At 42.3% G+C, this 57671-nt stretch carries 58 protein-coding genes and 1 pseudogene (2 of these 59 cut by a window edge); 28 read left to right on the plus strand and 31 right to left on the minus strand.

What is annotated here, in order from left to right; genetic code table 11:
• The 3 genes from AAEY99_RS08775 to AAEY99_RS08785 form a co-directional block, all read right to left on the minus strand.
• On the minus strand, positions 1-246 hold the start of the coding sequence (locus AAEY99_RS08775; RefSeq protein ID WP_351010111.1) for a metal ABC transporter solute-binding protein, Zn/Mn family. It extends 660 nt beyond the left edge of the window; the window shows 246 of its 906 coding nt (coding positions 1-246); it begins with the start codon at positions 244-246; its stop codon lies beyond the left edge, outside the window.
• Positions 230-1426, minus strand: coding sequence for a hypothetical protein (locus AAEY99_RS08780; protein ID WP_182745172.1), 1197 nt, complete (start codon positions 1424-1426; stop codon positions 230-232). Before AAEY99_RS08780 ends, AAEY99_RS08775 begins: the two co-directional genes overlap by 17 nt.
• A gap of 87 nt (positions 1427-1513) precedes the next feature.
• Complete coding sequence (locus AAEY99_RS08785; protein WP_101085138.1) at positions 1514-1804, minus strand: ABC-type zinc uptake system zinc chaperone; 291 nt, start codon at positions 1802-1804, stop codon at positions 1514-1516.
• Between the two features lie 240 nt (positions 1805-2044).
• Here AAEY99_RS08785 and AAEY99_RS08790 point away from each other — a divergent pair, with 240 nt between their 5' ends.
• Complete coding sequence (locus AAEY99_RS08790) at positions 2045-2170, plus strand: hypothetical protein (protein ID WP_259395501.1); 126 nt, start codon at positions 2045-2047, stop codon at positions 2168-2170.
• Positions 2171-2175: 5 nt separating this feature from the next.
• Here AAEY99_RS08790 and AAEY99_RS08795 read toward each other — a convergent pair whose 3' ends face one another.
• Complete coding sequence (locus AAEY99_RS08795; protein ID WP_101085137.1) at positions 2176-2505, minus strand: hypothetical protein; 330 nt, start codon at positions 2503-2505, stop codon at positions 2176-2178.
• A 123-nt stretch (positions 2506-2628) separates the two neighbouring features.
• Here AAEY99_RS08795 and AAEY99_RS08800 point away from each other — a divergent pair, with 123 nt between their 5' ends.
• Entirely contained in the window at positions 2629-4272 is a 1644-nt protein-coding gene (locus tag AAEY99_RS08800; protein ID WP_101085136.1) for a mechanosensitive ion channel family protein, read from the plus strand.
• Between the two features lie 81 nt (positions 4273-4353).
• Here AAEY99_RS08800 and AAEY99_RS08805 read toward each other — a convergent pair whose 3' ends face one another.
• Positions 4354-5220, minus strand: coding sequence for a MaoC family dehydratase (locus AAEY99_RS08805; RefSeq protein ID WP_162023922.1), 867 nt, complete (start codon positions 5218-5220; stop codon positions 4354-4356).
• Positions 5221-5488: 268 nt separating this feature from the next.
• Here AAEY99_RS08805 and AAEY99_RS08810 point away from each other — a divergent pair, with 268 nt between their 5' ends.
• Positions 5489-6262: a methyltransferase domain-containing protein gene (locus tag AAEY99_RS08810; RefSeq protein WP_351010117.1), complete on the plus strand. Its 774-nt coding sequence runs from the start codon at positions 5489-5491 to the stop codon at positions 6260-6262.
• Positions 6263-6367: 105 nt separating this feature from the next.
• Here AAEY99_RS08810 and AAEY99_RS08815 read toward each other — a convergent pair whose 3' ends face one another.
• Complete coding sequence (locus AAEY99_RS08815; protein ID WP_351010119.1) at positions 6368-7276, minus strand: TraB/GumN family protein; 909 nt, start codon at positions 7274-7276, stop codon at positions 6368-6370.
• A 52-nt stretch (positions 7277-7328) separates the two neighbouring features.
• On the opposite strand from AAEY99_RS08815, the gene AAEY99_RS08820 reads away from it, so the two are divergent.
• Together AAEY99_RS08820 and AAEY99_RS08825 are read left to right on the plus strand one after the other, a co-directional pair.
• A complete protein-coding gene (locus AAEY99_RS08820) occupies positions 7329-7637 on the plus strand; it encodes a prephenate dehydrogenase (RefSeq protein ID WP_101085133.1) in 309 nt (102 codons plus the stop codon).
• 280 nt (positions 7638-7917) lie between these two features.
• Entirely contained in the window at positions 7918-9663 is a 1746-nt protein-coding gene (locus AAEY99_RS08825) for a GGDEF domain-containing protein (protein WP_351010122.1), read from the plus strand.
• Here the strand turns inward: AAEY99_RS08825 and AAEY99_RS08830 are convergent.
• On the minus strand, positions 9658-10182 hold the full coding sequence (locus tag AAEY99_RS08830; protein WP_101085131.1) for a DUF3016 domain-containing protein: 525 nt from the start codon (positions 10180-10182) through the stop codon (positions 9658-9660). The genes AAEY99_RS08825 and AAEY99_RS08830 overlap by 6 nt on opposite strands.
• A 221-nt stretch (positions 10183-10403) precedes the next feature.
• Positions 10404-10913: a DUF4240 domain-containing protein gene (locus AAEY99_RS08835; protein WP_101085130.1), complete on the minus strand. Its 510-nt coding sequence runs from the start codon at positions 10911-10913 to the stop codon at positions 10404-10406.
• 66 nt (positions 10914-10979) lie between these two features.
• On the opposite strand from AAEY99_RS08835, the gene AAEY99_RS08840 reads away from it, so the two are divergent.
• The 5 genes from AAEY99_RS08840 (at position 10980) to AAEY99_RS08860 (ending at position 14345) form a co-directional block, all read left to right on the plus strand.
• Positions 10980-11378 (plus strand): hypothetical protein, encoded by a 399-nt coding sequence (locus AAEY99_RS08840; RefSeq protein ID WP_350997619.1) that lies wholly within the window; start codon positions 10980-10982, stop codon positions 11376-11378.
• Positions 11379-11500: 122 nt separating this feature from the next.
• The gene (locus tag AAEY99_RS08845; RefSeq protein WP_011638949.1) at positions 11501-12298 is read left to right on the plus strand and encodes a response regulator; all 798 of its coding nucleotides are present in this window, start codon (positions 11501-11503) and stop codon (positions 12296-12298) included.
• Positions 12299-12453: 155 nt separating this feature from the next.
• Positions 12454-12726 (plus strand): non-specific DNA-binding protein Hbs, encoded by a 273-nt coding sequence (gene hbs, locus AAEY99_RS08850; protein ID WP_011638950.1) that lies wholly within the window; start codon positions 12454-12456, stop codon positions 12724-12726.
• 395 nt (positions 12727-13121) lie between these two features.
• Complete coding sequence (locus AAEY99_RS08855) at positions 13122-13808, plus strand: TorF family putative porin (protein ID WP_059745699.1); 687 nt, start codon at positions 13122-13124, stop codon at positions 13806-13808.
• A gap of 360 nt (positions 13809-14168) precedes the next feature.
• The gene (locus AAEY99_RS08860; protein WP_011638952.1) at positions 14169-14345 is read left to right on the plus strand and encodes a PA3496 family putative envelope integrity protein; all 177 of its coding nucleotides are present in this window, start codon (positions 14169-14171) and stop codon (positions 14343-14345) included.
• A 76-nt stretch (positions 14346-14421) separates the two neighbouring features.
• Here AAEY99_RS08860 and AAEY99_RS08865 read toward each other — a convergent pair whose 3' ends face one another.
• Positions 14422-15408: a PDC sensor domain-containing protein gene (locus AAEY99_RS08865; protein WP_351010124.1), complete on the minus strand. Its 987-nt coding sequence runs from the start codon at positions 15406-15408 to the stop codon at positions 14422-14424.
• Positions 15409-15642: 234 nt separating this feature from the next.
• Between AAEY99_RS08865 and AAEY99_RS08870 the strand changes: the two genes are divergently transcribed.
• From AAEY99_RS08870 to AAEY99_RS08885, 4 genes are all read left to right on the plus strand, one after another.
• On the plus strand, positions 15643-16995 hold the full coding sequence (locus AAEY99_RS08870; RefSeq protein ID WP_162023926.1) for a flavohemoglobin expression-modulating QEGLA motif protein: 1353 nt from the start codon (positions 15643-15645) through the stop codon (positions 16993-16995).
• A gap of 139 nt (positions 16996-17134) precedes the next feature.
• The gene (locus AAEY99_RS08875; RefSeq protein ID WP_351010127.1) at positions 17135-18106 is read left to right on the plus strand and encodes an HlyD family secretion protein; all 972 of its coding nucleotides are present in this window, start codon (positions 17135-17137) and stop codon (positions 18104-18106) included.
• A complete protein-coding gene (locus tag AAEY99_RS08880; protein WP_162023927.1) occupies positions 18103-19074 on the plus strand; it encodes an ABC transporter ATP-binding protein in 972 nt (323 codons plus the stop codon). Before AAEY99_RS08875 ends, AAEY99_RS08880 begins: the two co-directional genes overlap by 4 nt.
• A gap of 11 nt (positions 19075-19085) precedes the next feature.
• A complete protein-coding gene (locus AAEY99_RS08885) occupies positions 19086-20195 on the plus strand; it encodes an ABC transporter permease (protein WP_101085123.1) in 1110 nt (369 codons plus the stop codon).
• A 44-nt stretch (positions 20196-20239) separates the two neighbouring features.
• Here AAEY99_RS08885 and AAEY99_RS08890 read toward each other — a convergent pair whose 3' ends face one another.
• The 8 genes from AAEY99_RS08890 to metF form a co-directional block, all read right to left on the minus strand.
• A complete protein-coding gene (locus AAEY99_RS08890; protein WP_351010130.1) occupies positions 20240-20638 on the minus strand; it encodes a hypothetical protein in 399 nt (132 codons plus the stop codon).
• Between the two features lie 212 nt (positions 20639-20850).
• Positions 20851-22215, minus strand: coding sequence for an alanine/glycine:cation symporter family protein (locus AAEY99_RS08895; protein WP_182744787.1), 1365 nt, complete (start codon positions 22213-22215; stop codon positions 20851-20853).
• A gap of 204 nt (positions 22216-22419) precedes the next feature.
• Positions 22420-22953, minus strand: a complete 534-nt coding sequence (locus AAEY99_RS08900; RefSeq protein WP_182744788.1) for an SRPBCC family protein — start codon at positions 22951-22953, stop codon at positions 22420-22422.
• Positions 22954-23181: 228 nt separating this feature from the next.
• Positions 23182-23547: a cupin domain-containing protein gene (locus tag AAEY99_RS08905; RefSeq protein WP_101085119.1), complete on the minus strand. Its 366-nt coding sequence runs from the start codon at positions 23545-23547 to the stop codon at positions 23182-23184.
• Positions 23548-23601: 54 nt separating this feature from the next.
• Positions 23602-23934, minus strand: a complete 333-nt coding sequence (locus AAEY99_RS08910) for a cysteine-rich CWC family protein (RefSeq protein ID WP_351010133.1) — start codon at positions 23932-23934, stop codon at positions 23602-23604.
• A gap of 179 nt (positions 23935-24113) precedes the next feature.
• The gene (locus AAEY99_RS08915; protein WP_351010136.1) at positions 24114-25232 is read right to left on the minus strand and encodes a c-type cytochrome; all 1119 of its coding nucleotides are present in this window, start codon (positions 25230-25232) and stop codon (positions 24114-24116) included.
• Between the two features lie 10 nt (positions 25233-25242).
• Entirely contained in the window at positions 25243-25830 is a 588-nt protein-coding gene (locus AAEY99_RS08920) for a c-type cytochrome (protein WP_243756329.1), read from the minus strand.
• Positions 25831-26044: 214 nt separating this feature from the next.
• On the minus strand, positions 26045-26929 hold the full coding sequence (gene metF, locus AAEY99_RS08925; protein ID WP_011638965.1) for a methylenetetrahydrofolate reductase: 885 nt from the start codon (positions 26927-26929) through the stop codon (positions 26045-26047).
• A 539-nt stretch (positions 26930-27468) separates the two neighbouring features.
• On the opposite strand from metF, the gene AAEY99_RS08930 reads away from it, so the two are divergent.
• Positions 27469-27960: a DUF1097 domain-containing protein gene (locus AAEY99_RS08930; RefSeq protein ID WP_351010139.1), complete on the plus strand. Its 492-nt coding sequence runs from the start codon at positions 27469-27471 to the stop codon at positions 27958-27960.
• 300 nt (positions 27961-28260) lie between these two features.
• Here the strand turns inward: AAEY99_RS08930 and AAEY99_RS08935 are convergent, their stop codons facing one another.
• The 3 genes from AAEY99_RS08935 to metB all read right to left on the minus strand — a co-directional run bounded on the left by AAEY99_RS08935 (position 28261) and on the right by metB (position 32329).
• Entirely contained in the window at positions 28261-28470 is a 210-nt protein-coding gene (locus tag AAEY99_RS08935; protein WP_350997593.1) for a hypothetical protein, read from the minus strand.
• Between the two features lie 164 nt (positions 28471-28634).
• Positions 28635-31028: a bifunctional aspartate kinase/homoserine dehydrogenase II gene (locus AAEY99_RS08940; RefSeq protein ID WP_162023934.1), complete on the minus strand. Its 2394-nt coding sequence runs from the start codon at positions 31026-31028 to the stop codon at positions 28635-28637.
• Positions 31029-31159: 131 nt separating this feature from the next.
• The gene (gene metB / locus AAEY99_RS08945; protein ID WP_351010142.1) at positions 31160-32329 is read right to left on the minus strand and encodes a cystathionine gamma-synthase; all 1170 of its coding nucleotides are present in this window, start codon (positions 32327-32329) and stop codon (positions 31160-31162) included.
• Positions 32330-32537: 208 nt separating this feature from the next.
• On the opposite strand from metB, the gene metJ reads away from it, so the two are divergent.
• The 5 genes from metJ to AAEY99_RS08970 all read left to right on the plus strand — a co-directional run bounded on the left by metJ (position 32538) and on the right by AAEY99_RS08970 (position 37671).
• On the plus strand, positions 32538-32852 hold the full coding sequence (metJ, locus tag AAEY99_RS08950; RefSeq protein WP_011638970.1) for a met regulon transcriptional regulator MetJ: 315 nt from the start codon (positions 32538-32540) through the stop codon (positions 32850-32852).
• Positions 32853-32927: 75 nt separating this feature from the next.
• Entirely contained in the window at positions 32928-33668 is a 741-nt protein-coding gene (locus AAEY99_RS08955; RefSeq protein ID WP_335691226.1) for a sulfite exporter TauE/SafE family protein, read from the plus strand.
• A 356-nt stretch (positions 33669-34024) separates the two neighbouring features.
• Positions 34025-34354 (plus strand): c-type cytochrome, encoded by a 330-nt coding sequence (locus AAEY99_RS08960; protein ID WP_101085111.1) that lies wholly within the window; start codon positions 34025-34027, stop codon positions 34352-34354.
• Positions 34355-34501: 147 nt separating this feature from the next.
• Entirely contained in the window at positions 34502-36214 is a 1713-nt protein-coding gene (locus tag AAEY99_RS08965) for a DUF3373 domain-containing protein (RefSeq protein ID WP_351010146.1), read from the plus strand.
• 62 nt (positions 36215-36276) lie between these two features.
• Positions 36277-37671 (plus strand): tetrathionate reductase family octaheme c-type cytochrome, encoded by a 1395-nt coding sequence (locus tag AAEY99_RS08970; RefSeq protein ID WP_182744791.1) that lies wholly within the window; start codon positions 36277-36279, stop codon positions 37669-37671.
• 94 nt (positions 37672-37765) lie between these two features.
• Here the strand turns inward: AAEY99_RS08970 and AAEY99_RS08975 are convergent, their stop codons facing one another.
• The 3 genes from AAEY99_RS08975 to AAEY99_RS08985 form a co-directional block, all read right to left on the minus strand.
• A complete protein-coding gene (locus tag AAEY99_RS08975; protein WP_182744792.1) occupies positions 37766-38746 on the minus strand; it encodes a pseudouridine synthase in 981 nt (326 codons plus the stop codon).
• A 112-nt stretch (positions 38747-38858) separates the two neighbouring features.
• Positions 38859-39437 carry an LON peptidase substrate-binding domain-containing protein gene (locus tag AAEY99_RS08980; protein WP_351010151.1) on the minus strand — a complete coding sequence of 193 codons (579 nt, stop codon included), beginning with the start codon at positions 39435-39437 and terminating at the stop codon, positions 38859-38861.
• 213 nt (positions 39438-39650) lie between these two features.
• Positions 39651-40706: an alpha/beta hydrolase gene (locus AAEY99_RS08985; protein ID WP_101085106.1), complete on the minus strand. Its 1056-nt coding sequence runs from the start codon at positions 40704-40706 to the stop codon at positions 39651-39653.
• Positions 40707-40811: 105 nt separating this feature from the next.
• Between AAEY99_RS08985 and AAEY99_RS08990 the strand changes: the two genes are divergently transcribed.
• Positions 40812-41273 (plus strand): NanQ anomerase/TabA/YiaL family protein, encoded by a 462-nt coding sequence (locus tag AAEY99_RS08990; RefSeq protein WP_101085105.1) that lies wholly within the window; start codon positions 40812-40814, stop codon positions 41271-41273.
• 372 nt (positions 41274-41645) lie between these two features.
• On the plus strand, positions 41646-42569 hold the full coding sequence (locus tag AAEY99_RS08995) for a manganese-dependent inorganic pyrophosphatase (RefSeq protein ID WP_351010156.1): 924 nt from the start codon (positions 41646-41648) through the stop codon (positions 42567-42569).
• 98 nt (positions 42570-42667) lie between these two features.
• Here the strand turns inward: AAEY99_RS08995 and AAEY99_RS09000 are convergent, their stop codons facing one another.
• The 4 genes from AAEY99_RS09000 to AAEY99_RS09015 form a co-directional block, all read right to left on the minus strand.
• Positions 42668-43072: a DUF1850 domain-containing protein gene (locus AAEY99_RS09000; protein WP_350978906.1), complete on the minus strand. Its 405-nt coding sequence runs from the start codon at positions 43070-43072 to the stop codon at positions 42668-42670.
• On the minus strand, positions 43072-45105 hold the full coding sequence (locus AAEY99_RS09005; protein ID WP_059745940.1) for a TRAP transporter permease: 2034 nt from the start codon (positions 45103-45105) through the stop codon (positions 43072-43074). Before AAEY99_RS09005 ends, AAEY99_RS09000 begins: the two co-directional genes overlap by 1 nt.
• A 204-nt stretch (positions 45106-45309) precedes the next feature.
• Positions 45310-46263 (minus strand): TAXI family TRAP transporter solute-binding subunit, encoded by a 954-nt coding sequence (locus tag AAEY99_RS09010; RefSeq protein WP_011638983.1) that lies wholly within the window; start codon positions 46261-46263, stop codon positions 45310-45312.
• Between the two features lie 331 nt (positions 46264-46594).
• Entirely contained in the window at positions 46595-47869 is a 1275-nt protein-coding gene (locus tag AAEY99_RS09015) for a glycerophosphodiester phosphodiesterase family protein (RefSeq protein ID WP_351010159.1), read from the minus strand.
• A gap of 236 nt (positions 47870-48105) precedes the next feature.
• Between AAEY99_RS09015 and AAEY99_RS09020 the strand changes: the two genes are divergently transcribed.
• The 4 genes from AAEY99_RS09020 to AAEY99_RS09035 all read left to right on the plus strand — a co-directional run bounded on the left by AAEY99_RS09020 (position 48106) and on the right by AAEY99_RS09035 (position 52487).
• Positions 48106-48747: a DsbA family protein gene (locus AAEY99_RS09020; RefSeq protein WP_351010162.1), complete on the plus strand. Its 642-nt coding sequence runs from the start codon at positions 48106-48108 to the stop codon at positions 48745-48747.
• Positions 48748-48938: 191 nt separating this feature from the next.
• Complete coding sequence (mtgA, locus tag AAEY99_RS09025) at positions 48939-49619, plus strand: monofunctional biosynthetic peptidoglycan transglycosylase (RefSeq protein ID WP_182744795.1); 681 nt, start codon at positions 48939-48941, stop codon at positions 49617-49619.
• Between the two features lie 273 nt (positions 49620-49892).
• Positions 49893-51827 carry a B12-binding domain-containing radical SAM protein gene (locus tag AAEY99_RS09030; RefSeq protein ID WP_182744796.1) on the plus strand — a complete coding sequence of 645 codons (1935 nt, stop codon included), beginning with the start codon at positions 49893-49895 and terminating at the stop codon, positions 51825-51827.
• A gap of 225 nt (positions 51828-52052) precedes the next feature.
• On the plus strand, positions 52053-52487 hold the full coding sequence (locus tag AAEY99_RS09035; protein ID WP_101085100.1) for a dCMP deaminase family protein: 435 nt from the start codon (positions 52053-52055) through the stop codon (positions 52485-52487).
• Positions 52488-52794: 307 nt separating this feature from the next.
• Here the strand turns inward: AAEY99_RS09035 and AAEY99_RS09040 are convergent, their stop codons facing one another.
• Positions 52795-53337 (minus strand): hypothetical protein, encoded by a 543-nt coding sequence (locus AAEY99_RS09040; RefSeq protein WP_351010166.1) that lies wholly within the window; start codon positions 53335-53337, stop codon positions 52795-52797.
• A gap of 303 nt (positions 53338-53640) precedes the next feature.
• On the opposite strand from AAEY99_RS09040, the pseudogene AAEY99_RS09045 reads away from it, so the two are divergent.
• Positions 53641-54181, plus strand: a pseudogene (locus tag AAEY99_RS09045) (transposase); the annotation flags it as partial.
• Positions 54182-54451: 270 nt separating this feature from the next.
• On the opposite strand, the gene AAEY99_RS09050 reads toward AAEY99_RS09045, so the two are convergent.
• Positions 54452-54649, minus strand: coding sequence for a CPXCG motif-containing cysteine-rich protein (locus tag AAEY99_RS09050; RefSeq protein WP_192114136.1), 198 nt, complete (start codon positions 54647-54649; stop codon positions 54452-54454).
• Between the two features lie 486 nt (positions 54650-55135).
• On the opposite strand from AAEY99_RS09050, the gene AAEY99_RS09055 reads away from it, so the two are divergent.
• The gene (locus tag AAEY99_RS09055; RefSeq protein ID WP_351010169.1) at positions 55136-55717 is read left to right on the plus strand and encodes a protein tyrosine phosphatase family protein; all 582 of its coding nucleotides are present in this window, start codon (positions 55136-55138) and stop codon (positions 55715-55717) included.
• A gap of 440 nt (positions 55718-56157) precedes the next feature.
• Here AAEY99_RS09055 and AAEY99_RS09060 read toward each other — a convergent pair whose 3' ends face one another.
• A complete protein-coding gene (locus tag AAEY99_RS09060; RefSeq protein ID WP_351010172.1) occupies positions 56158-57138 on the minus strand; it encodes a hypothetical protein in 981 nt (326 codons plus the stop codon).
• A 288-nt stretch (positions 57139-57426) separates the two neighbouring features.
• Positions 57427-57671 carry the 3' end of a TonB-dependent receptor domain-containing protein gene (locus tag AAEY99_RS09065; protein ID WP_351010175.1) on the minus strand. It continues 2440 nt past the right edge of the window, so 245 of the gene's 2685 nt are visible here — the last part of the coding sequence; the start codon falls outside the window, past its right edge; it ends in the stop codon at positions 57427-57429.

Here is a 57671-nt window from a genome sequence, read left to right on the forward strand (position 1 = left end):
GGCCCCAGCACACACAACTAAATCAGCTTGGCGCATTTTAGCAATCAAGCTTGGTCTTGCTTGTACTTGATGTGGATCTTGCATCGCTGTGGTGGCCGAATACACCCTCGCATCGGGCGCTAAAGTTTGCGCTAATGCGGCATATTCAGGTTCACATGCAAACACGTTCAGTTCCGCTTTAGCTGTCGCGGTCAACAGCAGCGACATTGAAGCCACTGCTAAAAGCAATTTAGAATTGATGCGCACCGTGAGCTCCTAATGACATGACATATTGTAAAGTAAAGATATTATCATCTTCGAAACCATCGAAATTAGTTCCAGTCTGATGAGTGTATTGCAAACGCACGGTCGAAAAATGACTGCTATGCCAAGCAAGACTGACTTCAGACTCTTTTAATTTCTGTGGGTCGAGGTGGTCTTCATGGATTTCATTAGTATCAATTTGACCGTAACGAATCCCAGCAGACCAACTTGGTGAAAATTGATACACACTACTCACGTACCAACCTTGATGATAGTCATCAGTACTAACGTCCTCATGATCTGCCTCAAGAATATGTCCAGGCTCCATACCAAAAATGTCAGTGACTCTAAAATATTCGCCACTCACGGTTAAGTTTTGATATTTATAATTCCCATTAGGTGCCCACTTATAAACAAAGTCTGCAATGTAGGTATTTTCACCCGTATAAGATGCACTGTGGCTGTGTTCAGTATGTCCTTCCTCATCAACCACTTCATCTTCATGCTCCTCTTCGGCATAAGCTTGACCATTCTGATTGCGCAAATAGCTCAATCCTAGTTGCCAAGAACTCTCGATACCAATGTCACCACCAATCTTGGTTAATGCGGTATACACGCCAACATCATCAAAATCACGCTCTCCGTGCTCATCTGTCGCACGTAAACTTTCACCTTTAAACGCTTCAACGCCCATGGTCCAGTAGAGATCTGTTGGGGCCACATAATTTAAACGAATACCATCATCAAAATAATGACCACCTAAAAATGCACGATAGGCCGCTGGACGTTCTGAAAATGCATCGGTATGTAAATGTTGATTATTTAAATAACCAATATCCGATAAAAATCGACCCGCACGAACCGATAAACCGTAAGGCATCGCTAACGTTTGGATAAAGGCTTCTTCTAAATTAAGCTCTGTTTCACCGTCATGAGACTCAACAACTGCGGTCACTTTACCGTAAAACATTTCATCAATATTGGCACTTAATGCCAACTCAGTTTCGCCTAAACCAAAACCTTCAGCACGCTCAGCTAATGGCCGGTCGCCCGTTTGGTAATAACCATCGAGCACCGCACTAATACTAGGATTAGTTAAACTAGAATCTTCTGCCATTGCAGAATACGAACTCACAGCACAAGCCAGTGCCAATAACGAAACACGTGTGTTTAACGCAGACATAATATCTCCAAAATACAACAAGTAGCCGCCTATCTGGGTTTAGAGTAAACCGACAGATAACGGAAAATAAATCATTACAATGTTGGACTAACGAGATACAGGTGGGGCACGACTTTGATAGTAGGCTTGGAATACGCTAAGTAAAAAAGGCAGCGTATAGTGTTGGCGTTCGAACGTTTGCTTAGAAACAGCAAAAACTAAATTGGAAGAGTGAAGCGTTTTATTAAGCTGATGCTGATGGAAACACAAGGTACAATGATTTTGTACGCCGTCATCAAGATGTTTAACTGAGTGTGCAGACGCAGCAACAGACAACACAATCAAAATGGCACTGAGCCAGATTGCGATAGTTTGTCTTATTTTGATGCGGGAACTCACCAGCACAACTCCATCAGGTTAATAAAAGTGAGCGTTAGTGTAAAAGACCGTAGCTGAAAAGCAACCCTTAGATTGTGACAATTCATGACAACCCATTCACAACGACGCTCATTAGCAACTAATATTAACCACTACCAATAACAACTAATAGGTGACTAAGTCGTTATTTTTAAGATAGCCTTAAGCTATGACCCATACCATAACGAATGTGTAAAACATCATCATTACAGGACAAACACCATGGCACAATTTATTAAAGAAAACATTGGCATCATTTTAGTCATGATCATTGTTGGGGTTGTCGTGTTAGGCGGGATTTACTATGTTGAAGCATCACTAGAAAGCCAAGTTATTGAAGTTAATTAACAAGCTTATTTCGCACTAGTCTCTGCACTAGGATCATTTTCAGGTGCTTCAATCAGCTGTAAATGGTCCATAATATGCGACAAACCAACCATAATAACGGCCAAAATAATCAATGGAGTAGTGATAACGGTTACACCCTCAACAAAATAACCTACTGCAGCAGCAACAACCCCACCATAGAAACCTACTATTTTAACAACTGACAAATATTTATTATGCCCAAGCCATGCAGCACAATGAGGGCATTGAACTTCTACGGACAAACCTTTCCCGCGACTGTCTTTCACCTTCGCAATTGAAAAAGATTTATAGCAATGAGCACATTGCAGCGACATGATAATTTCCTCAGTTCAATAATGGCGGCAGTGTAACAAATTAACCAACCAATTACTGTACTTGGCTCCTATAGGATTTTTCCACTATCATAGCCGCAACTCAGAGCCAAAGGACCACTTTCCATGCTACGGATTTTACTTACGTTATTATTATTCACCTCGGCAGTGTTTATGACGCCATCTCTTCGTGCAGAACAAGATGCAGTGGTACCGATTGTTGCCACTAGCCAGCTAACCGATACCCAGACTCAAATAAGTCGCTTACAACAAACGATCGAGCAAGATACCAAGTTACTATTTAAAGCAAAAGGTGAACTACGTGCATTTACTGAATATCGCATTAAAAACAAATCGTCTGAATTACGCGACATAATTGGTCAACTCATTGCAACACCCGACGCTGACCAGCAATATCTAGTCACTTTAGTGCAAAGCCAAATGGCCTTTTTAGAGAATGTCAGTGCATACTTAAACGACCACATTATGACCATGCGTCTTGGATTAAGCCAAGATGATGACAATAAGAGCATCTTAGCCATTTCACAACGCGAATTTGAACGCGACCATTATCTCAAGGCACAATTAACCACTCTGCAGTGGGCAGAAACACTGAATATAGATGTGAGTGTCCAAAAGCAAAAATTGACCGAGTTTATGCTCAATAGAGCCGATCAGTTCGATAGTTTAGTGCATTACACTCAAGATGAATTACAAAAAGCCGTTGCAGAAGCCGCTGATGCAGGTGCAGATATCACCAGCGAACAAAAAGCTGATGTGGTGGCACTAAAAGAACGCTTGGAGCAAAGCAGCTCTAGCTTAGCGGTTTCAGCGGGAATACTCGAAACATTAGGCCAGAACGTGGCACCATTTAAACAAACATTGTTTAGTGTTTCTGGTGATATCACCCAAGATGTATTGAATTTTAGCGTCGCGTCTAACCTGCTACAGGGTTGGGGTAAAGTCATTAAAGATCAGACGATTAATAATGGGCCCAGTTTAACCTTTAAGATTTTAGTGTTTCTATTCATATTATTTGCCGCAAGTTTAGTCGCCAAAATTGTCACTCAAATTATCTCTAAAACGGTACGAGCATCAAAATTACAATTTAGCCAATTACTGCAAGACTTCTTTATATCTTTGTCCAGTAAACTAGTGTTTGCCCTAGGATTATTGATAGCCTTATCACAGCTCGGATTTGAGCTTGGGCCGTTACTCGCAGGTTTTGGTATTGCGGGAGTCATTATTGGTTTTGCACTGCAAGATACCCTGTCTAACTTCGCCTCTGGCATGATGATCTTAATCTACCGCCCATTTGATGTCGGCGACTTAATCAATGCCGCTAATGTTACCGGTCGCGTCAGCCACATGAGCCTAGTATCAACAACAATCAAAACGCTAGATAACCAACGTCTTATTGTTCCAAACAATAAAATCTGGGGCGATACCATTAACAACATCACCGCAGAGCATCAGCGTCGGGTAGACATGACCTTTGGCATTAGCTACAGCGACAATGTTGAACATGCAGAAACCATATTAAAAAGTATTGTAGAACAACATCCTAAGGTGCAAGCGCATCCAGAACCGATAGTCAAACTCCACACATTGGGCGAATCGTCAGTCGACTTTATTGTAAGGCCTTGGGTTAAACCCGATGATTACTGGGAAGTATACTGGGACATTACTCGCGCAGTGAAAATACGCTTTGATGCGGAAGGCATTAGTATTCCGTTCCCGCAACGCGATGTACACATATATCAAAAGTAAGCTTTGCAGTTAGCAATAAAAAGGCTCAAGTCATCGACTTGAGCCTTTTTATTAATAGATAAAGTTAGCTAACCAAAGGGCTTATAAATAAGTGATGCTGCCCTGTAAATGCGGTCGGCGGCCTTTAACATCACGCATTTCAAAACGTTTACCATTTTCAATACTTTCAAACGCAAACGTCACTTCAGACGGCATAAATACTGGCAGTTTAAATTCAACATCAACTTGAAATGGTCGATCGCCAACAAACGTCATTAACTGAGACATCACCCGCGCTTTAGACCACATTCCATGCGCTAACACTCGCTCAAAACCAAAGCGTTTTGACAACAATGGATGTAAATGGATCAAGTTATAATCGCCAGAAGCTTTAGCATAGCGACGGCCTAAATCATCGGTTAAGCGCCATTGTTGAACGTTTTCCCATACCATACCTGATGCTTTAGGTGGACGAGCACGACGACCTGCAGACTCTATACGATATAAGTAAGTTGATAGCGCTTGCCAAACTAACTCTTCACCGACAAACACTTTAGACACCAAATCAAACTCAAGCCCAGCATCGGTCGTGCGACTTGTGGCTAACTCACACTGTACGATTAAGGTTTCATCTGCTCGCACTGGGCGTAATACACTAATACTATTTTTTAAATGGAGCATGCCAAGTAACGGAAATGTCACCGCTTTATGCGTAAAAATCATCGCATGTAAACGAAACGCCCAAACATACAAATACGTTGGCGGTAAAGTCATACCGTCATATTCAAAACTGCACACAGCAGCATATTGGCTAATTTTATCTTGCGACAACACCACATTCGACGCTTGTACATAAATATTCGGAAGCGGTTGTTGGTTCCATCCCGGTTTACGTCCAAACAGGATTTTGCGATACAAAGACAAAAGCGAAGGCATCGCTTTTAATTCGATAGCGTAGTCGTGACTCAAAATGTTGTACCCTAGGTAGGCAGCAAAAAGCATGTGCTGCAAAACGGTTAATAGATGATTATACCTTAGACTCCTGCCGTTGCTAAACCGCTAATTACTTTTTGCGTTTAAAACAGTATGTCGCGACAACATATATTGATGCCATCAACTCACAAACTCTCGACACAATGGTTGTGACTACTCGCTTACTACAACTAATTTACCTTTACCTTTTTCAATCCAAAATGAGATAATTATCCTACTTAACTGACCTAACGCAGCCGATACAGTGCAAGACAAAAACTTTGATAAACTCAGCAAAAAATTTGCCCAAAATATTTACGGTACCACTAAAGGTGAAATCCGTGCTGCAGTATTATGGCGCGACTTAGTTCCGGCTTTAGCCAGCCTTGGCAAACCAAGATTACGTATTTTAGATGCCGGTGGCGGTTTTGGTTATTTGAGTCAAAAACTGGCAGCTTTAGGCCATGATGTCGTGCTATGTGATATTTCTGAGCAAATGCTTGCCCTAGCACAGCAACAGATTGAAGCGGCAAATACTGCATTATCGATACAGTTAATCCACAGCCCAATACAAGCATTAACCGTTGAAGAGTATGGTCAATTTGATGTCATTCTCTGCCATGCGGTAGCAGAATGGTTAATTGATGCCCGCAGCACCTTGCAAGGTTTACTGGCATTATTAAAGCCTAATGGTTTATTTTCTCTGATGTTTTTTAATAAAGAAGCTTTACGGTTTCATAGCTTAATATCAGGTAATTTTGACTATGTTAACCGTGATTTCAACGTCAAAAAGAAGGTCGGATTAACCCCGACCCACCCGCTGTATATTGAAGATGTCCGCACTTGGTTTAGCCAATGGCAACTGTCGATGGTGAGTCAATCGGGCGTAAGAGTTATCAATGATTACTTGAAACACAATCTGCCACCTGGCTTTGATAAACATCAACTGATTGAGATGGAGTTGGCTTATTCTCAACAAGAACCTTATTTATCGCTTGGGCGCTACATTCACTTTGTAGGCCAATCGACTTCACAATAAACTCAGGCTTTAGTATCTTATTTTCAACAACTTATTTTCAATAACTTACTTTCAATAACTTACTTTCAATAACTTACCTTTCGAATAGCTGGCACCACATCGACATTAACACTGTAAAAAGCTACAGCGAGTAATCGTTGCTCCTTGCTGTTTCAGTAGGTCAGGAATAGCTTGCTGTCCGACAATATGGCCAGCGCCCACCACAATAAATAATTGTTTGTGGGTTTTACTTTGCAACAACTGGATGATTTTTTGCGTCATCGTGTGATTACGTTGCCACAACAGTTTTTCGAGTAATTCATCAGCATCGCCCGCTTGCGATTCCATAATTTTTGCTAGAGCATTACTATCGCCTTGGCGCCAAGCGTAGATTAAATCAAGCATTTCAGCATCGCTAGCGTTAATCGAATCATCCAGCATTTGCAGCTGAGTCGCAGTTGAAAATGATGAAATTAATTCGAATTGAAACTGAATGCTTTCCAGCTCAACCAAAGCTTTACCACTGCGATTTGCCATAAAATAAGCGTCGACACCCTGTTCTGCGCTGTAACCTAATTGCCCAAAACGCCCCATGCTAATTTGCGCTGACTGCAACCAAGGTGCATACGGAGCCAGTGCTTGGCATAAGGTTTGATGACTTTGACAATACTCTTGCCGAGTCGCATTAACGTCTGCGGCAATATCTGCCGACAAACCACCATATTGTTGCAATAACGCCCCAGTATCGCCTTGGCTAATATCAGCTTCAACGACCAACGCATCCGATTGTTTAAATGCTGATTCAATATGTTGTGCTAATGGGTAAAAGTCTTGCCGACCAATATGAATGGAGCCCAATAAATACGCTTGCTGTTGCAGATACTCTATTTTATAGAATACCGGTGAATCCAACGCAGCTGCCGATGTCGATGTAAAACACAGCAGTAATGCAACTAAACCGTAGCAATTTCGTTGTAAGCGACCATAAATCAAATTGATATTGAAAATAAGCCGACTTTCTCTTGTTGCCTGCATACCAGCTCCTTATAATTAACGTTATTCTTTGCACATGCACTATGAGGCAATTATGCCGTACACCAATGTTTTTCTACAAATAAAAGAAAACCTGCAAGTCGCCTATAGACAAGCCATTGATTCAGATGCTCGCCTCGATGAGTTACGTAAAGAAGGCCACGGTAAGTTTGTGGCGATTTTTACGGAAGATCAAGGTTTTACAACTAGTAGTAATCGTTTCTTACCTTATGTACAAGAAATGGTTGCAGAATTTGATGCGATGCAGAACAGCACTCATGTTGCACCAGAGACACTTGAAGCCTTTGTCAAAAAGCTTGCGGCCTTACTACAAACACTACAAGTATTTAAACTCGCCAAGTAATCGCTATGCTCGCAGGGTCTGTTGATCTTTCTAAGTTGTTTTTGCAGCGAATTGTTAGTCATTTATATAAGGCAGAGGCTTTGTAGTGTAGTTATGCTACACAAAGAGCCGATAACGCAGTAGAAATGACTAACAAAGATCAACAGACACTAATACTTTCTTATTAGGAGCTTTCCATCATATGACATAATCTTGTCATATTTTCGCAATAGACTTGTCTCTCATTGGTAACAATACCGAACGCGATGCCGTTAGGTAATTAATGGAATGAGACCTACAGATGACGGCTTTACAGCTCGTAAGTGAACTTGACAACATCATCGAACAGCAATCTATCGACGCTGTATTTCAGCCGATTTTCAATGTTTCAACAAATCAATTACACGGTTATGAAGCGCTCAGTCGTGGCCCTAAAAGTAGCCCGTTACACACCCCTTTCGCCTTATTTACTACCGCCGAAAAACAAAACTTATTAAGCGAACTTGAAACTTTATGTCGCAGTATTTCAATTAATGCATTTCACTCGCGCCAGCTTAATGGCAAGCTATTTATTAATATTTCACCAAAAGCATTACTCGATCCCAATCATCCAAAAGGCATGACATTACAGCTTATTAAACAATTGGGGATCAACCCGGCGGATGTGGTTATTGAATTGTCCGAACAATATCCTGCCGACGATATCGACTTGCTAAAATCCTGTTTAAACCATTATCGCAATCAAGGGTTTTTAACCGCTATTGATGATTTAGGCGCCGGTTATTCTGGATTACGCTTGTGGTCTGAATTAGCACCAGACTATGTCAAAATTGACCGCCATTTTATTCATCAAATAGATACCACTGCGGTAAAACAAGAGTTTGTCCGCTCTATTGTCGATTTATGCCAGAACTTAACCTGTAAAGTGATCGCAGAAGGCATTGAAACCAATGAGGAGCTCACCACCCTAAAACAATTAGGGGTAACCTATTGCCAAGGCTACTTTCTCGGACGACCAGCGCTCCATCCAAACCAGCAATTTAGCAGTGAACTGAGCACTCCCATGGCTCAACCTAATTCTCGTTATTGTGAAACAGCTGAAAGTTTATGCACTAACGCCATAAAAGCATCTCCCAGCACACAACTAAAAAAAATCAGTCAAACTTTTTCTGAACAACCAGCATTACAAGCCATTGTGGTAACCGAAAATAACAAGCCATTAGGTATCGTCAATCGCAGCACATTACTCGAGCTATTCAGCACACCTTATGGCCGTGCATTACACGAAAACCGGCCTGCGAAAATGGCAATGGACACCAAGGTATTACACATTGATGCCAACGAACCGCTTACCCATGTCAGCAAATTACTCACCTCTGACTCAGTCAACACGGTAGCGCAACAGTTCATTATTTTGCGTAATCAGCAGTTGATTGGCATTGGCCATACTAAAGATTTATTACAACGTATTACTGAACATAGAATAAAAATGGCGCGACACGCAAACCCTCTCACCAATTTGCCGGGGAACGTGCCAATACAAGAAGAGCTAAAACGCTTAAGGCTACAAAAAAAATCTTACTATCTTGCCTATTTAGATTTAAGTCACTTTAAGCCCTACAACGATATTTATGGTTTTTGGCGTGGGGATGAAGTCATTCAGTTAGTCGCAAACTTGTTGCTGCCTTATCAAAATGAACATTGTTTTGTTGGCCATATTGGGGGGGACGATTTTGTTATGATAAGCATGCAAGACGACACGCTAGCCAACTGCCAAACAATTATTGAACGGTTTGAGCAACAGAAAATGAGTTTTTATAATGGCGATCACTGGCAAGCACAATCAATGCAAGCCCAAGACAGACAAGGGCTGCAATTCCAATACCCTTTGGTTTCATTATCCATTGGGGTTTTACCACCATTGGTGACCCAACAAGCAACAGAGTATCAAATATCAACGTTAAGCGCCCAAGCCAAAAAGCAGGCAAAAATCGCTTCAAATGGATTTTACCTGCATGAAAAACAATCAACAAGGCTTAACTTATAATTTGGGAGCTACCGTTTTTTGTAACCAATCATCAAATAAGTTGGTTTCATATTGAAACGGTCTGTTATTGAAATTACGCGTATTGTTCATAAAACTCATGTCGATAATTTTTTCATCTCCAGCAATAATGACTTTGTCACCTTCATTTACACTGTAGCTAAACGTCGCTCTGGGTGGATATAAATCTTTTACAATACGTAAATCACCTGGCGTAGCCCCAAATGTTGGTCGCATGTCTCCAGCTAAATCAAAGTTAGTCACTTGCATTTGCAAAGTCTGCCCTGGCTTAAGGATTTTTTCAGCCTGTTTATTGATGTTTTTGGTTAAGGTTTCAAATAAACGGTTTTCAAAGCGCGACTGAAGTTCATTTGAGGTTTTAATATCACGAAAATCTTTTGGATTTTGCCACTCAATTTTAACCAGCCCCACTTCGGTAACAGGGTTCGCTTCTGGCGCATCTTCGGCCATGGCAACTTGGCATACCAATACCGGAGCAAGTAGTAAATATTTTACGTTCATAATAGACCTCCAAAGGGGTTAAGACGCTTACAACACAACCGCTTCATACTGTAAGTTACACAATCAATCCAGCACGTCATGTTTAACGTTTGTCTAAACTGTTGTGGTCATATTGCAATGCGGATAATCGTCATTAAATTGAATGTTAGCCATCTAGCCAGCATCATATGTAATAACTATAGACCTGTTAAGCTGAACCAACGCTTAACAGTTTCATCCCACTAAAAAGGAAATCGTGCGCTCAATAAAGGATAGGTTTGACGCATCACTTTTGGCTTGGTGCTGAATTTTTTACCCACTGGTGTATTCTGGCCTGAGGGCATAAACGGCAACTCATCCCCATTACGGTCTTCGTAAATTTTACCTGCAATTAAATCGTAGTCTTCAACAAACGGGTAAGCATAATCATCCACTAACGGCCATTGTGCTAACTCACCCAAGCAGTCAGGATTAGCAATAACCTTGTCATACCATTGCTGACCTAACGACAGTAAAAAACATCTAAACTCAGCAAAGGCATAGTCAGAATCGCAACCAGTAATGATGTATGCAGCGCCCCAAACTGACCATAAATAACTACGGCGTAATTGCTGGCCTAACATTTTATCAAATGTCTTTAGCGCTTCATCATCCAAGAGTTGCAATTGTTCGCGTAAACGCAATTCAAGATCAGCAGAAGACTGCTCTGGTTGATCTCGTGTTACCAGCGCCCAAAAATGTGTTTCTGTCATCAAAATGTATCCATCGCTCTATTTTGTGAGATATTCTACCTCAAATTTTCCAGCTAGATGATCAATATGAACCAAAACACAGCCCCCCGAATGCCAATTAGAGTCATGCTTCTTATCTCACTGTATGTTGTACTCACTATTATTGCTATTTGGCGCGCAACAACATATCAAGCATATGATTTATTAACACTGGGAGTGATACCGGTATTCATTGGTTTAATCAAACGTGCAGCATGGACAAAAGTACTGCTGATCAGCTACGTAGGCTTACAAACTCTCGGACTTACAGCTATCACCACAACAGCAATCATTGCCTATCAAATCACCCCTGATGACGTAAAACTTGTGTTTCAAGGTTATGACATACCACTGATCCCACTGTGGTTGTTACTGTTGAGCGTGGTGGTATTTCAATGGTGGGTAGGACTGTCTAACGTGACGAGAGACTATCTCGTTAAAAAGTAAGCATAAGACACTATTACTCTGGTTTGACTGCCATCCTTAGGGCATTTTTAGTGTACAATTTGCTCATGCGCGCAACATTAAAACAACAAAATAATAATAAATATATCTGTGGAACGTGAATTATGACTAGTTTATCCCCAAGTGAATTATCCATCCTATTACTTGAGCCGTCAGAGACTCAACGTAAAATTATCATTACGCGTCTTCAGCAAGAAGGGGTGAGCAGCATTCAAACTGCCGCAACGATTGCGGAAGCCAAAACGATTATTCAACGCCATAAACCCGACTTAATCGCCAGTGCACTGCATTTTGTCGATGGTGAAGCCACAGAGCTACTGCAATACATCAAAAGCACTCCAGCGTTAAATGATATTCAATTTATGCTGGTGTCCAGTGAGTGTCGCCGTGAACAGCTCGAAATCTTTAGGCAATCAGGTGTTGTCGCCATTTTGCCTAAGCCATTTAATGCTGAGCACTTAGCGACGGCACTTAATTCGACCATTGATTTACTCAGCCACGACGAGTTGGATTTAAGCCACTTTGACGTGCATAACATCAGGGTATTAGTCGTTGATGATAGCCGAATGGCGCGTAATGTGATTAAACGCACTATTGGTAACTTAGGGATGCAACTGATTACTGAAGCGGTTGACGGTGAGCAGGCTATCAACCTAATGAAAGAAAACATGTATGACTTAGTGATAACAGACTACAACATGCCTTCGGTGGATGGTCTTGCATTAACGCAATATATCCGTAATCACAGTCAACAATCACATATCCCCATTCTAATGGTATCGTCAGAAGCCAATGACACCCACCTAAGTAATGTATTTAGTGCTGGAGTTAACGCCTTATGTGATAAGCCTTTCGAACCACAGTTAGTAAAGAAAATTCTTTACCAACTGCTAGAAGAATAACCACAGAGCCAAAAAAGACATTATTTGTACTGATTTTGCTCTAAAACCATTACAGATACTGAATTTATGGGATAAAGTGCTTTTAAACCAGCATGGCTTGTGGCATGTTATTCATGTTTTAAAAAACACTTCTATGGAAAGCAGAGAATATCAATATGAACAAAAGTGAATTAATTGCAAAAATCGCTGAGAATGCGGAACTAACTAAAGCTGAAGCTGGCCGCGCACTAAAATCTTTCGAAGAAGCGGTAACTGAAGCCATGAAAAATGGTGATAAAATTTCTATTGTTGGTTTTGGTTCTTTTGAAACCACTCAACGTGCTGCTCGTACAGGCCGTAACCCACAAACTGGCAAAGAAATTCAAATCGCTGCAGCTACTGTGCCTAAGTTTAAAGCTGGTAAAACACTAAAAGATAGCGTTAATTAATTATTACGCTCAGTCTTTTTTTGATAGAAACCTCCTCTGTGGAGGTTTTTTATTGGTTATTTTTCAGCTTTGCTTATTCTGTAATCCAGATGCCTGAGTTACATGAACAATATAGATCACTTCAGAATCCCTTCTTTCGCACAGCAAAACGCTAAACGACTCAATATAAGCAAATACCTAAGCCCAAAGTATCATTGCACAATAAAAGTGCATTAGTGCATCATTTAGCGGCAACAAAGATGCAACAAAATGATCCAGTATTATATAACCCACTAATTTAAATAATAAAAAAATATTGGCATGCGATTCGCTAATTGATCTTCAGACAAACCAACATTGAGCTCATTTAATGACACATAAATGCCTCAGTGATAATAAAACTTTAAGGGATGAAGATGAAAAAATCACTATATCAAGCTATTGCATTATCAACAGGCTTATTACTAAGCGGCTCTGCCCTTGCTGAAGTCACTGGCAATATTGGCGCAACATCGAACTACTTATGGCGTGGCACCACGCAAACCAATAATGAAGCGGCCGTTCAAGGCGGCATTGACTATGCTCATGACTCTGGATTTTATGCTGGTACTTGGGTATCGAATGTCGATTTTGGTGATGAAACCAGCTACGAATTAGATCTTTATGGTGGTTATGGCGGTAACTTTACTGAAGACCTAACTTACGACATCAGCTACCTTTATTATGCTTACCCAGATGCTGGTGGCAGTATTGATTTTGGTGAAGTAGCCTTAGTACTTGGATGGAAATGGTTAGATGTGGGTTATTCTCAAGTGATCAACGCTGATTCTGATGTGTCAGGTGCAAGTGACGAAACAGATTGGAACTATATCCAAGCCAATGCCAGTTTCCCGTTAACAGAAAAGCTCAGCATTGCGTTCCACTACGGTTACTCACAAGGCGATGTCGTTGAAGATTTATTCGGCGACACATATGCAGACTACAATGTCACATTAAGCGCTGAAACAGACCTAGGAACTGTCTCATTTATGGCCTCTGACACGGACTTACCGGACAATGATGCTAAAGTCGTTTTAGGCTACTCATATGGCTTTAGCCTATAACGAGTCAACCTATCGCATATGCGCTTTGCAGTATTGTTCATATCGACGCCACCTAGTTAAAGGTGGCGTTTTTTTATCTGTATTGAAAGCGGAGCATTATCTACGATCAGCACATCAGCACATCAGCACATCAGCACATCAGCACATCAGCACATCCAGAATAGTTGATCACAAGCATACTCTTCGCACAAGCTAGTTTGTTTTACTAGCAAGAAAAACATTTACTGCTAAGCTCAAAGAGAAAGGTAAAAATAGCTGTCCAACTGAGGAAAAATATTTTACTTCCCTATTTAGGTTTTTTTAGTTAGAAAATGCTCATTGAATTAATACCACGCTTTTATTCAACATGAGGGTTTTGTTATGGCTAATCTTAGTGAAAGAGTGCCTGATGACACAGAAATGGACGCGATGACAACGCCTAGAAACGTTAAATCCGCAGAAACATTACAACATAAACGCCAAGTAAAACGCAGGTTAGAAGATTTCCTCGAACAAGCACAATTACGTAAAGCGATTGGTGACGACGACTTTTTCTAAAAAATAGGGATAAACGCTAATGTCGTTTATCCCTGTCTATTTTAAGCGAGCGAACTTAAACACTATTAAGCGCTAATTAATCGCCTATATCACTCTTAGTTTGTACGCGCCTAGTGTGCTTACCGGCTTGTGTTTGTGTGAGTAGCAGCTCAGCTTTGGCACCTAAGTACACATATATCCCTAACCCAACCAATAGCCCAACGACCGCCAACATCATCAGAATGGCTGGTTCAATATATTGCTTTTCTCCCAGCGACGCTTTAAACATGGTCAGCAAAGCTTCAATTGAAATCGCGATCAAAATGGTCGAAATAAACCGCGTAATCGTTCTTCGGGTCGAACTGTGGCGGAAGATATCTTTATGCATAAGCACTTCTTCTTCCAAAATGGTTTTACCCAAATCAAAAATAGCTAAAGCCAATGTAAGAAAAATGATAATACCAAAGGGCTGTAGCGGATCATGGGTCGCAGATATTTGGCTAAATAAGGTATAAATATCGCGGATCACGGTCCACATAAGTACACTCACCAACACAAACAGACACAGTACAATCGCAGCATAAATGCTTTTAAAAAACGGTGACATTTTACGCCGAGCACTGTCGCCCATCATAAACTCGATCAATCGTGTTAGGTTGACATCAATAACCACAATAACCACTTGCCCAGAGGCCGATTTAATCATTTGTGATGCCGACAAACACAGCCCACCACCGGAGTTAGATAAATAAGGTCGAGTGATATGAACGGTGTCGATGGCAGTCAATTGAGTAAAATAAGGTCGCTGACTTCGGTCAGCATGATGACCGCAAGCCATTAGCTTAACTTGCTGATTAATGACACTGATATTAGGGCAAATCTGCATCCCTTGCTGATCAAGTAAATAAATGAGTTCCACAAAGGGATAACTAATCGCCATATCTTCAAAAATTTTAGCTGAAATAGGCTGTTCGAATAGATTAATGTCTCCCACACCGATCAAAATCGATTCTAATAATTCGTGTACCAAGTGTTCATATTCATGGTAACGCTCAATCACACTTAAATAGCTCATCGCTGCCATAGGTTTTCCTTTTAATCAAGACTACTTTAGCTAAAGCAGTTTTAATGCCAAATAAATAATCTATAATTTTTATAGACTTAAATAATATGACTAAAGGGGGTTGCGATATAAACTGATTTGTCGCACCAAAACAGTGCTACATTTGAGGTATTTTTTCATTGCCGTTTTGCGATCAACATCTGCTAATATAAGTGCTAATACTGCTTACAACATTCTCAAGATTAGGAAAAGACAATGTCTGACTCTTTATTGCGTTATCAACAAGATATTCGTCGTTTTTCTGATGAATTAATTCGCATCCAAGCACCGATTAAAATTTTGGATTCGATAAAATGGCCAAGACAAGTTGAAGATGACTTTTTAGCCAAACAAAGCAAAGAATTACCCAACGTCAGTAATGATTTCTATCAATCGATTCCTTTATCATTTAACGCAGATCAGACTCAGACCGACCTACAAGGGTTAAAAAGTGCCGTTGAGCGAGGTTTAGGCAAACGCGATAAGCTAGGTAAAATTTTACTGGCTAACATTGACCAATATCGAATAGTAATAGACATGCTGCATAACCGCGGCAAGCCAATGTTTGGTAAACTCAGCCAAGAGCTATACGGCAGTGCGAGCGACAAATTACATGGCGATCGTCATACGGTACGCCAACTGGGCGATCGCTTAAGCCATATATTTTCGCTGCCAGCAGCGCGTCACATGAGTAGCCGTCATCCTAAAATTGTGACCGCCCCTGAAGCGGTAACTATTCTTAGCGAACGCTTAGTGAAGTATTTTCATAACGATGAAATTCACGTTAAATTGAGCGATGGTATTGTCTCTGATGCGGCAGTAGGTGGCGATACCGTTAAGCTCAATACCCGCGCCATGTTCAGCGAATCGGATCTCAATGTATATGAAGTGCACGAAGGCTGGGTGCATGTGGGCACCACACTTAATGGTCGGGCGCAACCACATGCAACTTGGCTCAGTGTTGGTTCACCACGAGTGACAGCGTCGCAGGAAGGCTTAGCAGTGTTGATGGAAATGCTGACATTAAGCTCAAATCCAGGCCGTGCTCGTCGAATTAGCGATCGAGTATCTGCTGTCGACATGGCAGAACAAGGTGCCGACTTTATTGAAGTCTATCGATACTTTAGAAACCTCAACCTGAGTTCAAAAGACAGTTATCGTGTTACTCAACGGGTGTTTCGTGGTGGCATGGTTGGTGGTGGCAGCTTTTTCACTAAAGATATCTCCTACGTACGCGGTTATGTTGAAAACATTAACTTTATTCGTAGCGCCATCAGCACAGGTTTACCAGAACTAATCCCAATGCTGTTTTTGGGTAAATTAGCCATCGAAGACATTCCTGTTCTGTATCAAGCTTACCAAGAAGGCATTATTGCCCACCCTAAATATTTACCCCCGATGTTTGAAGACATTAGCGGTCTGTATGCTTGGTTTGGTTTTGCGTCTGGTATCGGCAATATCGACTTAAAAGGGGTGCAACGTCATTTTGCACGCCAATTCAAAAATGTTGTCCCGACTTCTGCTGTCGACTTATTTGAAGATTCAGAATTTGATAACAACTTCGAATAAAGAGCAAACAAAGGAAACTCGCTAAGTGTGGCATAGGTCACACTTAGCTGGCTTTACAAGTGCAATCATCAAATAAGCTAATGCATTGTTACACGACAAGTTTGCTATAGTGTAATGACCACGATGGTTGAGACTTACTATGAAACACATTCTATTTTCAGCGTTATTTTCAACGTTATTATCCAGCTTGATATTAATAAGTGGCTGCACCCCAGCCACCCCTTCACAAGCATTAGGTACCTTAGAGCGCGATCGAGTCATTCTTCGTTCAACCGCCGCAGAAATCATTACTGCACAACCCATTAAAAAAGGCATGCAAGTCAACGCCGGTGATTTATTAGTCCAATTTGATACCCAAAAACAAGCCGCGCGCTTAGCGGTAATGCAAGCCGAAGTGGTCAAAGCCCAAGCCTACTTACTAAAACTCACCAATGGCGAGCGCCCTGAAGATATCGCCAGTGCCAATTCGGCATTAAAAAGTGCTAACGCCGCCAAAATCGAAGCACAAAAGTCTTATCAACGCAGCGCGAGTTTATTAGCAAAAAATCTAGTCAGTGAAGCAGAACGCGATCGTGCTTTAGCGCTTCGCGATCAAGCCAATGCAGAATATGACGCCGCCAACGACCGGCTAACCATATTAATCAAAGGTGTTCGCCAAGAAGATATTTTTCAAGCCCAAGCGGCACTCGATGCTGCCAATGCCAACCTACGTTACGAGCAGCAGGTTTACAGCGATTTAAGCATTCGTGCAACTCGCAGCGGTAAGCTAGATAACTTACCTTACAATGTAGGCGAACGCGTCCAACTGAGTGCAATCGTTGCAGTTATTCAAGCTGATGCAGCGCCCTACGCCAGAGTGTATATACCTGAACCCTATGCTGCCAAACTTCACATTGGCCAAACGTTGTCGGTCAGTGTAGATGGTATCGACGGCACATTTAACGGCACACTGCGTTGGATAAGTACTGAACCAGCATTTACCCCCTACTACGCGCTGAATCAATCAGATCGGTCACGATTAGCTTTTCTAGCTGAAGTCAATTTAGACAGTTCGGCCAGCGAGCTACCTACGGGCATACCAGCCCAAGTTATATTGCCGACACAAAAATGACACCATCCGTAGACCCACAATGGGTAATTCAAGCTCATGGCCTCACCAAAAAATTTGGCGACTTTGCTGCGGTCGAGCAATTAGATTTATTGGTGCCGAAAGGCAACATTTATGGGTTTTTAGGCCCAAATGGCTGTGGTAAATCAACCACCATTAGAATGTTAACTGGTTTACTCACTCCCACCGAAGGCACCATCAATGTCATGGGGTTAGCCATCCCGGAGCAGGCTGAAGCATTACGCCATAACATTGGTTATATGACCCAAAAGTTTTCCCTCTACGATGACTTAACGGTTACAGAGAACCTGCAATTTATTGGCCGAATCTATGGTATCGACAGTAGCACCTGCAAAAAACGCATTGATCAACTGCAAAGCACTTACAAGCTAAGCCAGTATCAACATCAACTGGCTGGCACCCTCAGCGGTGGACAAAGACAACGATTGGCCCTTGCATGCGCCTGTTTAAATCAACCTAAGTTACTGTTTTTAGATGAACCCACCTCAGCCGTTGATCCACAAAACAGGCGTGACTTTTGGGAGCAACTGTTCGATTTATCTGAACAAGGCACCAGTATTTTAGTGACTACCCATTATATGGATGAGGCCGAACGCTGCCATAAAATTGCCATTATGGAAAAAGGCAGGATCAGAGCAGATGACACGCCAAAAGCATTAATGGATAACATCAATGCCCATGTGGTTGAAATCAACACCACTGATTTAAGGCTGTTAAAACAAGCATTAATCAGTCACGTTGAAGTGACCTCTGCGGCGCAGTTAGGCCATAGATTACGGGTCTTGGTCAGCAAACAAGTGGCAGATCCTATCTCTTGGCTACTGCATCAGTGCCAACAGCATAATCGCCCCGTTAACCTGCAAGATATTCACTTGGTTAGCGCTAATCTTGAAGACGTTTTTGTCAGTCATACTGGACAGCGTGTTCCAGCCTCCCATGAAGCAACATAAGGGCTAACAACATGCTGAACAGTATTCGCCATAGCTACATGCGCATTCACGCCATTACCGCTAAAGAAGTTAAGCAGCTTATGCGCGATCGAATTACCTTTGCTATGGTGATAATGATCCCGCTGATCCAGCTGTTGTTATTCGGCTATGCCATCAATACTGATGTACGGGCAATACCAGTCGCTATTGTTGATCAAAGTGACTCAGCAGCAGGGCGCTGGATAGTCGAGGCGGTAAAAGTCACCCAGGTAGTGGAAGTCACATCCTATCTCACCACAGCCGAGCAAGCTCAGGCTGCTATTCGCCGTGGCGACATTAAAGCGGCATTAATTTTACCACCTACCTTGAACGAAAAAATCGCTCGCAATGAACCGATTGGCCAATGGATAGTCGATGGTTCAGACACCATGATTGCTGGCGCGATAAAGCAACTACGAAACCTATCGCTCAACGATATTGTACCTGAGCAAACCAGCAGCCAATCTCGGTTTGAAGTTAGCTTGTTTTATAATCCGGAGCAGCGATCAGCGGTAAATATTGTTCCAGGTTTAATCGCCGTCATTCTGACCATGACTATGGTACTGTTTACTTCATCAGCCATCGTTCGTGAGCGTGAACGCGGTAATCTTGAATTATTAATCACCACTCCGATTAAACCAATAGAACTAATGATTGGAAAAATATTGCCCTACATCGTCATCGGCTTAGTGCAAATGACCATTATTTTGGGCTTGGGCAATATTATTTTTGCAGTGCCCATCAATGGCGCTATCAGTCATTTATTATTAGGCACTTTACTGTTTATTACCGCGAGTCTGACATTAGGGTTAATCATATCCACTATTGCAAAAACCCAGCTACAAGCCATGCAAATGACCATTTTTGTATTATTACCGACCATATTACTCTCTGGATTTATCACCCCATTAGAAGCCATGCCGACGGCAGCCAAATGGATTGCTGAAGCACTACCAGGGACCCATTTTATGCGGGTGATCCGAGCGATTGTGTTAAAAGGGGCGACGTTAGGTGAGTTAATTAGCGATGTGTTATGGCTGGTGGGTTTTACAGTCATTGGATTATGGATTGCAGCGATGCGATTCAGTAAACGATTAGATTAGCGCCTATTACATGACTCCAATAGGCGCTAGAAAAATGGGTCTAGTTATAAGCCACGGTCGATGACATATGCCTCGCCGTTACACTCTAAATAAACAGTACAAGACGGGTAATTAACTTTGCCACATTGCTTCAACACAATGGCATTACCGCCTCGTTGAGTCACTTGTAATTTGAGTGACTTAGTCATTGAAGACAAACTTGGAAGATCATCTAACTTTTCAGGATCCGATGAATTTTCACAATATGACGTGGTCACATCGCCAAGAAACTGTGCTTTGAACCTAGACATTTCTGCTGAGGTGTAGGTATCAACTCCAGCTATTGTGGCATTGCCTAGCGCAATTGTACCCGCATTGGTTCGCAGTGACAGGTTAGAGCAACCCGACACAAATACCATACTCAAGATAGCGGCAACAGAGGCAGTAAAAAAAACGTGCTTCATAAAAAATCCTTTTAAAAAAGCATGTTTATCAATGTACTGATAAACATGCTTAGCTATTATTATTGTTGAATTATATTGCTCGGTGCCATTATCCGGCGATTGCTGAATGATTTAGCCAAGCGATTCAGCCAAACAAATTATCCGAACAAATTATCCGAACAATGCACCTGCACTATTTACCCACACTATTTTACCCACACGATTTACTCACACTATGCTTTGGCTTTTAGTGCGCGTTGCTTGATAAAGTATTCACGGGTTAAGCCAAATACTACAGGGCTTAATAGCACTAACGCAATTAAGTTTGGAATCGCCATCATCGCATTCAATGTATCGGCTAATAACCAAATAAACTCTAGCGAACTTACTGCACCCAAAGGCACAACCAAGGTCCAGATTAGACGAAATGGTTTTACGGCTTTATCGCCTAATAAGTATTGAATACATTTTTCACTGTAAAAACTCCAACCCAAAATAGTGGTAAAGGCAAACACAGCCAATGCGATGGCCACAATATAATTACCCATGGGCAAAGCATGTGAAAATGCAAGAGAGGTTAATGCAGCGCCGTTTTCGCCAGATGTCCACGCACCAGAAACTACAATCGCCAAGCCCGTTATTGAACACACAATGAGCGTGTCAATAAACGTCCCTAACATGGCCACTAAACCTTGTTTTACTGGGTTATTAGTTTGCGCCGCCGCATGAGCAATTGGCGCACTCCCTAACCCCGCTTCATTTGAAAATACACCACGTGCCACACCAAAACGAATCGCAGCCCATACCGCTGCACCCGCAAAACCACCTTGAGCTGCTACTGGGTTAAAGGCACTTTCAATAATCAACATAAAAGCAGCAGGTACTTCGTCTGCATATACAATCAATACCGCTAAACCTGCGGTAATATAAAATACCGTCATCAATGGCACTAACTTACCCGCCACTTCAGCAATACGTTTAATACCGCCCATGAGTACCGCACCCACTAGCACCATTAACACCACACCAGTAACCCAATTAGGTACACCAAAGTTACTGCTCATTGCATCAGCGACTGAGTTAGCTTGTACAGTATTACCAATACCAAAACCGGCAATAGATCCAAACAGAGCAAATGCAGTGCCTAACCAGGCCCATTTACTGCCTAAACCATTTTTGATGTAATACATCGGGCCGCCAACATGGTTACCGTTAGCATCGGTCTCACGATATTTTACCGCCAGTACAGCTTCCGAAAACTTAGTCGCCATACCCACGAGCGCCGTACACCACATCCAAAATAATGCCCCGGGTCCGCCAATAAAAATCGCCGTAGCCACACCAGCGATGTTACCCGTACCAATGGTGGCCGATAATGAAGTCATGAGAGCATTAAACGGACTGACATCACCTTTTTCACTTTCATCAGTAACCTGACGACCCGACCATAATAATTTAAAACCTCGATTCAGCTTTAAAATAGGCATAAATTTTAAGCCTATCGACAGAAACAGCCCTACTCCTAAAATCAAAATCAGCATGGGAACGCCCCATACTATACTGTTAATCATACTGACAAATTGCGTGACTGCTTCCATGTAAAAAACCTCATAATGAGTAATGACTTATGTCGAATATTATAATTATTAGATGTTTGGTTATTTTTATTATGGTTACGGTGGCCCAACTCCACTGCAACGATTGCATTTTTTAGATTACCCCGATTAAGTTAACCATGGCAAGCCACTGCATGAGCTAATGAATCATCTTCAAGATGATTCATTAGCTCATGCACATACAAATTATTTTTCGAGTACCACTTTCAATGACTCTAGACCTTGCTGTAAATCAGCACCTATCATGGTTTCAAAATCGATAAACAAAAACATTAAGTTAGTTGGATAAGCAAAATGGCCACTAAAACCCCAATCAACTTTAGTTTGATTAGCATTAACGGCTGTAGTGCTCATATAGGCAGGCTCGGTCGCTTCAAAGGGTGAAATAAACCGTAATTCAAAATCGATACGTTTACCTTCATCTATGGCAATAATTTCTTGCTCGCCAACACCTACATCTGGGTTTTCACTTGCCCAAGCAGACACAAAGCCTACTGTCGCATCGGTACCGCGGTAGGCTTTCACCATCTCGAGATCCATTTGCGCCCACTTACTAAAATTATCTTGGTTTTTTAGATGTTTAACGTAATCAAAAACCTCGGAGATCGGTTTATCTATGGTGATAGTACGAGTGACTGAATAGTCTTTTTGAACAAATAGGGCGACAACAAAAGGGATCGCTATAATAGTCGCGACAGCAACGAGAATTTTTCTAAGCATTATTATTATCCTCTAGTATACATAGCGTTATATGTCAGTCTTTTTGGCTTAATGGCCAACACGCAATCTCCTCAGTATACCGACTAACAGCAGGCTAACAATAAAAATTAACATTGGGTTAACAATAGCTTCTCATTAAACATCGTGCTGACGTCACACTAGCGGCTATTGCTTGAAATGCGATCGCATGAACAGAGGCCTGTCATAAATAACCAGAAAGGGTCTGCTTTATATCCACTGATCATTTAACGCAGTTCGATCGCTATCTATCTCACCCGTATTGACGACACCTCGAGGTTCGATAATCATGATCTTGCATTCTTTTTTCGCCATGGGTTTATGCTCAACCCCCTTAGGAATAACAAACATTTCCCCTGCCTGAAGCGTGATGTCCTGATCGCGAAAAGCGATCTGCAACGTTCCTTCCATTACAATAAACACTTCGTCAGTATCGGCATGTTCATGCCAAACAAACTCACCCTCGACTTTAACCAATTTAAATTGATAGTCATTCATTTCTGCAATTACACGAGGAGACCAATGCTGGTCGAACAAAGAGAACTTGTCATTGAAATTGATCACTTTCGTTGGCATAGAAACGCCCCTAATGAATGGTCATTATGATTATGGCTATAGTTATGGTTATAGTTATGGTTTGAGTTCTGATTCAGATTTTGGTTCTGGTTCTGGTTCTGGTTCTGGTTCTGGTTCTGGTTCTGGTTCTGGTTCTGGTGAATAAGTTTCAACGGGGTCTGTGTTGAATTGTTGCACCAATTTAGTCATACATGACTGACAAACACATTGGCCATTAGGTAAATCAACCAAAGTAGATGCGGCTTTGTACTGCTCAATAATCAATGGCATGTCTAACGTTTGCTTAGCACACCAGCATGCATCAATGGCTAATCCTTGCTCCATCGCACAACCGTTAGCTTGCTGGCAAAGTGGGCACGATTGTGCTGCTGAAGTAAATAATGTCATTGTCCAGCCTGTATGGTGATGATGATGACTGAATATACTGACATTTAGCATCATGCTCAATAAGCGCTCTGCGTATTACATTTCTGAAAATGAATTAACAACCAATAAAAATACCCACTAAGCGTTAACTTAATGGGTATAACTGACAAAGATTAATGGTTTAGACTAAGCAAATATAATTACTTTATATTATTTTTAAGCGGAAAAACCGGATACGAAGCCGTGCCCAAAACAGGTTTGCCGGCAACGGATTGGCCATAATATCCTTGGTGCTTATGATAGGTGGCTTGAGTCTTACTCACATCACCGTTAAAACGAGGATCTTGTGGCCGATCAAACGAATTAAGGTAAGCCGCTACATCCCAAGCTTGCTGAACTGTTAATTGCACGCTTTTGCCTAACGGCATATTTTCATAAATAAAGTCAGCAGCTGTATTTACCCTATGCATGCCTGCGCCCCAATTATAGCTTTGAGCTCCCCATAATGGTGGTAATGCAGTAACACCAGCAATCACTTGTCCTTGGCCATCTTCACTATGACAAACTTGGCAATGTGCTTGATAAACTATCTGACCACGTTCAGGAGAATAAGCCAGTTCAGGTTGAGGTGTTTTCGGATAGCCGCGCCCAGGAAGCTGGCTTAACGCTGCAGTATCCAAATGTTTAGCAATAGCTGCTGGCATTGGGAAATCATCCCGTTTACCGCCTTTAACCAACTCCACATCAGACAACTCAGGCACTGGGCCTGCAACCTTGTATTGATCCATTAATCCGCTCATGCCCAACCAGTAAGAATAGGCCGATATTGCCACAAGTTCAGGAGAGTTTGCCGCCGGAGCTTTACCGTTCATTGAATAGGTAAAACAACCTTGTATGCGCTCTTGAAAAGAGTTTACTTTATCGTTTTTCTTACGATAAGCAGGGTAAGCAAAGTATGCCGCCCATAAAGGCGACGAATTAGCTTGTCGTCCTGAATTCATATGGCAGTTAACACAATTGAGCTCATTGCCAACGTACTTGTCTCGTAGCTGTTGGGTGTTAACAAACAATTGATAACCTAACCGAACCTTGTCACCAAAATCCCCCTCGGGAATAGCAGTTAATAGTGCGGGTTGAAGATAAACAGCATCAACTTTTTTCTCCAGCGCAGGTAATGCAGCTTGGCGATCGGGTAGTGTCGTCGAAGACTCTGACGATTTTACCGCAGTAGGCTTAGCCGGAACTTCGGTCAATAATTCATCGGCCTGTAAAGGCAAGCTAAACAGAGCGCCAATGGTCAATAGCGATAATAATTTCATAGCCATGTCCTTATTTTATATTGGCAAAAAACTGAGATAACCCATCGATTTCGGCAGCCGTTAATTTCAGCGCAATATTGCCCATCATGTTATCAGCATCGCCTGTACGAGAGCCCTCTTGCCAGGCTAATAATTGGGTTTTAAGGTAACTGGCTTGCTGCCCCGCTAAACGAGGAAACTGCCCGCCACCCACGGCAGATGGACCATGGCAACTAACACATGCTGGAATGGTACGTGACCAGTCACCTTGAAAGGCTAATTTTTCGAACGGATCGCTAATACCAACCTTGTCACCGCGAAATTGGAGCGGAATGTCAGCAACAGGTTGCTGACTAAAATATTGCGCTACCACAGCAATATTGTCACCTTGCACCGTTGCAGCCATTGCTAACATGGTTGGATTTTGACGTTTTCCTGCATGAAATAACGCAAGTTGATTGCTGATGTAATCGGCAGATAAGCCTGCTAAACGAGGGCCAATAATGTCGATACCTTGACCTTGTGCACCGTGGCAAGAAGTACATAGCTGAGCCGCAGCAGGAACCGGCAGTTGTGGGGAAGTTGTTTCTGCAGCTTCTGCGGTCATAACAGTTAGCATCGTTATGCCAGCCAATGCAGCGAGCTTGTAAAAGGATGTTTTCATCATCACACCTCTTTAGTCATTCGTTATTGGTTATTGGTTATTGGTTATTGTCTTACCACCATAGGCTAAATATATTCAAAAAAGAATACGGCAAACGTCGAATATTTAAACAAAAACCCCGTTAATGGAACCATTAACAGGGTTTTAATTGAGTGAATTTTACACTGTACTACTTTGGACGCACGCCTAATGTATGGCAAATGGCATACGTTAGTTCTGCACGATTAAGGGTATAAAAATGGAAATCTTTAACACCTTCACGGGACAATACTTTCACCATATCAATAGCAACGTTGGCACCCACTAACTGACGTGTTGCTGGGTCGTCATCTAAACCTTCAAATTGACGATGTAACCAATGTGGAATAGCGACATTGGTCATGCCAGCAAAACGCTTAGTCTGTTTAAAGTTAGTCACAGGTAATATCCCTGGAATAATCTCAACATCTATACCAGCTGTAACGCAACGGTCGCGAAAACGTAAGTAGGATTCAACATCAAAGAAAAATTGAGTAATGGCGCGGTTAGCACCCGCATCAATCTTTTTCTTTAAGTTAATTAAATCGGCCTGCGCATTACGCGCATCAGGATGCACTTCAGGATACGCCGCTACCGAAATATCAAAGTCGGCCACTGAGCGCAGTAAACGCACTAAGTCATTGGCAAAGCGAGTTGGTTTTGGGCTACCGTCAGGTAAATCACCGCGCAATGCCACGATGTCTCTAATACCAGAATTCCAATAATGCTTTGCCAGCTCAACCAATTCTTCATCACTAGCATCAACCAAGGTTAAATGCGGCGCAGCGAGTAGATTGGTTTCTTTCTGGATACGTTCAATCACGCTATGAGTACGGTCACGTACACCAGAATTGGCACCGTATGTTACTGATACAAATTTAGGGTTCAATGGTTCTAAACGACGAATAGAATTCCACAAAATCTCTTCCATTGCTGGCGTTGATGGCGGAAAAAACTCAAAAGACACATTAATATCATTCAGCTCAGACAAGCTCTGATTTAACGACTGGGCATGTTGTGCATGATGAAAAGCCATAATGTATTCCTTTAACTTCTGTAACACTTAGGAGTCTATACCAATCAGCTTAAATGATTAACTTAACCTAAATCATTTGGCCGTTTGGACGTCTATATGTCCATATACTAGTTTAACTGCATACTAAGTCAAGCTAAAAAACCATCAATAAGCAATTTGTAATAATCACATTAACGCTAGGCCTAAATCATAGACAATATAAAACGGCTGAAAACAGCCGTTTGTTCATCTATCTGCAGGCTTTTTGTTCATCAGCCTGCAAACAGTGTCATTTGATAATGTTCAAATTATTTTTTAAAAAGTGCGCTAACACTTAGGTTCTAACAAAGTTAATAGCATTAGTGACTATATCTGGTGTTAATGTGCGGTAGACATGATGACTCTCTGACAATTATCGAGTTGCATAACGTTTGGTTTTATTAGCAGTTGCTTTTATTTGCGAACTGGATCGACTTTTGTAAAACCTAACTGCCTAAATTTAGTTTATTGTGCTAAATTTAGAACTCACCGTTCTAATTTTAATCTTTTGTGAGGCAACCATGGCGCATCGTTGGCAAATTGCAATTTCTGCTGGTTTATTAGCGGCTGTTTGGGCTGGTCTTGCTGATGTATTTCATCTCGTGACATGGGTCGGCTTTCTGGGCTGCAGTACCTTTTTCGCTCAAACAGAAACAGGTGCTAAAGGCATGATGATGGCGATGATGACCAATCTTTCCGGTGTATTCTGGGGCTGGTTAATTATTGCAGGCAGCGGTGTTCTAGGTTCGCCAATGATCAGCTATGCATTAACAGGCATTGTCACCGCATTTATGTGCTTACAAGCCAGTAATAAAAACTTCGCCTTTATTCCCGGCACCTTTATCGGTTGTTGCATCACTTTTGCCTTAAATGCTGATATAGCCGCTATCATTCCACCACTTATTATCGGCGCCGTACTCGGTTACAGCATGAGCCTACTCACAGGCCTATTAATAACGTTAACCGATAAAACAGCTGAATCATTAAAAGATGACGCAGTAGAAGAAGCCTAAGCACCCAAGGGCTTAGATTGTGTCGCCTTAAGAGTATTCGTTACCTGAGAATAAATAAAGATAACTAAAGACTGGGCCAATCTTTAAATACTCGCAAAAATAGTATCCATAAACATCACTTCAAATTGGTCGAACTCTCGATCGGATATTCATATAATAAAAAGTCTAAGCCCTTCTATTATTAAGCTTTTTCAGCACTTAAAATAAGGACGCAGCTTTATGCTACCTATTCATTTTTATTATCTATTGTTCGTTTATGTCGAGGAGATGATTAAGCTTACATGGAACAATCTCATTAGATTACTGATACCAAATGGTAATATTTAACGTCGCTGGCATAAATGACCCACCGCTTTGAGTTTGTTTAATTTCGGTGATTTCTATAGATGTTTGTGTGGATAACCATAAATTAATTTCGTCTTGTAAACCACAATCAGCTTGTTCTATCGGTTTCATCCAAAAGCTTAGTTTAGGTTTTAACACTTTAGTAAATACTTTGATTTTCATCATTATTTTGAACTCCATTTCAAGATGTGAACACTTGTCATCTAACATTTTAGTATTTATGCGTTGAGCGGTTTGCGGCAAATAAAGAAAAGAGCTGAATTTCAGCTCATAAACATTCCCGAGATGACATAAAAAAAGACCATTAATAATGGTCTTTTTTAACAAAACTACTCTTGCAACAAGTCTTTGCAAATATGCACCAAATCCGACTGCACAGCTGCAGCAGTCACCTCACGCCCAGCCCCTGGGCCGCGAATAATCAATGGATTACCTTGATAAAACGCACTGCGAATAACAAACACATTATCCCCTGGGGTTAAATTGGCATAAGGATGATTATTATCAACCCACTGCAAACCCACTTCAGCCTGTAACTTACCTTCCACTTTATCCAGCGAAGCCACATAACGTAGCACCTTGTTCTGTTCAGCCGCAGCGACATACTGCTGCAACAAATCATCGTCTAACTCACTGATGCGTGTTAAAAAATCTTCTAGTGACAACTCTGCTAAAGCTTGAGGTACTAATGAGTTAAGACTAATATCGTCTAGCTCTACCGCTAAACCAATCTCGCGAGCCAAGATTAACAACTTACGTTGCATATCGCGGCCAGATAAGTCATCGCGTGGATCAGGTTCAGTAATGCCTAAACTGCGAGCATGCAGTACTAATTCTGAGAACGGCTTACTGCCATCATAATTTTCGAACAACCAACATAACGTGCCCGAGAAAATACCACCCACAGCTTCAATAGTGTCACCACTATTACGTAAGTCATTTAACGCATGTTGAATAGGTAAACCTGCGCCACAGCTGGCGTTATAACGCCAAAATAAGCGGCGATTACTCAGCTGCTGCTTTAATTCACGATAAAATGGCAATGGCCCTGAGCCGGCTAATTTATTGGCACTTACCACATGAATACCACGGGCAAATAGCTCGGGATATTGTAAGGTTAAAGCAGCACTCGCACTGATATCTAAGGCGACAATTTCATCGCATGATAACTGCGCTAATTGATCAAAAAGCTGATCATAATCCCATTCAATACCTTGCTGTTGATAATCTTGCTGCCATTGTTCAAGGTTAATTCCGTCGTTAGAAATTAATGCTTTTTTCGAACCGACTAAACCAACAAGCTCAACAGAGGCTTCAAGTTCGTGATCTAATGCTGGACTGGCGCGTTTAAACAAATCAATCCACGCCTCACCAATGTTACCCACTCCCAGCAATAACACTCCAATACGCATTCTTGGTCCAGCACAACGACGATGTACTTTTTGGGTCAATAAACTCACTTGAGCTTGCGGGACTAAAGTGACCAAACTTAATGCATCTTGATAAATCGGTTTGGCATCACGGCTGAGTAGTCGGGCAAAACTGCGTCTAAAGTGATGAGCATCGGCACTGACTAATGCCACTAGGCCTAAGTCAGTTTGGGCACTCAACTCTTCAATCAAAAATTCACTGCTGTATTGAGTGAGTAAAGCTTGCACTTGTTTCTGGCTTTCAAGCGTTAACGCCAACTCAAACTTATGTTGTGCTAGCGACCAATAAGCTAACGGTGTGATACCTGCTTTATCCAAAATGGCCAACAATGGTTCAATGTCTGCGTTCATTTTAAAACTAAACAACACCACTTCATTTAAGTTAGTGACCACAGGCGCACTCGCTGATGAACTCAGTGGCGCGATTAAAGTAAAGTCGGTGTGTGAAGCATAGCTTGAGCGTACCGCTAGGCTCACGTCGGTATTAAATAACGGCTGTAAGGTACGAGAATGCAGTACAGGAGAGCCCAGGCGCGCTAAGCGGTCAGCTTCGGCTAATGACATACTCTTGAGTAATTTAGCATCATTAATTTTATTCGGGTCGGCGTTAAATACCCCTTCAACGTCGGTCCAAATGGTCACACGCTCAATGTCAGCTAAGCTGGCAATTAAGGTGGCACTAAAATCAGAACCATTGCGACCCAGCAATAAGGTATCGCCGTGGCGGTTAGCGCATATAAAGCCGGTGATCACTAAACGCTCTTGCGGGTGCAAGGCTAATAAGGCCTGTACCTTGTCACGAGACTCAGCCACTAAAATATTGGGTACGGCGCCTTCATCGGCTACCAAAATAGAGCACGCATCGACATGAGTCGCAGCTACGCCCATTTCTCGTAACAAAGCGGCCATTAAGCGCGCCGACCAACGTTCACCAAAACTCACCACTTGGTTTAATTGGTAATCGTTACGTTGCTCTAAAGATAATAAGCTGACTAACTGAGATTTGTCGGTAGACAAACGTTCGCGTAAATCACGCGCTTGCTCGTTTGATAATAATTGTTCAATTAACGTCTGCTGGTAACTGATCAGAATTTGCAGCTCTTCTTGCCACAACTGACCGCTGTCACGCAGGCTCAATAATTTGTATAAGAAGTTAGTCGTTTTTCCGGCGGCGGATACCACAACTAAATCATCACTCTGACCATGCGTAAGTAGAATATGTGCAACACGGCGATAGCAATCTGCATCCGCTAAACTTGAACCACCAAACTTATGTAAATGACTTCGCGTCATTACTGACTCCTTAAACAACTACGACTTTTGTTGCGACTGCTAGACTTCTATTTTGAAACCAATAGTGTTGCAAGTGCATGTTTTGCTATTTTACCCAATTTGGTCGAAACCACAGCTAACTTAAACTCGAATTAAGCTGATTTTATCGCGGCAACAGCTGCTAGGCCTGCTTGAATATCGGCCAAGAGGTCATCTGCATCTTCAATACCGACAGATAGTCTCAATAAAGTCTCTTTAATACCAGCCTCTTGCCTTGCTTGTGGGTCCATTGCTCTATGGGTCATGGTGGCCGGAACGGCGACTAAACTTTCCACTCCGCCTAAACTTTCGGCAACACTAAACAACGACAGCGCCTTTAAAAATGCCACCACTTCCGCTTCGCCGCCGATTAACTCAAAACTTAACATAGCGCCAAAGCCTTGTTGTTGTTTTGCCGCAATTTCGTGACCTAGATGGTCTTTTAAACCCGGATAATACACCTTGGCCACAACATCACTGGCGCTGAGTAACTCAACAATCTTTTGTGCATTACGTTGATGCTCACGAATTCGTACCGCTAAAGTACGTAAGCCTCGCAAGGTTAAATAACTGTCAAATGCTGAACCCGTAAGCCCAAGAGTATTTGACCACCAATGTAACAACTCACCCACTTGAGGATCTTTAGCCACTACCGCTCCACCGACCACATCGCTATGACCATTGATGTATTTGGTGGTTGAGTGAATAACAATGTCTGCACCTAATAATAATGGCTGCTGTAATATTGGTGATAAAAAGGTGTTATCGACTGTCACTAGCGCGCCAACGTCATGGCAAGCGATACTAATGGCATTAATGTCTACCACCCGCAATAAAGGATTCGATGGCGTTTCTAACCACACCATTTTCGGTTTTTGAGCTATCGCTTTGCTCAGCGCTTGCGCATCAGTTTGATCAACAACCAATAACTTAAATTGGCCTTTTTTGGCCAAGTTAGTAAATAAGCGGTAACTGCCACCATAACAATCGTGCGGCACAACCAATAAATCCTCTGGGCCAAGTAAGCTAGTCACCAATGTAATCGCCGCCATGCCGGTACATGTCACCACGCCGGTAGCACCTTGCTCGAGTTTGGCGAGTGCGTCACCTAAAATACATCGAGTAGGATTACCCGAACGACTGTAATCAAACTCGCGCGGATTATTGTGGCCATCGAATGAATAATTGGTCGATAAATAAATCGGTGGCACGATAGCACCATGTTGTGTGTCTGTTTCAATACCTTGGCGAACGGCCAATGTGGCGTTTTGATGCTTAGTCATGGTGACTCCTAAAATTTCACAAACACACAAAGAGATGTCTAGACGTCCAAATTTACCTAAGAGATCCCCATCCGTCAACTTAAATAGACGTTTAGACGTCTAAACATCAAGAAATCTATTTGCAATCGGGATTAAATAGTAGCAATAATTTGACTAGAGATTGTAACGGTTTAAAATCTGCAGCGTATTTATCGTTAAGGGTAAGTTAATGACTGAGTGGAATGGCGAATATATCAGCCCATATGCCGAGCACGGCAAAAAAAATGAACAAGTAAAAAAAATTACGGTTTCTATCCCTTTAAAAGTATTAAAAGTACTGACGGATGAGCGGACGCGTCGCCAGATAAATAATCTGCGCCATGCAACTAACAGTGAACTGCTATGCGAAGCATTTTTGCATGCGTACACAGGTCAACCATTACCTTATGACGGTGATCTATCAAAAGATCAGCCTGATAGCATTCCAAGTGAAGCGAAAAAGTTAATGGATGATATGGGTATCGAGTGGGAAGAGCTCGAATAATTCACTGATTAGTCAATACCTCACAGACTTTGAAACGACCCTAATAAGAAGTCGTCATGTTTTTAAAGAGAACTTATGATGTCATTTATCGATCCAACGACCTTGATACTGGCATCAATTATCGTGTTTTTTGGCGCGCTAACCCAAAGCTTAATTGGCTTTGGGTTAGCCGTTGTTGCTAGCCCGCTGCTGTATATTGTTAATCCTCAATTAGTTCCTGTTCCTATTATTGTTATGGGCTTTGCCATTTCTGCAATGACCTTATTTAGAGAACGCGGTCACCTACAATTTAATGGTTTGCAATATGCCTTACTCGGGCGGATCCCTGGGGGGTTTTTAGGCGCTGGATTATTGCTGTTTGCCCCACAAGCCATACTCGGCTTAGTGATTGCAGGCATTGTGTTTATTGCTGTTATTCTTAGCATTTTTCGCTTTACCGCCCCCATTAATCGCCTCAGTTTATTTATCGCTGGGGTATTTTCAGGCATATTTGGCAATATTGCTGCTATCGGTGGTCCACCAATGGCCATTTTGCTTGCAGGCCAAGACCCAAGTCAGTTTAGAGCGGCATTATCTGCCTTTTTCGTGTTTAGCTCATTAATTGCCTTAGCTATTCTAACCATCGTCGGCTTAGTTGAAGTGAAGCATTTATGGCTATCACTGCTATTATTGCCTTCAGTCGTTGCTGGTTATCTTGTCTCAGGTAGATTAATTGGCCGCGTTGATAAAGATAAAACCCGCATAGTCACCTTAGTGTTATGTAGTATTAGTGCCACTGTATTAGTGATTATGTCGACCAACACGTTAATGAGCTAATCAGCTATTCTGTACCTGTAAACAAAACCAGCCATCAATGGGCTTGTTCGCTAATAATGATTAAAATCTTCCCCTTCTATTTATCAAGCAGTCTATTTCTCACCTAAAAACGCCATCAATAAGTATCAAAAAAACCACTTTTATCTCCTCTAGCAAAATCCTCATCTTGGCGCAATAGATCCACATCACACTAGTTCATTAGATTTCTTTCAATTAACTTTTTTTCAATTAGATTTTTCTCATGGATATGATCTACTTCAAATTAACACTACTCACTTTTAGGTAACATTGTTTACAGCAAAGAAATAATTAAATGCTGTTAATGCACAACCCTAATAAGCCCGACAGAGGACAAAATGATGAACACTTACATTAAAGTTGGTATCGCAGTTGCTATGGCATTATCACTTGGCACCCAAGTGATGGCCGCAGATGGTGGTAATCCTAAAAAAGGTAAGCACCTGTACAAAAAAGAATGTAAAGCCTGCCACAGCGCTAACAGTGAAGGTCCTGAATTAACCCCAATGACCAAAACCATGAGCCAATGGGATCGTTTTTTCACCCGTGATAAGCACAAAGCCAAACCTGCCGTTTTTGAAGCCTTATCAGAAAAAGACATAAAAGACATTCAACAGTTCTTATATGACCACGCCGCCGATTCAGACCAACCAGCTACCTGCGGCTAAATCATCAATGCTGAGTATCTTTTCGTTCTAAAAGAAACATCAGCCAATAAACCAAACGAAAAACTGTGAGGCTTAGCCTCAGGGATTCTGACACAAAAAATTTGCCAAATTGACCTTGTTAGTTGGCAAATAAAGGGGAGAAAGACCATGAGAACTCTCATCTCAATATTAGTGGCTAACGCGCTCTTTATGAGCGGCGCAAGCCTAGCAGCAGATACCGATGCACAAAAAATTGCCGACCTTAAACAGCAACTCGCTACTATTAATGAAGATCTTGATGATTTAAATTCACGAGTTGACAAAACCGAGCGTCACACAGCCTTAGACAGAATAGCCATTACGGGTGATTTTAGAACTAAAGCACATTCATTACATTATCAAAACGTCACTTGGAACCCAGCCATGAACGTTAACTTTTCTGACTTTGGCGCTAAAGCCATGTCAGGAGTGTTTGGCGATCCAAACAGTGCTACCTCACCTTTAGGCCAAATGATGATGGCAAACCCTGATTTAGCTAGCGCGTTTCAAAGCGGTATGCTTCAAGGCGTTATGCCAATGTTGTTAGGCCAAAAAACCCAACAAGACATTGATAATGATATATTTTACACAACTCGTTTACGCCTAAACATTGACGCCAAAGTGTGGGATAACGTCAGCTTTGCAGGACGCTTAACCATGTTTAAGAGCTGGGGAGACTCTGCTGGGGTTAAAGTATTCGACTCATGGAATTCATTCACCATGGACGGCACCAGTAGCGGTAGCACCAGTGGTGATGAGTTAAAAGTAGAGCGCGCCTATTTTAATTGGAAAGACATTAACGGCAGTGGCACTTACCTTTCTATTGGACGTCGTCCTTCAACGTACGGTCCACCAAATCATTATCGTGAAAATGAACTCAGAGGCGGCACGCCATCTGGTCACTTAGTCAATTTCAACTTTGATGGTCTTACCTTAGGTTACAACTTGGGTGATATCACCGGTATTGAAGGCCAAACAGTGCGTTTTTGCTATGGTCAAGGCTTTGAGTCACAGTACGGCAATGGCGAATTATTTGGTGACATCATCACTAAAGATACCCACCTCGGCGGGTTTAATATCGACGTGATTAATGACGGTAACCATTTCTTACAGTTCACTTTATTCGGTGCTAAAGATGTCAATGATGGCTTTACGGGCACCATGGCATTCCCTACTCAACTGGCGGGTATCTTTGCCCCAACCATGTATCAAGACATGCAAAAATTCGACAACTTTAACTTCGTCACCCGCGTACAACCAAGCGGTGTCATTGGTGATATGTACTTAGGTGGCCTAGGTTATGCCTATGAAACCGATGACGACCTGAAAATGTTTGCCTCATTAGGATGGACTCGTGCTGAACCTAACGGCAATGCTGGTTTGTTCGGTGGCATGTTAAGCGATGCAGTATTTGAAGCAGAGTTGAACAGCACTGGAACTGAAATCATTATGGTGCCAAAAGAAACCGTTGATAGCGACACCAAAGATGGTTACGGCATTTATGTGGGCATGCAAATTCCTGCACCATACGGCAAATTCGGTTTGGAATATAACTACGGTTCTAAATACTGGAGTCCCTTCACCCAAGCACAAGACGACCCAATCGGCAGTAAGTTAGCCACTCGCGGCCACGTTGCCGAAGCTTATTATATCTTTGATATTAATCCAAAAATGTTTATCAAGTTAGCCGGTTTGTATTACGACTATGAATATACCGGAAGTGGCTCACCAGTAGGTGCACCGATGAAGGTTGACGATGTGATTGCCGGTAGCGCGTACTCAATGTTGCCCGTTGTTGACACCGCCTATGACGTCAATGCCTCACTGACCGTTAACTTCTAACGCTAACTTAACCTTCTAACTTGGCCCCCCTGAGCACAAGCTCAGGGGTAAGGACAAATATCATGAAACTATTATCAGCACTGGCTGTATTACTGTTATTAAGCAGTAGCGCACAGGCTGCCTTTAACCACAAAGAGGCGCTGAAAGGGCCTTTTGCTAATGGCCCTGAAGTGACGACACAATGCTTAACCTGCCATAAAGAACATGCTGAAGAGTTTATGAAATCTTCACATTGGACTTGGGAGTTAGAGCAAAAACTACCTGACCGCACAGTGATGCGTGGTAAAAAGAACAGCATTAACAACTTTTGTGTATCGATATCGGGTAACGAACCGCGTTGTACCAGTTGTCATGCCGGTTATGGTTGGAAAGATTCTACATTCGACTTTAAAGACATGACCAAAGTCGATTGCTTAGTCTGTCACGACACCACAGGAACTTACATTAAAGATCCTGCGGGCGCAGGCGAGGCCTTAGCAAGAGTCAATTTAGCCAATGTTGCCCAAAATGTGGGTGCTCCCGTGCGTGACAATTGCGGCAGTTGCCACTTTTACGGTGGCGGCGGTGATGCGGTTAAACACGGCGATTTAGACTCATCAATGTCTTATCCAGACAAAGCGACCGATGTCCACATGGATACCGATGGCAATGACTTCCAGTGTCAAACTTGTCACGTTACTGAAAATCATCAAATTACCGGTAACTCGATGGGCGTATCACCTGGTGGTGAAAACAAAATTGGTTGTGTAAATTGCCATGATGCTGCGCCTCACAAAAATAAAAAGCTCAATACACACACAGCAACTGTAGCGTGTCAGACTTGTCACATACCATCATTTGCTAAAAATGAACCCACCAAAATGCGTTGGGATTGGTCACAGGCAGGTCAAGATCTTCCTGAAACAACAGACCAATACGGCAAGCACACCTTTATGAAAAAGAAAGGCAGCTTTATTTGGCAAAAAGACGTTAAACCACAATATGCCTGGTTTAATGGCCGCGCCGATGCGTATATGGCTGGCGATAAAATGGACCCAACTAAAACGGTTAAATTAGCTTATCCATTAGGTGATATTCGCGACCCTAAAGCTAAAATCTACCCATTTAAAGTGCACACGGGTAAGCAAATCTATGATACTAAACTCAATATTCTAATAACCCCTAAAACGTACGGTGAAGGTGGCTACTGGGATAAGTTTGATTGGGACTTAGCTGCCAAATTAGGCATGGAAGCTAACCCAACCATGATAGAGAAAGGACTTAAATACAGTGGCCAGCATGGTTTTGTTGAAACTGAGATGTGGTGGCGCATCAACCACATGGTGTCACCAAAAGACAAGGCACTACAGTGTAATGACTGCCACAACAAAGGCGAGCGTTTAGACTGGAAAGCCCTTGGTTATGATGGCGACCCAATGAAAAATCGTAAAGGTATTAAACATACTAAAGCTGACTAATACTCAGATAAGCTCACTGCAACAGCAATAAGCTGATACAAAAAAACCGCTATCGACTTTACGATGGCGGTTTTTTTATTCGCTAAATAACCAACTAAAAATCCAAACCTTGGCACTGAAAATCTTGTTCAATAGCACTGATTGGATCGGTAAAGCGCAACCGTTTAGCCAACAATTGCAATGGTTTATCAAAGTTGTCCGGCCCTTTAGGTTGTAGCACTGGATAAAAGCGGTCGTGTAAAATCGGCATGCCTAAACTTTGCATATGTACACGTAATTGATGAGTTTTACCGGTAATCGGACTTAACTCAAATAAGCCAAAACCATTTTTTACCGCCACTAAACTGATTTCAGAATGACTATTCGCCTCGCCTTCAACCACCTGCATGGTAAAGCTTGGATTTGCCGCCACAATACGATTTTGAACAGTCCAATGAATAGGAAGCGTACAAGTATTATCGGCTAATTCACTCACCAACCTAGGCGTTAATTTAGCGATGGCCTGATAATCTTTAGTGATCTTGTCATCTAAAAATAGTTGATGATATGCATGGCGTGTTTGCGGATTGAGCGTCATTAACATCACCCCAGCCGTATCTTTATCGAGCCTGTGCGCCGGTGCGACCGTATCTATTTGAGTGGCGATACGTAAGCGATGCACTAAACATTCATTGACGTAATTTCCGCCTGGGGTAACAGGTAAAAAATGCGGTTTATAAACCACAATGGTATCAAGATCTTGATACAACACCTGCTCAGCAAAAGGCACTTTCGTTTCGGCCAGCACTTCGCGGTAATAATACACTTTGGCAGTGGCTTGATAGACACTGTCTGCGGTAATTAACTCACCATTTTGCCAATGAACTTTGCCATCTTTGATCCGTTGCTGCCACACACTGGCATCGATTTGCTTAAAATGATCGACCAAAAACTCAACTACTGTGTGGTATTGCTTACCTGCTAATTCATTAGCACGCGGCAACACAATATACGAAGGCTGAGCGGCAATGGCAGCGCTTGGTGTTTGGGAAGAGGATTGAGGATGATCCGCAGTGTAGTTTGATGAATTAGGCATAAACAACTTGGCTATATAAAGATGAAGGTAAGGTTCAAACGAGAAGGTATCTTATCAGGCTAGGCCGAAAATGTATCTTGATTATCTCGATACCGATAACACAATATTGCGCTTATACATCCACGTGAGATTTTAGTAATTGCAGCACAAAATCCATGGTTTTATGGCAATTAGGTTGTTCAACTAAAATCAGCTTATCACGGTTATACATAGGTAAAACCTCTAACCAACGCTGACTCACCCAAGCGGCATCTTCTAAATGCGTTTGTGAATACAATTCCAGTAAATCTGGATTCACTTGATAAAATTGTTCAAGTGCGGCGCTGATAATTTCAAACTCACCCGCAATGGGCTCATGGCACCAATTAGCGCAAGGGAGCGCACGAGCAATCCAACAACCATCTCGTTTTTGCGCGGCAGATAAAATTTTAAGACGCTGTGTTCCCTCAACAACGATGCTTAAAGAATTATCATCTAACTGGTTGAAATCAATAATATTGCATTGGGTTGCTGCAATATAACAAGGCAGTTCGCTATTCACTTTCAATGGCGCAAATGCTAAACCATAGTGACCTTTTAATACATCGGCAACCATGGCTAAATCACTCGGTGCCACAACTCGAATTTCAAGTCGTCCACCGGGTAATAGCACTGCATCTTGAATCAGTAATGCTACTTCTTTTGTTTGCATAACAGCCTCCTACACCATAGGTGAAGTTACTGAACCAAAGTCAAATCAATGAAACAAGTGTAGCAGTGGTTAATTATTCAACAACTTAAGCAGCATAATATAATGCTTACTACCGACATAACCACCCGTTTTCGCTACACCCTACTCCAATAGACCTTAATCAATACGACTATCTTTCAAAAAAAGTACAAAAAACATTCAATTTATTGGATCTTATAAACGCTCAATACGATCCATAATAGTGCCGGAAGCGACAATCTCAGCAAACTCGTCAGCTAATACCTGGCTTTGTTGCACGCTTTGCTGCCAATAAGCAATTCGACTTTCAGTATCTAAATTTTTAAAGTCTTCACGGTCAGGAATTTTACTAAACGGTAAGCTTGCAATAAATTGCTTACTCGGTGCTAAAATTAATCCATTGTGATAATTCGCTTTCGCTTTACGCCACAACAAGGATTTATCAAACCAACCAGGGCTCATGTACGGATAAAAGTGCGGATACAAACTTAACCCTGTCGCAGCGGGTAATGGCATATCAAAATGATAATCGGTTATGCCTCCATCGTAATAATGGCCTTTTGGCGAGCCTTGCAGATCTTTTACCGGATCGAGCAATAGCGGGATAGATCCTGTCGCTAGTAATCCATGACGGATATTGTCTTGAGTTAACTCGACATGTTTGGTGGGCAAATCTTTCAAACGTCTAAAAGGTGATGCGGCGTCTTTATGACTTAAAATAACCCGCTCGAAGTGCCAGCCTAAGCTTTTTCGATTGATGACATTACTTACCGCTGCCATCGATAATCCCATCATTAAGCCAAATTTGGCATGAATGCGGTTTAAATGACGGGCACGGCAGGCCACCATATGATGACGAATTAACGGATTAGCAATAATATCCGCGCCTTGCTGTTCACCTAAAATGCCATCAACAATTTGCAATACTTGGGCACTGACTTGTTCACGCGTCGGCTTTTTTTCGTAATTTTGATGAATATAAAAATGTTCTAAACGTTCATAAGCCGCTAATGGATCTTGTTGCGCCATACAAGCTAAACGCCACGCACCCGACGATGCGCCCATAGTATAAAGAGGATCTTCGCGCCCCTGAAAAAACTCACTAAATAAATATTTATCTAAGCCTGCTATCGCCAGCCACTTAGGCCCGCCTGATGCAGCAAAGAGCTGAGTAAATAATGATTGATCTAAGCCATTCGCTTCTAGTTGTTCGTAAGCCGTTGGTCCAGCAAGTAAACGTAATGCAGGCAATGTACAATCCTTCTTATATTTGTAATGCTGTTATCTTTGTAAAACTGTATGCTTTAGCGCTAACACGCTAGCATATTTTTATGGTTCTTATCTTACGGAATTTTTATGATTGTTGATACTTTAGCAAATCGCCACCTATACACTCAACTTAGCCCGAGATTAGCCAAAGCATTAGCTCATCTCGCGGACACCGACTTTAGCCAGCTTGAAGTGGGCAACTATCCGCTTGAAGGAAAAGACATTTTCGTTATCGTCAATGACTATGAAACTAAGCCTAAAGAGATCGAACCCTTTGAAGTTCATCAACAGTATATTGATGTGCAGTATGTGGTTAGCGGTGAAGAAGAATTTGGCTATTTACCGTTAGCCAATCAAACGCCTTCTAAGCCTTATTTTGACAAGCATGACTATGCTGAATACGACTATGAATCTAACAAAGATGATGCGGCATTTATTCCGCTAAAAGCGGGCATGTTTGCATTATTTTTTCCTGGTGACATCCATATGCCGGGCACCAGCCCTACACCACAAAAAGTCCGCAAAGTGGTGATAAAGATACGGGTATAACCTTAAAACATGACCAACGCTCAGTCCTACTACTGAGTTATGAGTAAGACATCGCTATTTGATAGAAGTCTGCTAAAGTTAATTCGAGCACAAGAAGCACCTCGACAGAGCACTTGAGATAGTCTCAATAGAACACTGAAACAGACTTCAATATCATTGTTATACCCAAGCTAAAGACAAATATGCACTTACCCTGTGTAAAATAGAAAAAGCCCCGAGACTCTCCGCTCGGGGCCTTTTTTTGTCAATTAAACACGCATATCATCATGGATAACACTCATGTGGTAAGTTGAACCGTTGAAGTGGTATTTTTTAATGCGATGAAGATCAATTCTTGTTAAAATCAGGGCAACTTTATAGGAGAGTCTTTCAATGGCAATGTATGTAGTGGGTCACAAGATCCCTGATTCAGATTCAATTTGTGGTGCTATAGCATTAGCATATTTAAAAAACCAAATCGATGAACCGGCAATTGCAGCCCGTTTAGGCGAGCTATCACCAGAAACCGCATTTATTTTAGAAAAATTTGGTTTTGAAGCACCAGAATATAAAACCAGTTACGCTGGTGAAGAAGTCTATATTGTTGACCATTCAGAAATGACTCAAGCGCCAGATGATATCGCTCAAGCGACTATCGTCGGTATTGTCGACCACCACAAATTAGGCGACCTAACCACTTCTACTCCACTAGAATGTTGGATCCGTCCAGTAGGTTGCAGCAACACCGTCATTAAAATGATGTTCGATTTCTACCAAGTAGAAATTCCAGCAAACATCGCTGGTATCATGATGTGCGCCATCTTAAGTGACACGGTTATTTTCAAATCTCCAACCTGTACCACTGCCGATATCCGTTGCGTTGAAGCGTTAGCAAAAATCGCCGGTGTAGAAGACTTTAAAGAACTCGGCATGGACATGTTTAAAGTAAAATCAGCAGTTGCAGGCACGCCAGCGCGTGACCTTGTTATGCGTGACTTTAAAGACTTCAACATGAACGGTAACCTAGTGGGTATTGGCCAATTAGAAGTTATCGATTTGTCTGTATTTGACGACATCAAAGCTGACCTAGAAGCAGATATTGCTAAATTGAAAGTTGAAGGCAATCGTCACAGCGTATTATTGCTGCTAACCGATATCATGAAAGAAGGTTCAGAAATGTTAGTTGTTTCTGATTCAGCAGACTTAACTGAGCGCGCTTACGGTAAACCTACCGTTGATGGTCGCGTGTGGTTAGACGGCGTATTAAGCCGTAAAAAACAAGTTGTACCTGCACTGCAAGATGCCTTTGCAAAGTAACTCGATGTAAACATCTCAAATAAAGAAAAAGCTGAATCAATTGATTCAGCTTTTTTTATGTCTAAATACATCTTATTGGCATGATTAACACACCAAACTCATACTGGTATATCACAACCCCATAGCTCAATGGAGGGCTGCTCAGTGGTAGGCTCACCCACCCAATAACTCATAGAATGGCATTGTTGCCCAGCCTGAGTCGATGACACACATAGCTGATAATCGCCTGCTTCTGGCGTGCGGCCCAACTTTAGCATTGGCAAAATAGGTAAATGCGGTTTGTAGTGCCAACTGCCATCTTTTAACACCGCATCGGCAGGGATTTCCATTCCTGCGCCACTGCCTTTTACCCTTGCTTGTTCTAAAATAAAACCTTCATTAGTTAATCGATAATCTTCGGCCCAACGAATTTTCTCAATTGTGTGAGTCCAAGACAATGTCATCTGTTCAGCAGGCACTTGAGCCCAAATCGTGCCTGCTAAACCCAAACATAGCCCTAGCATTATTCGCCCTGCGCTAAACGTTTTAGCTTACGTGCACGCCATACGTGGTGCAAAATAAACGCCAGTGCCAAACCAAAACCTAACTCATCACTCAGCGGTGTCGCCATAATCAAACAGCCACCAGCAATAAAGCCTAAAACACGTTCCCACCAATATAGGTTTTGTAATAAGTAGCCGGTAAATATCACGCCCCAAATACCAATAGCCACCGTCGCTTTAAGGACCACATAAACCGTTTCTAGCACACCACCACTTTGGAGCATTAACGCAGGGTCGTACACCGCCATAAACGGAATAATAAACCCAGCAATGGCAATGCGAATGGCCCATAAACTGATTTTTAAGCCTTTCTCTTTAGCGATTGGCGCCGCGGCGAAACACGCTAGGGCAACTGGCGGTGTAAGGTCTGCCATAATGCCAAAATAAAACACAAACATGTGCGACACAATTAACGGCACACCTAAATCCAGTAACGCTGGCGCGGCAATTGAGCTGGTAATAATGTAGTTAGGAATGGTCGGGATCCCCATACCTAATACCAAACACGTCACCATCGTCAGCACTAAAGACAAAAATAAGTTATCTTGGCCGACAGCCAGAATATAGCCGGCAAACGTTGAAGCAATACCGGTTAGTGACACAACACCAATAATCACGCCCACTAGCGCACAAGCAATACCTACAGGTACAGCATGGCGTGCACCTTCAACTAATGCATGCAAACATAATGTGAGAGTTTCTTTACCACCTTTAACAAACCAACAAACCACCACCAGCATGGCAATAACGCCAAACATAACCCCAATACCTAACTGGAAAAAGCCTGCGCATATCACCCCTAATGCTATCCAAAAAGCAAACCGCATAGCAGCTGATGATAGATTGAGAATTATGGCCGAACCTAAAATCACAATCGCAGTCAGTGCTAAGCCAACCATGCCGGAAAACAGCGGTGTACGACCGGAAAACAACAAACCAATCAAAATAAATAGTGGAATTAATAAGTACCAACGCAACTTAATTGCTGCCCACGGATCTGGACATTGGTCTTTAGGTAAACCAGATAAATTGGCGCGTTTAGCTTCTAAATGCACCATCCAGAACACCGAACAAAAATACAATACCGCGGGGATCATTGCCGCTTTAGCTATTTCAATAAATTGCACATTAATGGTTTCAGCCATAATAAAGGCTACGGCGCCCATAATCGGCGGCATAATTTGGCTGCCCATACTGGATGTGGCTTCTACACCCCCCGCAAAAGCAGACCGATAACCAAAACGCTTCATTAGCGGAATAGTAAATTGGCCAGTGGTGACCACATTGGCAACCCCCGAACCGGTAATGGTGCCCATGAGTGCTGAAGACACCACCGACACTTTTGCAGGCCCACCCACTTTATGGCCAAATAAGCCCATAGCAAAGTCGGTAAATAAGCGGATCATTCCAGCTTGCTCTAAAAAGGCCCCAAACAGAATAAACAAGAAAATATAGGTCGCTGATACATAAGTTGGCGTGCCATATAAGCCTTCGGTACCAAAGGCCAACTGGTTAACTATTTGGTCGAAACCATAACCTCGATGCATCAACTCACCGGGTAAATACTCGCCAAATAAACCATAAGCCAAAAAAATACCACATATAATCGGCAGGGCTATTCCCATCACTCGTCTTGCGGCTTCAAACACTAAAGCGACTAACACCACACCAATAATCATGTCATTTTGGGTTAAATCACCAGAACGTTGAATTAAGTCTGCTTCGAACACCCATTGATAAACCGCGGTTGCCATACCCGCTAAACCGAGTATCCATGCCAAAGGTTGCCATGGCTGACTCTTGCCTATACCTGGGTAGCTAATAAACACCACTAATAATAAAAAACCCACGTGTACGGCGCGCAATACTTGTGTCGAAACTGGATGAAATGCCGCGGTGGTAATTTGGAAAATAGAAAAAATTAATGCTACTGCAAACAAGGCTTTCGGCCAGTTGCGAGTATCGGCACTTAAGCCCTGCTCTGGTTCGGTAATTTGGGTTGGATCGCTCATGGTATGCCTCGACACTTACTACAACTAAATAACCTCAGCTCAGAAAAATGAGTGGACTAAAAATGACGTTGACTCAATTAGTCACTCTTGATCTAAAACAGAAGTTAGCAAATATGGTTGAAAGACAGAAATAAACAAGCGCTTGCTGGGTTTACCAAACAAGCGCTGTTAACTTAAGACTATTACTTATAGCGCATTCACTTCTTTGTAATAGCGTTCTGCACCTGGGTGTAGTGGAATAGGCAGATCTTTTGCCGCTGTGGCTAAACTGATCGCCTTAGCAGCTGAGTGAGCAGTACCTAAACGGTCTAGGTTTTCAAACATCAGCTTAGTCATTTGATAAGCAATCTCATCAGACACCTTACTGTGACTTACCAATAAGTTTTGTATCGCAACCGTACTCACATCTTCTGTTTGGCCTTCGTAAGTATTGGCCGTAATCACCCCAACTTGATATGCAGGATTATTAATTTTAGCGACAACATCCGCAGGGATAGCCACAAAGTTGATATCCATTGTTGCGGCTAAATCACGAATCGCTGCCATACCTAAACCAGACGATTGTAAAGTCGCATCCAATTGGCGGTTTTTAATCAGCTCAACAGATTCGGCATAAGGCAAAAACTCCACTTTACCCATGTCGTCGTAACTGAGTCCTGCAGCAGCAAAAATAGCGCGAGCGTTTAGCTCAGTACCTGATTTTGGCGCCCCGACAGAAATACGTTTGCCTTTTAAATCTGCAAGACTATTAATACCGGCATCTTTATTGGCGACAATTTGGATGTAGTTAGAATAAGTTGCCGCAATAACGCGTAATTTTTTAAGCGGTGCTTTAAAACCGGCTTCCTGATCACCTTCCCACGCTGCCGATACCGAATCACCTAGTGCAAGCGCTAATTCACCACGCCCAGCTTGTAATAAATTGAGGTTTTCAACCGACGCTTTAGTCGCTTGTACTGAGGTTTTAGAGCCCTCAATGCCATTGCTGTAAAGTTGAGATAAAGCCACACCGATAGGATAGTAAACACCACTAGTTCCGCCGGTGAGAATATTGATAAATGTCGGCGCGGCCATAACAGCCGTACTAATAGATAGCGCTGCAGCGGCGCCAATCATGCAAAAACGTTTGGTTAATTTCATCCTGCAATATCCTTATTTTTTATATTGTTATGAGTATTATTATGTAGTTACACTACCACTGACATCCAGTGCAATCTATATAGACTAAAGGCTAATAACATCATTATAAATCGCCTTTATTCCGCGATTTCAGTTACTTCGATACGACACCAATAGCAACATTAGCATTTTTCATCACCAACTTGCTTTAGGGCTGTCTGGGCAGCGAGCCATAAATACTCTGCCATCCACGAGTATAGTTAATTGAAATAAAAAGGTGCCAACAATGTCGGCACCTTTTTAGTCTATTGTGTTCGCCCTCATTAAATGAAAGGCTGAAATACAGTTAAGCTCACATATTCATGCAGTTAGCATAATATGTCACTGTGGCAGGCCAGTCAGAAAACACCCCTATTACCCCGACATCTTTTGCCAGTACATCTAACAGCTCAAAAGTATCACCTTCGTTATCAATCACGTCAGCAATACTCTGATAATACCAACCACCGCCGCCTTGACTCAGTGGCCCCGAACGCTCTAATGACCAAGCAATAATCTTCAAGCCAGCGGCACTTGCTGCTTTGGCATATTCAGATGGCACTATCGCGTTATTGTCTCCTACGGTAACCAGCATCCATAAAGGTGGTGCAATAATCTTGACCCCGTCTGCCGCTAAGGTGTCCATACTCGGTGACCATGTGGCACTGTTTTGCGGATCAAATCCAGCTTGCTCGTCACGGCCATCAAGGTATACCGCTTGATCGGCAAATTCAGGTGCGTTGGCTATCCAATATTTTACATCGTCTAAATTAAACGATTGTGGAAACACTTGCGATGCATCAACGCCTGCTGCGGCATATTCATCTAGCATTTTTTGGGCGTAATCTTGTTGGGTAAATCCATCATACGGCATGCTGACACTGGCCGACTTAAGCTCGGGAGTCATCTTTACTCCAGCAGCTTTAAACAAGGCAATACTTTCAGCATGAGTCATTAACGTGCCATTACCGGCATATAAGTCGGTGCGCCAATTTGGCGTGCCATCCATAAACTCTTCTACTGTGGTGGCATTGGGGTTAAAGCCGTCCATTTTGCCTTGCAAGGTTGTAAACTCTGCAAGACTGATATCGCTGGTACAACAGGTTGCCGTTGCACTCACGCCATTGACGGCATCGGCTGGTGAAAATGGCACTGAACATTTATTGGCTAGGGCCGGGATAGCAAGAATATTGGTGGTAGTGGCTAAATCACACTGCGAGTGACGGCAAACTAACTCTTTATCTGCGGTAAATGTCACGTCACATTCCACAATACCTGCGCCCGAATCGATAGCTGCTTGATAAGCTTCTTTGGTATGCTCAGGAAATTGCATTGATGCGCCGCGATGACCAATAGAAAAGTCAGTACGGTAAAATGAATTTGAAGCACATTGCGCTAATTGATCTTTTAACTCACTGTCTTGCATTTGACCGACTAAAAATAGTGGCCTAGGACCTACTTGAGCGCTAACACTTTTATCCACTTCTGCAGTGGTGTCATTATTATCGTTACTGTTACACCCCGAAATCCATAACGTACTGGTTAAAACCGAAATGATACCCAGTGCTATACTTTTTTTCCTTGTCATCTTATTGCTCCATGTTGTAATGCGGTAATGTCAGTTGTAATGGTTTGCTGAAAAATTCATCATCAGGAACAGCTTACGCAATGAATATGACTGAATTATCGAATTAATATGACAACCTTAGTTTCTACTGTTTTACCGACCGATTGAATAATATAAAACATGACCCTAACTGCGGTAACGGTAAATAGACAAGCAAATAAACGATAGTGAGTAAACAGCTAACAATGAGGTCCACAATGGCAAACACAACACTTTATTATGTTCACGATCCAATGTGCAGTTGGTGTTGGGGATATCGCCCCACATGGGATGCTCTGCAAGTTCAACTACAACAGCAGTTTGGTCAGCAATTGAGTCTACAGTATCTAGTGGGTGGTTTAGCGCCCGACTCCGACCAACCCATGCCGCAACCCATGCAGCAAATGTTACAACAAACCTGGCATAAGATTAACCAACAATTAGGTACAGAATTTAATCACGACTTTTGGCAGCATTGCCAACCAAGGCGTTCAACGTATCCAGCATGCAGAGCTAGCATCATTGCTCGCCAATATGGGCTAGAGCAACAAATGATCAACGCCATTCAACAGGCTTATTACCTTAATGCGCGTAATCCATCTGATGTTGATACTTTGGTATCGATTGCGACTCAATTAGGGATCCCCGCAGACTTGTTCACAGAGCAATTAAGCGCTGATGAAATAGAAGATAAATTACTCAGCGAAATCAATTTTGCTCGCCAACTTCCCATTCAAGGATTTCCCTCATTAGTGCTGATGGTCGATAACAATGCCTATCCTATTCGGCTTGATTATCATCAATGGCAAACCAGCTTGGCAGACATACAGACTATCTTGTTAACAACCCAACCGAGTTAATTAGCCCATAAGGACATTAGGACCGCATGACTTAATGACTCTACGCACCGTCACGAGGTAAACGTCAGTTAAGATATAAAGTTTGCACGACGTTGATTAGCCTTTGGCCTTAATGCCCAATATCCTATACTCTGCACGTCGAAAACGACAACGCCCCACACAGGCTTGTTAAACATAACATGAGGCAGTGAATGACAGATCGTAAACGAGGTTTTTTCGGTTGGACATGGTTTGTCATGTGGCGATTTTTGCTATTACTGGCGCTATTGTTACTGCTGCTTAGATTTGTGCCACCACCGACGACGTCATTTATGCTGCAAAGCGATTATCCGGTTAGTCAGCACTGGGTAAGCATTGATGAGCTGCCAGCGCACATGCCTTTAGCCGTAGTGGCCGCAGAAGATCAACTGTTTCCAGAGCACTTCGGGGTCGATTTTACCTCCATAACTAAAGCCCTTAACCAGTACGACGACGGCCAAGGTCTGCGTGGTGCCAGTACCATCAGCCAGCAAACCGCCAAAAACCTATTACTTTGGCCGGGTAGAAGCTTCGTTCGCAAAGGGTTAGAAGCCATATTGGCCGTGAGCCTTGAAGCGATTTGGGGCAAAAAGCGTATCTTAGAGGTGTACTTAAACGTAGCCGAATTTGGTAAAGGTATTTACGGCGTAGAAGCGGCTAGCCAGCACTATTTTAATAAATCGGCCCGCTATTTATCCAACAACGAAGCGGCGCGCCTAGCAGTGTTGTTGCCGAGTCCGCGTAACCGAAACCCTAACAATTTAACCCCATACCTGCGCCAAAGAGTCGCTTGGGGTGAAAAACAAATGCGCCAACTTGGCTCTGGCTATTTAAAGCCTATTCTTACCAATTAACCGTCATCAGTTGCCCGTTGTTATTGCTCTTTGTTAAGAGCAATAACAACTCGAACTGCCCTTCATATTTAAAAGATCAAAATATTGATCATTGATAAGCCATTAGCCTTTAATATCATTCAAAAAATACTATTCTCTTCCAATCGTCATCATGTGGCGAAAACATGATACCTACTAACAAGCCAGATGAAAGCCGGAATTAACAGGATTTGAACTATTTTTACTGTTAGAATGCGAGCTCATTTTTATCCGCTTTTACGATCAAGGCAGGCTATGACCGTTCTTCTAATGACTCCACCGATGACCCAGCTGAATACACCGTATCCAGCAACAGCGTATTTAACCGGTTTTTTACGCTCACGAGGCTATGAGGCGGTTCAGCGAGATCCTGCGATTGAGCTTTTCCTTGAGATGATGACAGCGCCTGCGCTGGAGATTATTCGTCAGCACGTAGAAGAAAACTTCGAACACTTTGAAGACGACGAACTGCCAGATGTCATCTTTAATTTTTTGGCTGAATTTGAGCGTTATCACCTCACCGTAGAACCTGCCATTCGCTTTTTACAAGGCAAAGATCCCAGCCTTGCTATGCGCATTAACACGCGTCGTTTTTTACCCGAAGGCCCAGCGTTTGATGCAATTGCTGAGATGGAAGCGGTATCTGGCGACGTGTTGCAAGCCGCCTTTGGTAATTTAGGCGTACAAGATAAAGCCAAGTATTTGGCCACTCTGTTTATTAATGATCTGTCGAACGTTATTACTCAGGGCGTTGATCCCTACTTTGAAGTCAGCCGTTATGGCGAGAAATTAGCTGCGGCTAACCCAAGTTTTGACAACCTCTATGACACCCTCATGGGTGAACCGAGTTTCAGCTCTGAAATTTTGGAGCAGCTGGTCGAGATGTATCTGGAAGACACCCAACCAAGTGTTGTCGCATTAACCGTGCCGTTTCCCGGTAATATGCTGGGCGCGTTACGTATTGCGCAAACCTGTAAAGCCATTAATCCAGACATTCCTATCGTCATCGGCGGCGGGTTTGTTAATACCGAGCTGCGCGCACTAAAAGATCCTCGTGTATTTGAGTTTATTGACTTTATCTGTCTGGACGACGGCGAACGCCCGCTTATCACTCTGCTGGAATACTTTGAAGGTAAGCGTGAGATAGACGATTTAGTGCGAACTTATTTTCTCGCAGAAGATGAAAATGGCCAGCCCTATGTCCATTTCAATGAAAACACACAGCTGCATGATATTCCACAAAGCGAAGTTGGCGCCCCAATTTACGATGGCCTGCCACTAGGTGACTACCTGTCTTTATGTGAAATGCTTAATCCAATGCACCGTATATGGAGTGATGGACGTTGGAACAAACTGACCATAGCCCATGGTTGTTACTGGCGTAAATGCAGCTTCTGCGACGTCAGCCTGGACTATATTGACCGCTACGATACCGCTGGCGCCGATGTGCTGGTTGACCGAATCGTAGAGCTTGTCGAAGAAACCGGACAAACTGGTTTCCATTTTGTCGATGAAGCCTTACCACCAAAAACCTTATTTGCGTTTGCAAAACGTCTCATTGAACGCGGCGTAGTGATCAGTTGGTGGGGCAATATCCGTTTTGAGCGGACTTTTAGCCCAGATCGTTGTCAATTACTGGCAGATTCAGGTTGTATCGCCGTCAGTGGCGGCCTTGAAGTAGCGTCAGATCGTCTACTTAAACTGATGAAAAAAGGCGTCAGCGTTGAGCGCGTAGCCCATGTAACCAAAGCATTCAGTGATGCCGGTATTATGGTTCACGCTTACTTAATGTATGGTTTCCCAACACAAACCGAGCAAGAAACCATAGACTCGCTAGAAATGGTGCGTCAGATGATGGAACTAGGTTGTTTCCAGTCAGCCTATTGGCACCGTTTTGTCGCCACCATCCACAGCCCGATAGGCATGAACCCAGAGCAATTTGGTATCACCCTTGCTGAACGCCCAGAGATCTTATTTGCTGAAAACGATGTCGATTTCACCGACCCGACCGGAACGGATCATGACATGCTGGGCGAAGGACTGCGTAAAGCAATCTACAACTACATGCACGGTATCGGCTTCGACCAACCAATGAGTTTCTGGTTCAACGAACCCGTTTCCCGCACTTCAATGAAGAAAGACCTGATATCAAAAGCGATTAATAACTTTATTCTGAGTCATGAAGAGTAGGTAATGAAGAGTAGATTCGGGCTATTTTATTAGAATAAGTAAACGCGACCTAAATAATTGGCAGTCTAATTCTGCTATACAGACGCACCATAACCCTACTTAATATAAGAAAGAGAAAGAGTAAGTGGGTCCAAGGTTAGAATATTGAAGGTTGATTTATCACTGTTCTGCATAGAGAATAGCACCCAAATACATTGATATATAAAGCATAGGAATGGCAATAAGATGATGACAAAATGGGCAATACGCTTTTTACAAATGGCCGAGCTCGTAGCATCTTGGAGTAAAGACCCTTCCACCCGAGTTGGCGCAGTAATCACCGAAAACAATCGCATCGTCTCGCTAGGCTTTAATGGTTATCCTCACGGAATATCAGATAGCGCTGAAACCGATAACCGTGAAATGAAACTGCTAAAAACGCTCCATGCAGAAGAAAATGCCATTCTCCATGCCAAACGAGATCTCAGTAGCTGTGAGATTTGGGTAACCCACTTCCCCTGCCCAAACTGCGCCGCCAAGATTATCCAAACAGGATTGCGCGCTGTGCATAGCCCACAACCCAACGAAGATTTCCTGTCACGCTGGGGAGATAAGATTAAAGTCAGCGAAGAGATGTTTGAGCAAGCTGGCGTTCAAGTCGATTGGATGCAAGTAGATTAACCTTACTTTTTCACCGTCGTTCCGGCAATGCGGTTGAGCCGGAATCCAGTTGTTTACTCTTTGCATTTATGGCCTGCGTGGCACTTCATCATAGTAAAGGGTGAACAGTCTAGCTTCACTTTACTAGCTGGCTTTAAAAGGCTAGGTAAAAATTTAACAATGGATGCCATGATTAACGCCCAAAGTTTACCCTGCCCCCACTAAATTCACCTTTAAATTCACTTTTATAAGCGATTAAAAGAAGTAGTGAATGATCAAAAAAAACAACTATTTATTGTCCTGCTTTAATGACTTCTTGTACAAAAAATTATTCTTTCTTTGTTAAATAATTAACATAGTTAATTTCATTTGTATGATTTGACTCGAAAGCATAGCCTTCATAGGTAATTGATAAGTTATTTGATAAATACAAAAGGTTATTATAAATTTCTACGTTTACAGTCATTTCCCATAGAGGCTCTTGAAAAACTTCGACAACAATAAATTTATCATTTGTATCACTATTAGACTCGGGATAGCTGTAGGGGTTAATTGTTTGTGAAATCGATTCTACAGGGATCCCTGCACAATCAGAGGTATTATATTTATGTTCAATTATTTCTAAATTGTCACTAGTTAAGACTAATTCATTTGTATAATATGCCAAATTGTTCCTTTGACCACAATTTGATAACCATGAACCAGTAAGGTCGAATGTATCATCAATAGGCACAGAAACAATGGGAGGAGCTATACTTTCGTCTTCCACTTCAGAAGTGCCGCCACAACCGTACAATGTTACGAAGGCAATGCAAATGATGAACCTAATGAGAAAATAGTTAGTAAGTTTTGTATTTATATTAGAATACACAGAAATTCCTTTTATATATGCTAAGCGGATAACGAATGCTTAGGGGCAATTAACAGTTGACCACCATTGCGCCAAGCCAAGAGATAATTGTCGCAGTGAGTTTACGAACAAAAACTATGCCCCCGATTTTACTATTAATTAACATAACTGCTTTTAATTTTGATTGCTAGGTATCAGTCCTATTCAAATGTAAAAATTGAGCGCTAGATGTAAAATGCTGATCCAGAATAACGAATGCATAAAAAAGTACTCAAAATACAGCTCGCTCCAGAAATTTAACAATGGGTGGCATGGTTAAAGGCCAACGCCTTTAACCTCGCCAACGTCTGGCGCGCACGTTTGCTGGAACATCTAGCAACACTGAATCTCACACTGCCAACCTCACTGCCCAAAAAGTGGGTGGTAGACTGCCAGCATGTAGGCAAAGACTTGCCTGCACTGCAGTATCTATCACGCTATTTGTATTGTGGCGTACTGGCTGACAAAAACATCAAAAGTCATATCGATGACAATGTGAGTTTCGAGTATGAAGACAGCCAAACAAAGTCGACAAAAGTACGCACCTTACCCGCCATAGAATTTCTCTGGTTAATACTGCAACACGTATTACCGAAGGGATTAAGACGAGTGAGAGATTCTTGTAACAAATAGTGGATTACTCAGAGGCAACGCCAACAAGCTCAGACTACAAATACAGCTTATGCTGGCGGTTGCTGGGGCAGTGTTTCCAATCATTCCCGAGATAAAGCGCAGATTAGCGACGCGCAGCTGCCCCTGTTGTCAGCAACCAATGCGCTTTATGGGCATAGTGAAACGACCGACAAACTTACGGCTCACAACCTAACGCGGGAAATGATAATAAGAATAATGGCTTAATCAATACGATGAAGGAGTTAATTTAAGATACTGAAATATAGTGTTAAAAAAATTAGCAGAGGGGCTAAGGGAGCTTGCTGACTACAGAAAATTAGCACGATAACTATCACATCAAACAGCGCGTTTTCTCGAGCTGTTAATTACATAATAAAGAGTCACTCTCAGGTGTTCGGGCTTGTTCAACACTTGGGATAAGGACGCGGCTTCGCGCGGCCTATCCTTATTAGTTATGTATTTATTAAAACGCGTCATCGTCACTATAAACATTAACTGATAGTTCGCCATTAACACTTTCAGAAATTAAGAAATTTATAGGTTTACAACATACTTGGCAATCTTCAATATATTGCTGGTCCGAATCTGATGGATCAATCAGAACTTTAATGACCTCTCCACAGTAAGGACACCTAATAGATTTTTCAGCTAATTGATTCAATTTCTACGGTTCCCCTATTTGCCTAAATACAGACAGCTTATTGAACAGCTCGCCCAATAAAGCCGACCGTTTAAGTTATTGATTTATATCATCCTACATTCTCAATCTCATTGAAGTAAAGCAATTTAATGACTCTTACACTCAAATATAAAACTGAAATTGCGCGTTAAAAGTATCGAATTTAAATGCTAAAAAATTAAATTAAACAATATCAATAAATTAGAATTATTCTATTTTTCTCACCGTTCTACTTTAGTTCGATTTTGATTACGTTTTTATGTTTCTAGCAAACGAACGACGAGCTTCCAGTGGTACGCAACAAAGCGCTTTGTGTTCTTTTTTCGTTTGAAATTAATGGAGTCAGAATAAACTTTATTGGTTAGCAACCAATCCAAAATTGTCATCACATTTGACTATCATTAATGGCGCCGTTAACTTGAACAGAGTAAAAAACTCATCACGTATCAAATTAACCCAAGGGATCACATGAATATACTGCAACGTTATAACCTACTGTCCACCAGCATATTAATGTGTTGTTTCTTTTTTAGTGCGGGAGTGTTCAGTGCGGAGAGCATGGCAAACATTGATACCAGCAAGCTTGGCGACATAAAAGCGATTAAATTTAATAACCAGCAAGTGATTACCGCAGGCTTACCCACAGAGCCGCAATTTGCACAACTTGCTCAAGCGGGTATCAAAACCGTGATTAATCTTATTCCTAATGACAATCCGCATGCATTACAAAATGAGCAGCAGATCGTCACGCAACTCGGTATGAACTATCACAATATTAGCGTGGACTGGCAGCAGCCTACACCAGAAAATCTACAGCAATTTTTTAGCCTGATGGAGCAAAATGGCGACGCACCCGTGCTAGTGCATTGCGCTGCTAATTATCGTGCATCAGCCTTTTATTATTTATACCAAACCCGCCAAAACAAAGCACCGACGATGGCCGAAGCACTCACCCCTTGGGGCGACTTACAACAAAGCTTTGCTGAATATCCTCAGTGGAAAAAGCTGATAGAAAACGCAAGACAGCAATATCAAACCAAGCAACAGTAACGTAAATACCGCTATCGCATTAGCTGAAACTAACAATTTTTTTGTTTGCGACTTTTGCGTATTTTGCTTTGAAACCTTCAGTATCCAATAAATTGAGGCCGTTGAAGACTCTTTATAAAAGAATTCGTGAGCCTGACAGGACGTAAGGCTAGCTTTCGCGGTACAGGATGTACCATCGGAAGCGTTAGCATTTTCACTCTTTACTGCAAGATGGGCCGAAGCAGTCTACACACGAAGTCACAAGCTGGATCGTACCACGTCTCGAAATTATCGCTTCTATTGCTTAAATCACATTGGGATAATGTTGATGTGGCGGCTGGGCCAATTCTTTGAATAAAAAGTAAAGAGGGAACAGCCGTTGGTTTCCTCTTGGTCTGGTGTGGGTGAAGCGCCACGACCTTAGTGGCCGCAGGCAATATCTAAAAAATAAAGAAAATCACTTACTGTTGAGTATGAAAACCTTTCAAATCCATCTTATACAAGGGTGCTGGGATCATCTCTGAGGTGATAAAAACACTGTTACCATCTTGGCTGAAACCCACGGCTTCAGCTTGTTTTATCGCTGGCAGAGAAATCTCTTGTGGTGGCGTAGAAAACAGCGTTAACCAATCACCTGGCTCAGTTTGAGTAAAATAGAACGCGTGAGTGTAGGTTAATACCACCGCCGATAAACCATCAGCTGATATATCCATGGCTGTGGGTTTCCCGGCAAAACCAATCCAGGTATAGATACTGGCGTAATCGAGCATGGCTGTTGGTAATGGCGCGATTTCGCCTAGCCTTTTGGCCTGTTTGTTATCAATTTGAACCGATGAATTGCTTGAAGCGCTTTGCCCTAAAACCGGAGCGATTAAAGGCAACTCGAATAATATTGGCAGTTTATCGCGTTTGCTCAGTAACAGTATTTTTTGCTTGGCGACATCAACGGCCACAGATTCACAATCGTGTGCACCATCTGGGTAGGTGAATGTCATGCTCCAAACGGGTTTAGCCGCCAGTGTTTTTTGACCATTAAGCTGGCTTAAATCTGGCTCTTTGATCAGATGTAACTGATATTGCGATCGTTTAGCTTGGTTATCACCCACATCGGCGATCAATAAATACGACTCACCTTGATAAACGAACGAGGCGATGTCTTCCCAATCGTTATTCTTAACGCCTGTAATGTTGACTGTCGCCAACTGATGACCTTGGGTATCGATGGCAAAAATCCTTGCTGTGTCGCCACTGTCGTTATGTACCCACAATATATTGTCGTTGAGCCGCGATACCGCCAAACCGCTGGCTTCGTCAATGGTCGGGGCGGTAATACTACCCGCTTGGGTCATGCCTATCGGCATAGCACATGCACTGGTCGATAACGCCAACATCAAATATATACACAGCTTTAACGGGGTGAACAGGGGCAATATTTTGGGCATTAACATGGGTCCATTGAGGTATCAGTAACGAGCAAGCCAGTATTCTACCCAATTTGAAATAGAAAAGTGCCAATGTTTACACTGAGGTTAATTTATTTATTCGTTAGATAAGCTGAGTTTGTGTAGCGTTATCTTGTTATTAAACAAAAAAAGGCCACTTTCTTTGTTCCGAAGAAAGTGGCCGTGCACATTTTTAGCGATTGAAATGATGAGTAAAAACCGCTAAAAACAAGTACTCTTTTAAACGTGACTCTTGAACGTGACGATTACATATGGCTATTAAACGTATTAATACTCATAGCTAAACTGCAAGGTGAACTCTGTGCCAGGGTCTTTGGCGTACACTTGCAGATCTTGCTGTTCGTATTCAGTAGTTTCACCTAAGATATTTTTCGCTTTTACTTTTACCGTAAAACTATCTGTCGGGAAGAAACTATACGTAAAATCAAGGCTATGGAATGGCTTTTCAAATACATCGTCTAAACCTCCACGGCCACCATAAGCAATACGTTCACCAAACACGTTATACACTA

Origin of the sequence: Shewanella sp. S1-58-MNA-CIBAN-0166 (genome assembly GCF_040310085.1) — a bacterium.
GTDB lineage: Bacteria > Pseudomonadota > Gammaproteobacteria > Enterobacterales > Shewanellaceae > Shewanella.

What these genes read in the sequence shown, in the direction of transcription:
- AAEY99_RS09015 (WP_351010159.1), bottom strand. Translation starts at nt 47,869, where the DNA reads ATGACAAGGAAAAAAAGTATAGCACTGGGTATCATTTCGGTTTTAACC.
- metJ (WP_011638970.1), top strand. Translation starts at nt 32,538, where the DNA reads ATGACTGAGTGGAATGGCGAATATATCAGCCCATATGCCGAGCACGGC.
- AAEY99_RS08875 (WP_351010127.1), top strand. Translation starts at nt 17,135, where the DNA reads ATGAAACACATTCTATTTTCAGCGTTATTTTCAACGTTATTATCCAGC.
- AAEY99_RS08865 (WP_351010124.1), bottom strand. Translation starts at nt 15,408, where the DNA reads ATGGCAGCGATGAGCTATTTAAGTGTGATTGAGCGTTACCATGAATAT.
- AAEY99_RS08905 (WP_101085119.1), bottom strand. Translation starts at nt 23,547, where the DNA reads ATGCCAACGAAAGTGATCAATTTCAATGACAAGTTCTCTTTGTTCGAC.
- AAEY99_RS09060 (WP_351010172.1), bottom strand. Translation starts at nt 57,138, where the DNA reads ATGCCCAAAATATTGCCCCTGTTCACCCCGTTAAAGCTGTGTATATAT.
- AAEY99_RS08830 (WP_101085131.1), bottom strand. Translation starts at nt 10,182, where the DNA reads ATGAACGTAAAATATTTACTACTTGCTCCGGTATTGGTATGCCAAGTT.
- AAEY99_RS08885 (WP_101085123.1), top strand. Translation starts at nt 19,086, where the DNA reads ATGCTGAACAGTATTCGCCATAGCTACATGCGCATTCACGCCATTACC.
- AAEY99_RS08955 (WP_335691226.1), top strand. Translation starts at nt 32,928, where the DNA reads ATGATGTCATTTATCGATCCAACGACCTTGATACTGGCATCAATTATC.
- AAEY99_RS08795 (WP_101085137.1), bottom strand. Translation starts at nt 2,505, where the DNA reads ATGTCGCTGCAATGTGCTCATTGCTATAAATCTTTTTCAATTGCGAAG.
- AAEY99_RS08845 (WP_011638949.1), top strand. Translation starts at nt 11,501, where the DNA reads ATGACTAGTTTATCCCCAAGTGAATTATCCATCCTATTACTTGAGCCG.
- AAEY99_RS08790 (WP_259395501.1), top strand. Translation starts at nt 2,045, where the DNA reads ATGGCACAATTTATTAAAGAAAACATTGGCATCATTTTAGTCATGATC.
- AAEY99_RS08935 (WP_350997593.1), bottom strand. Translation starts at nt 28,470, where the DNA reads ATGATGAAAATCAAAGTATTTACTAAAGTGTTAAAACCTAAACTAAGC.
- AAEY99_RS08970 (WP_182744791.1), top strand. Translation starts at nt 36,277, where the DNA reads ATGAAACTATTATCAGCACTGGCTGTATTACTGTTATTAAGCAGTAGC.
- metB (WP_351010142.1), bottom strand. Translation starts at nt 32,329, where the DNA reads ATGACTAAGCATCAAAACGCCACATTGGCCGTTCGCCAAGGTATTGAA.
- mtgA (WP_182744795.1), top strand. Translation starts at nt 48,939, where the DNA reads ATGACAGATCGTAAACGAGGTTTTTTCGGTTGGACATGGTTTGTCATG.
- AAEY99_RS08910 (WP_351010133.1), bottom strand. Translation starts at nt 23,934, where the DNA reads ATGACATTATTTACTTCAGCAGCACAATCGTGCCCACTTTGCCAGCAA.
- AAEY99_RS09010 (WP_011638983.1), bottom strand. Translation starts at nt 46,263, where the DNA reads ATGAAATTAACCAAACGTTTTTGCATGATTGGCGCCGCTGCAGCGCTA.
- AAEY99_RS09020 (WP_351010162.1), top strand. Translation starts at nt 48,106, where the DNA reads ATGGCAAACACAACACTTTATTATGTTCACGATCCAATGTGCAGTTGG.
- AAEY99_RS08900 (WP_182744788.1), bottom strand. Translation starts at nt 22,953, where the DNA reads ATGCTTAGAAAAATTCTCGTTGCTGTCGCGACTATTATAGCGATCCCT.
- AAEY99_RS08920 (WP_243756329.1), bottom strand. Translation starts at nt 25,830, where the DNA reads ATGCTAACTGTTATGACCGCAGAAGCTGCAGAAACAACTTCCCCACAA.
- AAEY99_RS08800 (WP_101085136.1), top strand. Translation starts at nt 2,629, where the DNA reads ATGCTACGGATTTTACTTACGTTATTATTATTCACCTCGGCAGTGTTT.
- AAEY99_RS08960 (WP_101085111.1), top strand. Translation starts at nt 34,025, where the DNA reads ATGATGAACACTTACATTAAAGTTGGTATCGCAGTTGCTATGGCATTA.
- AAEY99_RS08940 (WP_162023934.1), bottom strand. Translation starts at nt 31,028, where the DNA reads ATGACGCGAAGTCATTTACATAAGTTTGGTGGTTCAAGTTTAGCGGAT.
- AAEY99_RS08860 (WP_011638952.1), top strand. Translation starts at nt 14,169, where the DNA reads ATGGCTAATCTTAGTGAAAGAGTGCCTGATGACACAGAAATGGACGCG.
- AAEY99_RS08980 (WP_351010151.1), bottom strand. Translation starts at nt 39,437, where the DNA reads ATGCAAACAAAAGAAGTAGCATTACTGATTCAAGATGCAGTGCTATTA.
- AAEY99_RS08995 (WP_351010156.1), top strand. Translation starts at nt 41,646, where the DNA reads ATGGCAATGTATGTAGTGGGTCACAAGATCCCTGATTCAGATTCAATT.
- AAEY99_RS08840 (WP_350997619.1), top strand. Translation starts at nt 10,980, where the DNA reads ATGAACCAAAACACAGCCCCCCGAATGCCAATTAGAGTCATGCTTCTT.
- AAEY99_RS09055 (WP_351010169.1), top strand. Translation starts at nt 55,136, where the DNA reads ATGAATATACTGCAACGTTATAACCTACTGTCCACCAGCATATTAATG.
- AAEY99_RS09030 (WP_182744796.1), top strand. Translation starts at nt 49,893, where the DNA reads ATGACCGTTCTTCTAATGACTCCACCGATGACCCAGCTGAATACACCG.
- AAEY99_RS08930 (WP_351010139.1), top strand. Translation starts at nt 27,469, where the DNA reads ATGGCGCATCGTTGGCAAATTGCAATTTCTGCTGGTTTATTAGCGGCT.
- AAEY99_RS08965 (WP_351010146.1), top strand. Translation starts at nt 34,502, where the DNA reads ATGAGAACTCTCATCTCAATATTAGTGGCTAACGCGCTCTTTATGAGC.
- AAEY99_RS08870 (WP_162023926.1), top strand. Translation starts at nt 15,643, where the DNA reads ATGTCTGACTCTTTATTGCGTTATCAACAAGATATTCGTCGTTTTTCT.
- AAEY99_RS08990 (WP_101085105.1), top strand. Translation starts at nt 40,812, where the DNA reads ATGATTGTTGATACTTTAGCAAATCGCCACCTATACACTCAACTTAGC.
- AAEY99_RS08895 (WP_182744787.1), bottom strand. Translation starts at nt 22,215, where the DNA reads ATGGAAGCAGTCACGCAATTTGTCAGTATGATTAACAGTATAGTATGG.
- AAEY99_RS08975 (WP_182744792.1), bottom strand. Translation starts at nt 38,746, where the DNA reads ATGCCTAATTCATCAAACTACACTGCGGATCATCCTCAATCCTCTTCC.
- AAEY99_RS08815 (WP_351010119.1), bottom strand. Translation starts at nt 7,276, where the DNA reads ATGCAGGCAACAAGAGAAAGTCGGCTTATTTTCAATATCAATTTGATT.
- AAEY99_RS08890 (WP_351010130.1), bottom strand. Translation starts at nt 20,638, where the DNA reads ATGAAGCACGTTTTTTTTACTGCCTCTGTTGCCGCTATCTTGAGTATG.
- AAEY99_RS09035 (WP_101085100.1), top strand. Translation starts at nt 52,053, where the DNA reads ATGATGACAAAATGGGCAATACGCTTTTTACAAATGGCCGAGCTCGTA.
- AAEY99_RS08915 (WP_351010136.1), bottom strand. Translation starts at nt 25,232, where the DNA reads ATGAAATTATTATCGCTATTGACCATTGGCGCTCTGTTTAGCTTGCCT.
- AAEY99_RS08780 (WP_182745172.1), bottom strand. Translation starts at nt 1,426, where the DNA reads ATGTCTGCGTTAAACACACGTGTTTCGTTATTGGCACTGGCTTGTGCT.
- AAEY99_RS08820 (WP_101085133.1), top strand. Translation starts at nt 7,329, where the DNA reads ATGCCGTACACCAATGTTTTTCTACAAATAAAAGAAAACCTGCAAGTC.
- hbs (WP_011638950.1), top strand. Translation starts at nt 12,454, where the DNA reads ATGAACAAAAGTGAATTAATTGCAAAAATCGCTGAGAATGCGGAACTA.
- AAEY99_RS08825 (WP_351010122.1), top strand. Translation starts at nt 7,918, where the DNA reads ATGACGGCTTTACAGCTCGTAAGTGAACTTGACAACATCATCGAACAG.
- AAEY99_RS08835 (WP_101085130.1), bottom strand. Translation starts at nt 10,913, where the DNA reads ATGACAGAAACACATTTTTGGGCGCTGGTAACACGAGATCAACCAGAG.
- AAEY99_RS08855 (WP_059745699.1), top strand. Translation starts at nt 13,122, where the DNA reads ATGAAAAAATCACTATATCAAGCTATTGCATTATCAACAGGCTTATTA.
- metF (WP_011638965.1), bottom strand. Translation starts at nt 26,929, where the DNA reads ATGGCTTTTCATCATGCACAACATGCCCAGTCGTTAAATCAGAGCTTG.
- AAEY99_RS09000 (WP_350978906.1), bottom strand. Translation starts at nt 43,072, where the DNA reads ATGCTAGGGCTATGTTTGGGTTTAGCAGGCACGATTTGGGCTCAAGTG.
- AAEY99_RS08880 (WP_162023927.1), top strand. Translation starts at nt 18,103, where the DNA reads ATGACACCATCCGTAGACCCACAATGGGTAATTCAAGCTCATGGCCTC.